The sequence below is a fragment of the Actinoplanes sp. NPDC049548 genome (genome assembly GCF_040676695.1).
Classification (GTDB): domain Bacteria; phylum Actinomycetota; class Actinomycetes; order Mycobacteriales; family Micromonosporaceae; genus Actinoplanes.
On sequence record NZ_JBFAPM010000002.1, the window covers coordinates 457,353 to 514,307 of the forward strand.

The following is a 56,955-nucleotide window of genomic DNA, read 5'->3' on the forward strand; positions in this document are numbered from 1 at the left end:
CACGGGCATGCCGGCGCGCCGAGCTCGCTGGTGCCCCTGCTGGCGGCCCAGTTCGGGCTGCTGCGCGCCGCGGTCAGCACGGCTCGGCCGCCGGTCCGGGACCGGCTGGTTCTGCTCGCGGCCCATTACGCCGAGTACGCCGGCTGGATGGTCCAGGAGTGCGGCGACGACGCGGGGGCGCTGGCCCTCACCCGGGTGGCCGCGACGCTGGCCGCGTCCGTTGCCGACGGCGAGCAGGGCACGGCGGCTGCCGCGCTGCGGGCGTACACGAATCTGCGTATGGCCGATGTCGCGCTGTATCGGGGAAACGGCAAGGCCGTGGTGACCCTGGCCGAGCGCACCGAGTTCGTGGCGGATGCCACGACCGCCGTCCGGACCCTGGCCGCTCAGCGTGCCGCGCAGGGATGGGCGCTGCTGGGCCGCTCGCGGGAGTGCCTGTCCGCCTTGGACCGTGCCGACGAGTACGCCGCGCACGAGGCCCCGCACGGTGCCGGGATCCGGCTGGGTTCCAGCGGCGGCGGCCGGTTGCGGGAGATCGTCCGCGGATGGTGCCTGCTCGACCTGGGACGCTCCGAGGACGCCGCCGCGCTGCTGACCGCCGGGCTGGCGGCGGCTCCGGCCGATGCGCACCGGGCGCGGGCTCTCTACGGCGTACGGCTGTCCATGTCGTACGCGACGATCGGCGACCTGCAGGGCGCCTGGGAGAGCGCCGGCACCGCCCTGGCGCGGGCACGGCGGGTGGACTCGGCGGCCGTCCGGCACGAGCTGCGGACCTTCGGCGCGCTGCTGCGCAGGCGCCGCCGCACGAACCGGTCCATTGCGGACCTGCAGGCGCGGATCGACCGGGAATTGTTCCGGGAACACCATTCTTTGCGAACCTGACTCACAGTTTTCGGGTGAGGCGGGTTAGGTCGAACAGCCCTCTCGACAGCCCACTGAATGTGACTGTAATGTCGCCGCTTGCCACCGCCGGGGCGCACCCCGAACGGTGGCAACGGGCAACACCTACCGATCTTGATGACGGGTCATCGAGACTTCCTTCTCGGACCCGTATTGGATCTTGTCTTTTCCTCGGCGTCAGGGGCGGCTGGCTGGTGGGCGGCATTTTCATCAATTACCGGACGGCGGATGCGGCGCTCGGGGCCGTGCTGGTGGACGAGCGGCTGGTCGCCCGGTTCGGCCCCGAGGCGGTCTTCCGCGACCAGCGGTCGATCCCCGTGGCCACGCGGTTCGACACGCTTCTCTGGCGGCGCCTGAGGTCGGCCGACGTCGTGCTGGCCCTGATCGGGCCGCACTGGCTGGAGCCCGGCGACTCGGGCGCCCCCGCCCTCCACGACCCGCAGGACTTCGTGCGCCGCGAGCTCGCCGAGGCGCTGCGGCTGGGCATCGACGTCTGCCCGGTGCTGCTGGGCGACGACACCCCGCTGCCCCGCGCCGACGAGCTGCCCCGCGGCCTGAAGAGCCTGCCACGGCATCAGTACGCCCGCGTCCGGACCCGCGATCCCGGGCCCGACGTCGACCAGCTGGTCCGCCGCCTCGCCGACCGGCCCGACCTCGCCGCGCTGTCACCGCCGGCGGCCCGGCAACCCCGACCGCGCTCGGCCGAGGCAGCCGGCGTGACCGTGTACGGCTCGGTGCACGCGGGCGAGGACGTCGTCTTCGGCGGCAAGACCGAGCACCACTACCACCACGGGACCGGCGCATGACCGCTCCGGAGGAGCCGGCGCCCAGCGACCAGGAACTGGCCGACGCGCTGGTCGAAGGCGTCGGCGGCGACCACGCGCCGGGCGAGTTCACCGCTGACGACTTCGCGGAGTCCGGCGAGCCGCGGGTGATGACCGGCGGGGCCCGCGTCGGTGAGGTCAACGCCGGCGACGACGTCGTCTTCCGCGACAAGATCTCGCACAACTACTTCGGCGGCGGCCCGACGGCGCGGGGACGGGAGCCGGCGCCGCTGAGCCTCGCCCGGGACACCCTCGAGGACGTGCGCGAGGCGTTCGTGCCGCCGCCCGGCTTCGCCGACCTCGACCTCGGTGAGCGCCTGCTCATCGTCCGCATCTGCAGCGGCCGCGGCGGCGGGACGGCCGCCACCCGGCTACTGCTGGACGCCGGAGCCGGCGCGGTCAAGGAGCTGGCCCCCGACACCTCGTTGCGGCGGCTGACAGCCGAGCGCCTCGAGGACGGCACCGGGTATCTGTTGCGCAACGCCACGTCGGGAGTCCTCGACGAGCTGACCGAGTTCGAGATCGCCCGGCTCCGCGCCGCGCTCGGCGACCGGTCCGGCTGGCTGGTCCTGACGGTCGACCCGCGCGTACGGCTCGCCGAGGGAGTGCTCTCGCGCTACATCGGCGAGCTCGGCGATCCGCCGCCCGCCCTGGAGGTGCTGACGGCCCACCTGCGCCGGCACCTTCGCCAGCAGGACCCGGACGGCACCCGGGCGGCCGAGATCCTCGCCGACCCGTCGGTGGTGACGCTGCTCGACGACTCGGCCGACCGCGAGGACCGGGTGGCCCGGGCCGCCTCCTTCGCCCGCATCCTCGCCGACGCCGCCAAGGCCGACGACTTCGACCTCGCGAAGATCCAGGCGCAGCTGAAGCGGCTCACCGACCGCAGCTTCGAGGCGTGGTTCGACGCCCTGGACGCGGGCACGCGCTGCTTCGTCATCGCGCTGGCCACGCTCCCCGGCTACTCGTACGAGATCGTGTCGGACGCGGCCGGCGACCTGGCCGCCGAGCTCATCCCGCCGGTGCCGCCGGCGCCGGGTGCGCCGGCCCCCGATCCCTTCCGGGTACGCCGTACGCAGCGGCTGGAGGCGGCCCTCGCCCGGGTCAGCCAGCGGCCGGTCACCACCCGGTACGGCACGACACCGATGGAGGTCGTCCGCTTCATCGACCCGAGCCTGTCCCGGCAGGTCCTCAACCGGGTCTGGACCGAGTACGCCGACATCCGCGAGACGCTGCTCAAGTGGCTCCGGGCCATGGCCCAGCACCCGGTCGGCGAGGTCCGGTACGGCGCGGCCCGGGCGGCGGGCGTGTTCGCCGTGCAGGCGTTCGACTACGTCCGGCGGTACGTGATCAACCCGTGGGCGGCGAGCGACGTCCCGATGAGCCGGCAGGCGGCGGCACTGTCGCTCGAGGTGCCGGGGCGGGACCCGTCGGTGAGCCAGGCGACCCGGCGGATGCTCTACGACTGGCACCTGGACACGTCGGACGCGTACCTGCGGAACACGGCCGCCCGCACGTACGGCGGTCTCCTGGGCCTGATCGATCCGGGCCCGGCGCTGGACGCCTTCGCGCACCTGGCGACCGCCGCGGATCGCGGCCTCCCCACCGTTGTCGCGAACAGCGTCACGCGGCTGGTCGTGCGCGGCGACGAGTCGGTGGCACTGCAGGTCGTGCGACGGCTGCGGACGTGGACGGCCGGTGCCGCGGTGGATCCGCCGGAAGGCTCGCGGCGTGCCACTCGCGGGATGACGGCGCAGCAGGAGAAGGACGACATCCGCGCGCGGACGTTCGTGGCGTACCTGTCCTTCTTGACCTGTGCCGTGGACGCCGTGCTGGTGAACCCGGTCGACGAGCGCGAGGACGCGGCCGCCTGGCACGGCCTGCTCTGGCTCGCCCACCGCAACGACGCCATCGCCGCAGTGGTGGCGGACCTCTGGGGCGGCGCGCTCGTGCATCCGATCGCCCATCAGGCGGCCCACAACGTGCTGACCGTCTGGGCGGAGCGGGTCGACGGCGATCCCGTCGGCCGGCGAGCGCTGGCGGACCTGCTGGTGGCCGCGGTCCGCGCGCCGGACCGCTCGCGAGCCCGGGTCACCCTCCGGCGGCTCGTCCGGACCTGGCAGGACAGCCGGGAGGCCGTCGCCCCGCGGACCGCCGCCACCGTCTCCACCGCATTGACCGCACTGGGAGAAGCCGCATGAAGAACGACGCCGTGCCCGTGATCCTCTCCGAGACCAAGGTGGCCCGCTTCCGGCCGTTCGGGCAGCGGGCGCTGCCCCGCGCCGGCGTGGTGCTGGTGGTCAAGACCAGCCGGGGTGACGTCAAGGTGATCCCCGACCAGCGCACCCTCGGCGAGTACGCGTTCGCGCCGCACGCCACCCAGTACGAGATCGACGTGGCGAAGCACGACTCGCGGTTCGAGTTCGCGGTGAAGAGTGCGGCCGAGGACTACGCCTTCCAGGCGGCGGTGGACGTCACCTGGCGGGTGCAGGACCCGGCCCGCGCACTGCAGGCACGGCCCGCCGACGGCACCGACGTCGTCCGCAAGCGGTTGCGGGGCCGGCTGAGCGAGCTGGGCCGCCGCTACGACGTCGAGGACGTGCAGGAGTTCGAGGCGGCGATCCGCAAGTACTTCTCGGACCCCCGGGCGCGGGTGCTCGACGACTGGCTGCTCATCGAGGACGTCGCGGTCGAGGTGAGCCTCGACCGTGCCGGCACGGAGTTCCTGCGGCAGCGGCGCGAGACCCGGCGCAAGCGCCGGCTGATCGAGGAGACGCACGAGACCGACCTGCTCGAGCAGGAGCACGCCGGCCGGCTCGCCGCGCGCAGCAAGCAGCAGGAGATCGAGCTGGAGCGCCGGCAGCGGGAGTTCGACCTGCAGGCGAAGCAGCAGGAGGAGCAGTGGGCGGCCGACCTGCGCCGGCGCGAGGCGCAGTGGGAGGCCGAGTTCCAGGCGCGGATGCGGCGCCAGGAGGACGAGTGGAAGGCGGACCTGAAGGCCCGCGAGGAACGCGCTCAGCTCGAGAACGAGCAGGCCCGCATGAAGCTGTTCCTCGAGGCCATGGAGAAGGGCGACGCGGCGGTCCTGGCCATGCACCTCGGCCGCCACCCGGACGACGCCAAGGAGATCATCCAGATGATCGTGCAGAACCAGGCGCTCAACGAGGAGCGCCAGGCGAAGCTGCTCGCCGACATGATCGACAAAGACATGATCATCGGTGCCGATCTCGAGGGTCTCAACCAGGAGCTGATCCGCTCGGTGATGGGCCTGAGCGCGCGGCGCACCGGTGGCGTGTTCTCGCTCAGCACCACCATCGACATGTCGGTGGACGCGCTGGCGGACAAGGCCGCCGCCACCATCGTCGACAAGGACGCCGGCTCCGATGATTGAGGACGGCCTGGATCTGGTACGCCCCCTGCTCGGCAGTCTCCCCCCGCAGTGGCAGACGGTCCTCGCCCTGCCCCTGCTCGTCGCGGCGCTCCTGCTCATCGCGAACCTCGTGGCGAAGAGCGCGCCGGCGCTGGACCACATCGTGCGTCCCGTCGTCGCCGCGGCCACCTCGGCGACGGGACTGCTGCTGCTCGTTCCGGAATACCTGGTCACCGTCGTGATCCGACGGGCGGGCCGGCGCCCACCAGCGGCTCTGCACCTCTACGACGACGGCGTGGAGGGCCTGGTCGGGCTCGGCATGCGAGCGAGCCGTACCGGCCTCTCCGGGCTGACCACCGACCGCCGGCTGCGGCGGCTCCTGGTCGTCGTGGTGGTCGGCGCGACGCTGGTCGTGAGCAACGGGAGCAGCTGCGCCGACGCATCCACGCCGTCGTGCCGCAAGCCGGTGGCCTCGTGGTGGGAGCAGACGACCCGGCTCGTCTCCGACGACGAGAAGCCGCCCGCGGTGAAGCACAAGCCGGCCAAGAACTCCAAGCCGACGAAGGCCACGGCCAAGTAGGCCCGGGAGAAGTGTCGTACCCGGCGGGCACGATGGCCGCGCTAGCTGAAGCGGGGCAGGTGGTGGGCGAGCTGGCGGCGCCACGACTCCCAGTCGTGCGGCACGTCGGGGCCCCACAGGTCGAGCTCGTGCCGGATCCCCTTGGCGGCGAGCAGCCCGCCCATCCGCCGCGTCGACTCCAGCGCGCCGGTGGTGTCCTCCCAGCGGCCCTGGCCGCACACGAGCAGCACCGACAACCGCTGGCGCAGCCAGGCCAGGTGGTCGCCGTGCAGGTTCGCGACGTAGTCGGCGGGGCTGTTGAAGTAGACGGCGTCGCCGCGCTCGCCCCAGCTCTTCCACGTCGCCGGGTCGTAGTTGCCGGAGAAGCTCAACGCCAGCGGGAAGAGGTCGGCCCGTTTGAACGCGAAGTTCAGGGCGTGGAAGGCGCCCAGGGAGCACCCGGCCGTGACGATGTCGGCGCCCTCCCCCGTGTCGGCGCGGATGTGCGGCACGACCGCGTCGAGCACCCACGTCTCGTAGGCGGCATGCCGCCAGGCCCGCTCCTCCAGCGGCAGATGGTGCGCCGACCACGTCTCGGCGTCGAACGAGTCGACGCAGTAGAGCTTCACCCGTCCGGCGTCGACGAGCCCCTCGACCGCCCCGATCATGCCGTTGCGCGCGAATTCCCAGGCGTCACCGCCCTCGGTGGGGAAGACCAGCACGGGTCTCCCCCAGTGCCCGTAGACGGCGACGGTCCCGGACCGCCCGCCGCCGGGTACGGCCAGTTCCACGGAGTAGTGACGCACGCCCCCAAGGTAGCGAGCTACCGTGGGCGCGTGCGTAGTCGAGTGTGGTGGGCGCTCCTCGGGACCCTCGCCGTGCTGGCGAGCTGTTCCGACCGACCGGCGGCCGCCCCGGCCACGCCCGTCCCGGCCTCCCCGGCCGCTCCCACCGCACCGCCGTCGCCCTCGGCGAAGCCGTCGCCGTCGCCTTCCGACTGTGTCGCCCGGACGCTCGCCGGTATGCCCGTCGCGGAACGCGCCGGGCAAGTGCTCATGATCGGCGCACCCGTCGGCGCGCCCCGGCAGCTGGAGAAGGCGGTTGCCGATCGGCACCTCGGCGGGGTGTTCCTGGCAGGGCGCAGCAAGCGGCGGGCCGCCGACCTGCGGGCCGACATCGCGGCGCTGCGGCGCGCCGGGGAGATCGCGCCGCTGGTCGCCCTCGACCAGGAGGGCGGAAGCGTGCAGACCCTGAAGGGGCCGGACTTCCCGCTCATCCCCTCGGCGGAACGGCTGGGCCGCGGCTCCCCGGCGAAACTGCGGGACAGCGTGCGCGACAACGCACGCCGGCTGGCGGACATCGGCGTGACCGTCAACCTGGCGCCGGTCGCCGACACCGTCCCGGCGGACGTCGGTGCGGCCAACCCGCCCATCGGCGCCTTCCGCCGCCAGTACGGCTCCGATCCCGAGCAGGTGGCGGCGGACATCCGCACGGTGGTGCCGGCGTCGCAGGGCGCGGGCGTGCTCACGATCCTCAAGCACTTCCCGGGCCTCGGCCGGGTACGCGCCAACACCGACGTCTCCCGCGACGCCGTCGACGCGAAGGCGACCGCCGACGACCCGTTTCTGCAGCCGTTCATCGCCGGGATCCAGGCGGGGTCGGCCGGCGTGATGATGTCGTCGGCACGGTATCCGCGGCTGGACCGGTCGACCATCGCCGCGTTCTCGAAGCCGATCGTGACCGGGCTGCTCCGGGACAAGCTGGGCTACCAAGGCATGATCATGTCCGACGACCTGGGCGCCGCCGACGCGGCCACGATCGTGCCGGTCGGCCAGCGCGCCGTGCGGTTCGTGGCGGCCGGGGGCGACCTGGTGCTGACCATCCGCCCGCAGGACGCCGGCCCGATGGCGACCGCCCTCGTCGCCGAGGCGCGCCGGTCGCCGTCGTTCGACGCCCGGCTGGCCGACGCCGCCGGCCGCGTGCTGCGGACCAAACAGCGGGCCGGCCTGCTGTCCTGCGGCTGACCACCTGCGGACCGCGTGCTGCGGACCAAACAGCGGCCCGGCACGCTGTCGTGCGGCTGACCACTTGCCTTGACGTCGGCGGTAAGGCCTAGCGTGGTCGCATGCTGATCGGGGAGTTGGCCGAGCGGGCCGGCACCAGCGCCCGCACGCTGCGGTACTACGAGGAGCACGGGCTGGTCGAGCCCCGCCGCGACCGCAACGGTTACCGGCGCTACGACGAGGGCGAGCTGCGCGTCGTGCACGAGATCCGGGCGCTGCTCGCGGCCGGGTTCGGCATCGACGACATCCGGCCCTTCGTGGCGTGCTTGCGGGCCGGGAACGCCACGGGGCACGTGTGCCCGGATTCCGTCGCCGTGCTGCGGCGCAAGCTCGCGGAGGTGGAGGAGTACCTCGGTCGGCTCACCGCCGTACGGGACCAGCTGCAGGGGCAGCTCGCCCAGGCGATCGAGGAGCGGGAGACCCGATGCCTGAAGATTCGTTGATCACCGTCACCGACGACACGTTCGCCGACGTGGTGCTGGGCGCGCGGCTGCCCGTACTCGTGGACTTCTGGGCCGAATGGTGCCCGCCGTGCCGGCCGGTCGCGGCGACCCTCGCCGAGCTGGCCGGGGAGTTCGCCGGGCGGGTGCTCATCGCCGAGCTCAACTCCGACGAGAACCCGGAGACCACGCGGGCCTACCGGGTGCTGTCGATGCCGACCCTCATCTTCTTCCGGTCGGGCGTCGTGGTGAACACCATCGTGGGGGCGCGGCCGAAGGGGATGCTGCGGTCGGCTCTGACCGCGGCCTCGGAACCGTACGCGAACCGCTGATCAGGTGACCGGGATGCCGGTCTCGCGCACCTTCGCCGAGACCTTGAGCGTCTTGTGCTTCTGCTTGCCGCCGCCGACGGTGTAGAGCACGTACGTGTGGGTCTCGGTCGAACCCACCTTGCCGGAGCAGGAGAAGGTGAATTCCTGGGTGCCCTTCAGGGCGACCGGGCCGTAGGTGCCGGGGGTGCCGGTCGGGTCGTCGACGGAGAGGGCGCCGGAGCGGGCCCCGGTGATCTTCCACTTGATGATCAGCGGTACGCCCTCGGTGCGGTAGACGTCCGTGCCCTCCGGGCAGCGCGGCTTCTGCACGACCTTGAACGACACGATCTTGGCCGACGCGTGGGTGCTCTTCGCCACCCGCTTCAGGGCGGGAGCGGAAGCGGGAGACGAACCGGGAGCGGAAGAGGGAGCGGAAGAGGGCTCAGCGGACGGGGACGCGACGGTGACGGTGCAGCCGGTGGCCAGGGCGAGCGCCAGACCGGCCGGGATGACGGCGGAGATTCTCGTGACAGGCATGCCACAGAGCGTAGGAATCCCGTGGTGGCCGGTAATCCCGGAATCGTGCCGTCAGGCGCAGGTGGCGACCGTGGCCAGCGGACACACCCGCCCGCGCGGGTAGTAATCGCCCATCACCGCTTCCGCCGACTGCGGGCGCCCGTCCGGCGGTACGTGCGTCACCGCCTGCCGGAAGCCGGGCGCCGGCATCATGTTGCGCAGCAGCACGAGGTGCCGGGCCTTCGGGTGGGCCAGCGAGAACGGCACGAAGGTCGCTCCCGGGACGGCCTCGATCCGCCGCCGCTGGGCCTCCGTACCGAGGATGAACGTGTAGCGGCCGGCGGCATCGAGCGCGACCACGTCGTCGTGGCGGCAGCCCGGGTCGGTGCCACCGCCGGGCAGCTCGTTGACCACGACGGGATAGTGCGGGAACCGGAGGTTGGTGCAGAGCGACCAGTACCGCAGGTCGTCCCCGGGCCCCGGCCAGGGATGCGGGTGCGGCTCGTCGGGACTGACCGCTGCCTTGCCGCGGATCACCACCACCCGGTCCGGCCCCGGCGGCGTCACCCAGGCGTTCAGGTATCCGCTGTCCGGGTTGGGAAAGAGCTCGTCGTTGCCCGACGAGCGGGCGAAGGCCAGGTCGCGGGCCGGGTCCGGCGGGACGGCGGCGTCACCCTCGACGACAGCGACGGTACGCCGGCAGGCGACCAGCGTACGGCTCCGCCCGCCGTCGGTGATCGTCAGCCGGGGCAGCACCACGCGCGACGACGTGCCGCCGGTCGGCAGGTAGATGCGGTAGACGAGGAACCCGGTCTGCCCGTCCGCGGCGTCCGCCGGGGCCATCGGCAGCACGTTCACCTGCCCCGGTGCCACGGTCCTGCGAAGGTGCAGCGTGTACGCCCCACCCGGCATGGCCGGCCGCTGCCAAGGGTTGGCGCTGCCGCGGTCCGGGGTGATCTCGTAGTCGGCCCGCGACGAGAAGACGCTGTTGCTGGTGAAAGTGCCGCGGAAGCCGTCGTACACCGTGAACGAGGCGTACCGGGTGTCGGGGAAGGCACCGGTCACGGTGATCTCGCGGTCCGCGTACGCCCGGAACGGCATCACCCAGTACCGGGCGTTGCTGTCCGGCAGCGCGACATTCGCCGCCTGCGCCCCCACCTCCTCCGGCCACGCGCACAGGGGTGTGCCGGCGGCCGCCGGTACGGCGGGCCCGAGGAGGGCGAGGATCGCGAGAACAGCGGCGACACGTCTCATTCCGGCAGCACAGCACGCCGATATAACGATGATGTTCAATACCTTGAACAAGGTGATGTCCGCCGGCCGCCGGCCGTCTGCCATCATGGCCGGATGCTTGTGCTCGGTCGGATGCTTCGGGGTGTGCTCGCGGTCGTCGCCGTGGCCGGGTTCGCCGGCTGCTCGCCCGACGACGACCCGAAGCCGGACAGCAACTTCATCACCGCCGACACGATGCGCAACGCGCTGCTCAAGCCCGCCGAGGTGGGCCCCACCTGGAAGACGCCCACGGAGTCCGCGGCGCCCGCCCAGCTGGTGAGCATCTGCGGCGCCGACACCGAGCCGGCGGCCGTCCCGGGCAGGCCCACCCTGGTCTCCGCCCCACTCTCCGACGAGGGCACGGAGGGCGTGCAGAGCCTCACCCAGCACGCGCTCGTCTACGAGGACGCCGTCTCGGCCGCGACAGCCCTCGCCACGCTGAAGACCGTCGCGGACGCCTGCCCGCCGAGCGTGCAGCGGCCGGCCAAGTCCGGTGACCGGGAGGAGCCCGCGTACACCGAGACCGCGGCCACCTCGCCGCTGGACGAGGGCGCCTGGTCCGGCTTCGTCACCGTCCGCAACAAGCAGTACGACAAGGCGCACCCGGCCACCGCGGACGTCGCGGTGGCCGCGCTGGCCAGGGGCAACGTCGTGCTTCTCGACCAGTACGCGATCTACCGCCTGGGCCGGTCCGACGCCAGCGCCAACCCGCAGTTCTCGGCGGACTGGAAGAAGCTGGTCGGCACCACGCTGAACCGGGTTCCGTGAACTGAAAGCTCGCTTGTACGTCGGTACAAGCGATGGAACCTTTGTGCAGAAACACTCGATGGGCCGACACGACCACCGCAGTCCGCCACAGCCTGCTCGTGGCCTCGCTGGAGGCCATCGCGGAGCGCGGCACCGGCACGGTCCGTGAGGTGGCCGCCGCCGTCGGCGTCTCCGTGGTCACGGCGAACAACGTGGTCAGGGACCTGGAGGCGGCCGGCGCGATCGACGAGATCGCCCGGAGGCAGGGCCACCGCGGCCCCAGGGCGCGCGTGTTCCGGGTGTCTCCGGCACGGACCTGCTTCGTCGCCGTACGCGTCGACCCCGGCCGGATGACGGCGCGCTGCGGGGACGCCACCGGGACCGGCCCGGCCGTCACGGTCGCCGGCACGACGCCGGAAACGCTCGCCGACCTCGTGGACCGCGCCGCCCGGGAGCAACGCCGGGACGCCGGCCAGGTCCGCGGCGTCGTGGCCGGGGTGTCCCCCGGCTTCACCGAGGCGATGGGAGCGCGGGCCGCCGACCTGCTCGGGACACCGGTACGGGTGCACCGCGGAGACCACCTCGCGGCGCTCGCGGAGGCCGAGGTGGGCGCCGGTCGGGGTGCCGCGGTCTTCCTGCGGGTCACGGGCGGGCCGGCGCCGTCCACCACCCTGGTCCTCGACGGGGCACCGCGCGAGGGAGCGCACGGGGCGGCCGGCGCCATGGATCGCATCCCGCCGCAGCTGACCGGTACGCGCGCCGCCGACGGCACCGAGCTGACCGCCTACGCGGTGGCGCTGGCCTGCGTGATCGCCGACCCGGAGCTCGTGGTGCTCGATCAGGGCGTGGCCGAGCCGGAGCTTCTGCCGGACCGCATCCGCAGCGTGGTGAAGGAGCTGGCCGGTCCGGAGCCGGAGGTCGTCCCGAGCGCCGTCCCCGGCGATCCGGTGCTCACGGGCGGCCGGCGGCTCGCGTGGAGCGGCATCCTCGCGGACCTCGCCCGGCGGGCCATGGCTCCCTAACGGGCCCGCCCCTCGGCCAGCAGGCCGATCGATTTCTCGATGCGGCGGGTCCGGGTCTCCGGCGTCTTCGCCCCCGTCACCTGCAGCACGTGCCAGTTCTGGTTGCTGTAGGACAGCGTGGCCCAGAACGTCTTGGCGGCGGGGGACGCGTCGAGCGCCGCGGCCAGGTCGGCCGGCACCTCCACCTCCCGGACCGCCGTGTCCAGCTCGACGTCGACGTCCAGCACGTCACCCGCCGCGATGCCCGCCTGGGCGCGGCGCTCGGCACTTACACCGAGCCAGTAGCTGCCGCCCATGCGGGCGATCGAGCCCCGCCAGGATTGGCCGTTGACGGTCACGACCACCTTGGGCCGCCCGCCGCCGCCCAGGCCGGCGACGAAGTCGTCGCCGACCTGGAAACCGGTCGTCGTGCCGCCGGTGGCCTGCAGCTCTGCCCGAAACCTCATGCCGGGAGGATAGCCGCTGATCAGGGCACCGGGTCGAGATCCCGGCCGGGCGCGCCGGGCTCGACCGGCACCGGCGCCGGCTCGTCGCGCACCCGGGTGAGCTTGCTCGGCCACCACATCCATCGGCCCAGGTCGAGGCTGAGCGCGGTGACCAGCACCGAGCGGACCACCAGCGTGTCGAGCAGCACGCCGAACGCCACCGCGAACCCGATCTCGGCGAAGGCCACCAGCGGGAGGCTCGCCAGCGCCGCGAACGTACCGGCCAGGACGATGCCCGCGGAGGTGATCACCCCGCCGGTGGCGGCGAGTCCGACGAGCGCGCCGCGGCGGGTGCCGTGCTGCTGCGCCTCCTCGCGTACCCGGGTCATCAGGAAGATGTTGTAGTCGATGCCGAGTGCCACCAGGAAGACGAAGACGTACAGCGGGAACGAGGTGTCCTCGCCGGCGAAGCCGAAGGCGTGCCGGAACACGAGCGCGCTGACGCCCAGTGCCGCGGTGAACGACAGCACCACCGTGGCGATGAGCACGAGCGGCGCGACGACCGCGCGCAGCAGGATGCCGAGGATCACGAGGACGACCAGCAGTACCAGCGGGATGATGAGCCGGTTGTCGTGGTCGTTGGCGTTGTTGACGTCGAGCGTCATCGCCGTCATCCCGCCCACCTTGGCGTCGCCGAACGGGTGCACCGCGTCGCGGACCCGCTCGATGGTCGTCATCGCCGCGTCGCTGTCCGGGGCCGAGGAGAGCACCGCCTCGTACATCACCAGGTCGCCGTTGACGACCGGGTCGCCCACCGAGCTGATTCCCTCGGTCCCGGCGACCGCCGTGCGGATCTGCGCCGCCGCCGAGTTCTGCCCGACGACCACGACCGGCTGGCCCTGGCCGGCCGGGAAGTGCCGGGCCAGCGCCTCCTCGCCGGCCACCGACGACGGCCGGCTCACGAACTGGTCGGCCTGGGCGAGGCCGTTGGCGTCGAGCTGGAACAGGCCCAGCGACATCGCGCCGAGCACCACCGCGGTGACGATCCAGACGATCCGGGGCCGGCGGGCGATCCGGCCGCCGAGCCGGGCCCAGACGCCGGTCGCGGTCGGTTCGGCGGAGCCCGCCTTCGGGCGTACGGGCCAGAAGAGCCAGCGCCCGCAGATGACGAGCAGGGCGGGGAGCAGCGTGATCATGGCCAGCAGGCCGACGGCCACGCCGATGGCGGCCACCGGGCCCAGGCCGCTCGTGGAGTTGAGCTCGGCCAGCGTGAGGCAGGACATGCCGATCGCGACCGTGGCGGCACTGGCGATGATCGCCGGCCCGGCCCGGTGCAGGGCGAGCGCCATCGCCTCGTGCCGGTCCTCGTGCCGGCGCAGCTCCTCGCGATAGCGGGCGACGAGCAGCAGCGCGTAGTCCGTTCCCGCCCCGAAGACCAGCACGGTGAGGATGCCCGCGCTCTGCCCGTTCACCACCAGTCCGGCATGCTTGGCGAGCAGATAGATGACCGCCTGCGCGGCGGTCAGCGCCACGCCCGCCGAGACGATGGGCAGCAACCAGAGAACCGGACTCCGGTACGTGATGAGAAGGATGATCGTGACGACGGCGAGCGTGGTGTAGAGCAAGGTGCCGTCGATGCCCTCGAAGGCCTCCGCCGAGTCGGCCGCCGTGGCAGCCGGACCGGCGAGGTGCACGTCGAGGCCGTTCGCGGACCCGCCGGTCGCGGCCTTCACCTGGTCGACGACCTCGACGATGCGCTGCCAGCCGTCCTCGTCGACCTTGATCGGCACGATGGTCTGCAGCGCCTTGCCGTCCTTCGCGGGCACCGGGCCGGCCACCTGACCGGTCACGCCGGGCACCTGCTGCAGGCGCGCCACGTCGCCGGTGGCCTTCTCCCGGTCCGCCGGGGTGACACCGGCGCCGCGCTCGTACACGATCACGGCCGGCACGATGTCGTCCGAGCCGAACCGGGCCTGCATGTTCGCGACCTGAGTCGCCTCCGCCCCACCGGGCAGCCACGCGGAGTTGTCGTTCTTCTGGACGTCGGTCAGCTTCCCGGCCAGCGGCCCGGCGATCGCGAGGATCACCACCCACAGGCCCAGGACCACCCACTTGGTCCACCGTCCACACACCAGCCAAGCCATGTCGTTACCCCCGTCAACGTCGACGGAGGCGAGCCTAGACCCGTCCGGTGACCCGCAAGAACCCAAGAGCCGACAGCTCAGGGTATTTCTCAGGGACATCGATCACACCGAATTGGCCGATCATCGTGGGCGGGTCGTCGGTTCGGGCGAGAGACTCCCCCAGGTGCGGTGGACCTGTCAGGCGGCGGCCGCGGAGGCGGACTCGACGGCGGCGCGGATGCACTGGGCGAGCCCGACCGCCTGCACGATCGAGAGCACGGGAGCCCGGAGCTCGAACGCCAGATTCTGACCGAGCGTGAACACGCCGCCGCGGTTGTGCAGCTCGGCGACCGGGGTGCCGGCCTCGTCGGTCATCGTGAACTCCCGCGCCGACCAGTCGCCCTTGGTCGCCAGGCTGCGACCGTCCGGCAGCGACACCACGCCGCGCCCCGACGGGCCGGTCCAGCCACTGAACTTCAGCGACAGCAGGAACTGCGACTGGGGGCCCATCAGCTCGTACTTGTTGCCCCAGAACCCGGCCTGCGACCCGGCGGCGAGCAACGTCGCGCCGGACGGGTCGAGGATCTCGAAGCGCCCGCGCGAGCTCCACACCCGGCGGCGGATGGCGGCGACCGGCAGGCCGTCGCCGGTGGTCACGGTGGAGGTGGAGCCGAAGACGGGCGAGTCCGGCAGCAGCAGGACCCCCGCGAAGGGCGTGTGCATCAGCCCATTCTCCGCGCCCCGCGCAAGTGCCCGGTAGATCGCTCGCGGTCCCGGATCGATCTTCGTACCCTCGACCGCACATCACTGCGACCAGAGGGGAGACAGCCGTGCGTTACCGCACCGACCTCGTCATCCCCTCATCGCGCTTCGAGCTGATCCTGGTGTCCCCTGTGCCCGGCCCCGGCCGCCCCGTCCAACCACCCCGCCGCCAGCCACAAGCGGACTGAAGGCTGCCCACCGGGTCCGGACGTCCCTGACCGCGTAACCGCACGCGGGCGGGTGGGCGCCGTCCACCATCGGATCACTCGGAAAGAACACGACCATGCGTGTCCGCAACCTCGGCATCCTCGCGCACGTCGATGCCGGCAAGACCACCCTGACCGAACGCGTCCTGTACGCCACCGGCGCCACCTACAAGCGCGGCGAGGTGCACGACGGGACGACCGTCACCGACTTCGACCCACAGGAGCGCGACCGTGGCATCACCATCTTCGCGGCGGCGGTCAGCTGCGACTGGGCCGGGCACCGGCTGAACCTCATCGACACCCCCGGGCACGTCGACTTCTCCGCCGAGGTCGAACGCTCGCTGCGGGTGCTGGACGGCGCCGTCGCCGTCTTCGACGCGGTCGCCGGCGTCGAGCCGCAGAGCGAGTCCGTGTGGCGCCAGGCCGACCGGTACGGCGTGCCGCGCATCGCCTTCGTGAACAAGCTCGACCGGGCCGGAGCCGACTTCGACGCCGCGGTCGCCTCCATCCGTACGCGGCTGGGCGTGACGCCGTTCGTGGTGCAGCGCCCGATCGGCCGCGAGGACGGCTTCCGAGGCGTCGTCGATCTGGTCGGGATGCGGGCGCTGACCTGGGTCGACGGCGTCCTGCACGAGGAGCCGGCCGGCGGCGAGGAGGTCCGCCGGGCCCGTCGGGAGCTGGAGGAGGCGGTGGCCGAACGGCACGCGGACGCGCTCGAGGAGCTCGGCGCCGTGTCGGACCAGACACTTCGCCGGGCGTTGCGGGAGCTCACGCTTCGCGGCGAGGGTGTCGTGGTGCTGGGCGGCTCGGCGTACCGGGACAAGGGTGTGGAGCCGCTGCTCGACGCCGTGGTCGCGTACCTGCCGGAGCCCGGCGGGGACCCGGAGGCGGAGCTCGCCGCCCTGGTGTTCAAGGTGCACGCCGCGCGGACCGGCCGGCTCACGTACGTACGCGTCTATGACGGGACATTGCGCAAGGGGGACACCGTGTGGGACGCGGCTGCCGGGCGTACCGAAAGAGTCGCGCGCGTCCTGCGGGTCCAGGCCGACCGGCACCTCGAGGTGGACCGGGCGGTGGCCGGCGACATCGTCGCCGTCGCCGGGGTGAAGGCCGCGGCCACCGGCGCGACGCTCTGCGCCCGCGACGCCCCCGTGCTGCTGGAGGCGCCGCGGACGGCCGATCCGCTGGTGTCGGTCGCGGTCGAGGCACGCCGCTGCGCCGACGCCGGGCGGCTCGCCACCGTGCTGGCCGGGCTCGTCGAGGAGGACCCGTCGCTGGCCGTGCGGACCGACGCGGAGACCGGGCAGACCCTGCTGTCCGGCCTCGGCGAGCTGCACCTGGAGGTGGCCGTGGAGAAGGTACGCCGGGCCACCGGGCTCGCCGTCACGGTCGGCCGGCCGCAGGTCGCCTACCGGGAGACGGTCGTGCGCGGGGTGACCGGCGTGCTGTACCGGCACGTCAAGCAGGACGGCGGCGCCGGGCAGTTCGCGCACGTGGTGCTGGACGTCGAGCCCCTGGAGGGAACCGAGTTCGCGTTCACCTCCACGGTGACCGGTGGCCGGGTGCCGCGCGAGTACGTCCGGGCGGTCGAGGCGGGCTGCCGGGAGGCGCTCGCCGAGGGTCCGCTGGGTGGCAACCGGGTGACCGGGCTGCGGGTCACGCTCACCGATGGGGTCACGCACCCGAAGGACTCCTCGGAGATGGCCTTTCGCGCGGCGGGCCGCTTCGGTCTGCGGGCGGCGCTGCAATCGTGCGGGATGGCGCTGCTCGAGCCGGTCGCGGAGGTGACGGTCAGCGCGCCCGCGGACACGCTCGGCGGCGTGCTCGGTGACCTCGCCGCGCGCCGCGGCCGGGTCACCGGCTCCACCGAGCGGGACGTGACGGCGGTGGTTCCGCTGGCCGAGCTCTTCGGGTACGCGACGCAGCTGCGTAGCCGCACCCGCGGCCGGGGCACCTTCACGTCCCGTCCGGCGGGCTACCGTCCGGCGGCATGAGTGCCTCACGGTGACACCCCAGCCGCGCCGAGCACGGCGCGGCCGGGGCGACCGTCAGAACCCGCCGGTGTAGAGCAGCCGGTTCGGTGAGCCGGAGCCCGGGCTGCCGACCACGCCGGTGGTCGCGCTCGACACGATCGCCGAGTGCACGGCGGCCGCCGTGGCGGTCGGGTGCGTCGCCAGGTAGAGGGCCGCCGCCCCGGTCACGTGCGGGGTGGCCATCGACGTACCGCTGATGGTGTTAGTGGCGGTGTCGCTCGTGCCCCACGCCGAGGTGATGTTGATGCCGGGCGCGAAGACGTCCACGCAGGTCCCGCGGTTGGCCCAGCTGGGCTTGCGGTCACTGCTGTCCGTGGCGGACACCGTGAGGGCCGTCGGCACCCGGGCCGGCGACTGGGTGCAGGCGTCGAGGGCGATGATGCCGAACAGACCGTTGCCGGCGGCGATCGAGTAGCTGACGCCGGAGGCGATCGAGCTGGTCACCGCGTTGTCCAGGGCGGTGTCGGCGCCGCCGCCGAGGCTCATGTTGGCGACCGCGGGCTTCTGCGCGTTGGCGGTCACCCAGTCGATGCCGGCCACGACCTGCGCCGTGGTGCCGCTGCCCTGGCAGTTGAGCACCCGGACGGCTACGAGCTGCACGCCCTTCGCCACGCCGTACGAGGTGCCGCCGACCGTGCCCGCGACGTGCGTGCCGTGGCCGTTGCAGTCGTCGGCCGTACCGCCGTCGACGGCGTCGAACCCGCTGGTGGCGCGCCCGCCGAAGTCGCTGTGGGTGGTCCGGATGCCGGTGTCGATGACGTACGCGTGCACGTTCGACGCGGTCGTCGAGTACGTGTACGCCGAGTTGAGCGGCAGGTTGCGCTGGTCGATACGGTCGAGCCCGTAGGACGGCGGGTTGGTCTGGGTGTCACTGGCGCGGTGGACGACGTCTGCCTGCACGAAGTCGACGGCCGGGTCCGCGGCCATCCGGCGGGCCTGCTGGGCACTCATCGTCGCGGCGAAGCCCCGCAACGCGTGGGAGTACGTCTGCCGCACCGTGCCGCCGTGCCGGGCGGCAAGCGTCCGCGCCTGCCCGGTGACGGCCGACCGGTTCTCCTTGAGGACTACGACGTAGCTGCCGGGTACGACCTCGGCGCCGGGCGCGGCGAGGACCGCTTTCTCGGCGGGCGCTGCCGCGTTCGCGGCTGCCGGCACGCCGAGGGTGGTCAGGAAGACGGCCGTCGTCACCGCGACCGTGCACCGGATGGATTTCCGCATGAACGCCTCCCCCTGTGACGGGTTGACTCCGTGCGGTGAACGTAACAGCTCTATCGATATATGAGAATGTCTCGGTTCATGCGGTGTCCGCGGGTCCCTCCAGACCCGCCTTTTCGTCGCGTTCCGCCCACTCCAGCAGCGGACGCAGGTCGTACGCGGTGTCGTCGATCGTCGCGTGCAGGTCCCCCAGCTCGGCGAACCGGGCCGGGACGGTCTGCAGGGTGAAGTCGTCCGGCTCCACGTCGTCGACCTCGTCCCAGCGGATCGGCGTCGAGACCGTGCCGCGCTGGTTGCCGCGCACCGAGTAGGCGCTCGCGATCGTGTGGTCCCGCGCGTTCTGGTTGTAGTCGACGAAGAGCTTGGTGGGATCCCGGTCCTTGCGCCACCAGGTCGTGGTGACGTCGCCCGCGGCGCGGCGCTCGACCTCCCGGGCGAAGGCGAGCGCGGCCCGGCGGACGTCCCTGAAGCCGTGCTCCGGCTTGATCCGGACGTAGATGTGCAGCCCTCGGCCGCCGGAGGTCTTCGGATAGCCGGTGATCCCCAGCTCGTCGAGGACCTCGTGCGCCACGTGCGCGACCCGGCGTACGGTCGCGAAGTCGCACTCGGGCATCGGGTCCAGGTCGATGCGCCACTCGTCCGGCTTCTCGGTGTCGGCGCGCCGGGAGTTCCACGGATGGAACTCGACGGTCGACATCTGCACCGCCCAGATCACCTCGCCCAGCTGCGTCACGCACAGCTCGTCGGCGTGCCGGTTGTACCGGGGAAAGGTGACGCGCACGGTCTGCAGCCACGGCGGGGCACCGTGCGGCACGCGCTTCTGGTGCACCTTGTCCCCGGCCAGGCCGTCGGGGAAGCGGTGCAGCATGCACGGGCGTTCCCGCAGCGCGCGCACGATGCCGTCGCCCACGCCGAGGTAGTAGTTGACGAGGTCGAGCTTGGTCAGGCCGAGCTCCGGGAAGTACACCCGGTCGGGGTTCGAGACCCGTACCGTGTGCTCCCCCGCCTCGACCTCCACCGCCGGTGCCTTCGTGGCCATGGATCACAACGTAGCCGGTCAGTCCTCCGCGCGGTGGCGCCCGACGTGGAGGAGTTCGCGCTGCGCCGGGATGGCCGCGTTGCGGCCGCCGCCGAGGTGCTTGATCTCGTACATCGCGTGGTCGGCCGCGCGCAGCGCCTGGTCGGGATCGTCCGCGGCCTGCGCCAGGTGGACGCCGACGCTCGCCCCGATGGTGATCTCGTTGCCGAGGACCCGGAACGGGCGCTCGATCGCCATCCGGACGCGCGCGCTCATCGCATCGGCGTCCGCGCGGTTGGTCACGCCCGGCATCAGCACCACGAACTCGTCGCCGCCCACGCGCGACAGCACGTCCTGCACGCGGACGCACCCGCTGACCCGGTCGGCGACCTGGCGCAGCAGCTCGTCACCGGCCTCGTGGCCGTGCGCGTCGTTCACCGGCTTGAAGCCGTCCAGGTCGATGAACAGCACCGCCACCGCCTCCTGCCGCAGCGACGAGCCGAGCGCGTCCTGCATGCGGCGGCGGTTCGGCAGGCCGGTGAGCGGGTCGTGCTGCGCCTCGTACGCCAGCCGCTCCTGGAAGGCACGGGTCTCGGAGATGTCGCGGGCGTTGATGACGATGCCGGTCAGAGCCGGGTTGTGCATCTGGTTGGAGGCGGTGAACTCGAACCAGGTGGCCCGGCCCGCCGAGTTGAGGATGCGGGTCTGCAGGCGCAGTACGCTGTCCCGCTCGGCGAGCAGCCGGCCGAAGGCCGCCATCATGCTCGGCCGGTCCTCGGGGTGGACGAGCTCGAAGACGCTGTGGCCCTGCAGCGAGCCGGGCGGGAAGTGCAGGACGGACGCCGCGCTGGGGCTGGAGTACGCGACCCGCCCGTCGGCGTCGAGCACGGCGACCATGTCCGGCGCGTGCTGGAACAGGGCCTGGAACTTCTCATCGGCACGCCGGCGCTGCACCTGGGTGCGGTAGCCGAGGATCGAGATGCCCACGGCGCCGATCAGGAGCATGGCGAGCAGGGTGACGTTGATCGTCTGGCTGCGGCTGTGCACCGCGCCGTCGAACGAGGCCATCGTCTGGGCGCGGACGTAGGTCCACCCACCCGGCAGCACATCGCCGGTGACCAGGATCGCGATCATCTTGGTCTGGCCGGACTGGTACTCCACGAAGGTGGAGCCCTCGGGATTCGCTTTGGCCGCGGCCACGATCGCCGGGTCCACCTTCGTCCCGATCTTCTCGGCGTCGCTGCTGAAACCCATCGTCCCGGCACTGTCGATGATCATCGTCAGGTGGGCGTCCGACTGCAGCTTCGACGTGTACGCCTGCAGGGTCGTGTCGGCGAGCTTGTTGAAGCCGATGAGCACGGCCGCGGCGGCGCCGTTGACGATGATCGGCACGGCGACGGCCTCGACCGCGATCGGCTTGCCGTCGGGGCCGTAGACGGTCATGACGGAGGAGAAGCCCGGCTTCTTCGCCAGCAGCAGGCTCCGCATGACCTGGTACCCCGGGTCGGTCGCGGCCGGCAGGGCGTGGGACCGGGAGGCGTTGAGCAGCGTGCCGTCAAGAGCCGTGATGGCGGCGCCGTACGGGAACACCTCGGACTTCTCGACGTACTCCTCGAGGGCCGCACGGTCGTCGGCCTGCCCCGGCTCGAGGCTGAACGGATAGCTCGCGGCGAACTCGCTGAGCTCCTTGGCGGAGAGCAGCTGCATCTGCCCGGCGAGCGTCGCGTTGTTGACGGCCAGCGCCCGGGAGTCAGTACGGTGCACCGTGTCGGCCGCACGCAGCGCCGAACGGTTCACCAGTACGCCGACGATGCCGACGGCCACCAGCAACAGCACGCTGACGACGACGGCGATCCAGTTGCGCAGCCGCATGAAAGCCTCCTCACACCGAAACATCGGGTGCGGCGGCGACGACCTAAAGAAATCGCGGCGGAATCCCGTTCACACCCGCCTCAGGGGCACCTTCCGCCACGGCGGCCGCTCACCGTGCAACCACCACTGCAGCGCCCCCGTGACCCATGGCAGCACCAGATACGTCATCAGCGGCGTCAGGCACAACGTCGACACCAGCGTCCGCACCACGACGTTCTGCCCCTCGAGGAGGTGACCCAGCGTGACGGACGAGAGCAGGCTGATCGGGAAGAAGCCCAGCCAGATCGTCACCGCCTGCTTCCACCGCGGCGGCGCTGCGGGAGCCGGGGCCGGCTCGTCGACGGTCTGCTCCCGCGGCGGGTCGAACCAGCCCTCGATGCCGGTCCGGCGCTCGACCCGGGTGTGCTCGACCATGCCCTGCGCGGACGACAGCCACCACTGGCGCTGCGGCGACTCCTCCCACGCGTGCAGCGAGTCGGCGTCGGCGAAGCGGTAGAGCATGTGCCACTCGGTGGAGCCCAGCACCGGGCGTACCCAGCCGACGCCGAGGAAGCCGGGGAAGTCCTCCGCCAGCGTCGCACCGGCACGCACCCAGGCGAGCATCTCCGCGTTGCGGGACGGGTCGGCCTTACGGGTGATCGCCACCGTGACGGCGAGCTGCTGAGGAGCGGTTTCCATGCCCCCATCCTGAGGTGCGGGGATCACGGACGGGCCGCGATCGGGCATCCGCGGCCGTGGCCTCGCTCACGGCCGGAGAGTAGGTTCCGGGAGCATGATTCGAAAGTTGTCGATGGCCGCACTCGGCCTGGCCGCCATCGCCGCCACGAGCGGCTTCAGCTCCGCCGCTTCCGCACCCTCGTGGGAGTTCTCCGCCACGGGCGTCACCGCCCGCTTCCGCGGCCTCGCACCGGTCAGCGACCAGGTGGCCTGGGTGGCGGGATCCGGCGGCACCATTCTGCGTACGGTCGACGGCGCGCACACCTGGCAGCGCGTGGATCCCCCGGGTACGGCGGACCTCCAGTTCCGCGACATCGAGGCTTTCGACGCGAACCACGCGGTGGCCCTCACCATCGGCGAAGGCGACCAGTCCCGCCTGTACGCGACCGGCGACGGCGGCGCCACCTGGACCGAGACGTTCCGCAACGACGCCCCGGCGGCCTTCTACGACTGCGTGACGTTCCTCGACCGCCGTCACGGCCTCGCCCTGTCCGACCCGGTCGGCGGCAAGTTCCGGGTCCTCGCGACCGATGACGGCGGCCGCAGCTGGCGGGTGCAGCCCGGGGACGGCATGCCGGACGCACTGCCGGGCGAGTTCGCGTTCGCGGCCAGCGGCACCTGCCTGGTGACCGCGGACCACCTCGGCAGGGGCCGCGCCTGGTTCGCGACCGGCGGTGGCGAACGCGCCCGCACGTTCGCCACCACGGACGGCGGCCGCAGCTGGCGCGTCACGGACAGCGGCGTCCCGAGCGGCCCCAGCGCCGGCGTCTACAGCCTCGCGTTCCGCGACCCGTGGCACGGCATCGCGGTCGGCGGCGACTACGCCGTACCGCAGACCGCCCCGGACGCGGCGGCGACCACCCGCGACGGGGGCCGCAGCTGGACGCCGGCGCGAACTCCGCCGGGCGAGTACCGCTCCGGAACGGCCTGGCTGGGCGGCACGACGGCCCTGGCGGTCGGCCCCACCGGAAGCGACATCAGCCACGACGGCGGCCGGACGTGGCGCGAGTTCGACGGCGGCAGCTTCGACGCGGTGCTGTGCGCGAAGGGTGCCTGCTGGGCGTCGGGTGAACAGGGCCGGGTGGCGAGGCTGACGTGGCGGCACTGACCAGCGATCATCCGTTCAGATAGGTCAGGACGGCGAGCACGCGCCTGTTGTCGTCCTCGGACGGCGGCAGGCCGAGCTTCGTGAAGATGTTGTTGATGTGCTTGCTGACGGCCTTGTCGGTGATCGCCAGCCGGCCGGCGATCGCTCCGTTGGAGCGGCCCTGCGCCATGTGACCGAGCACCTCCCGTTCCCGGGCGGTGAGGGCGGCGAGCGGGCCACGGCGGGCGAGCAGCTGCGCCACCACCTCCGCATCCATGGCGGTGCCACCGGCGGCGACCCGGCGGACCGCACCGACGAACTCGGCGACGTCGGAGACGCGGTCCTTGAGCAGGTAGCCGACGCCCCCGCTGCGGTCGGTGAGCAGCTCACGCGCGTACAGGGGCTCGACGTGCTGGGAAAGCACCAGGACGGGCAGGCCGGGAACCTCGGTGCGGGCCGCGATCGCGGCCTGCAGCCCCTCGTCCGTGAAGGTCGGCGGCAGGCGCACGTCCACCACCGCCACGTCCGGGCGATGCCGCAGAAGCGCCGGCAGCAGCGCGGGACCGTTGTCGACCGCCTCGACGACCCGGACGTCGAACGCCTCCAGGATGCGGGTCAGCCCGTCCCGGAGGAGGGCGAGGTCCTCGGCGATGACAACACGCACGGCAGCTCCATCGTAAGGAGGGTCGGCCCTCCCTGCGGGGACGACAGCGTCATGGTGCCATCGAAGGCGGCCAGGCGGCGGGAGATGCCGCGCAGACCCGTCCCCGCCCGGGGACGTCCCTGCCGGCCCGCCTCCGCCTGCCGATCCACTTCCGCCTGCCGGCCGGCGCCTCCGATGCCGTCGTCGTGCACGGCCAGGGCGAGCCGGCCTTCGTTGTGTCCTATTCGGACCGTCGCTGTGCGGGCGCCGCTGTGCCGGACGACGTTGGTCAGCGCCTCGGCGACCGCGAAGTAGGCCGCGGACTCGACCGGCGGCTCCGGCCGGCCGGGCAGGTCGACGTCGACGCTGACCGGCAGCGGGAGGCTGAGCGCGAGGGCCCGCACCGCCCCGTCGAGGCCGCGCTCGGCGAGCACCGGCGGATGGATGCCCCGCACCACGTGCCGAAGCTCGACCAGGGCGGCGCCACTCGTCTCACGAGCCTCGGCAAGGAGCTTGCGCGCGCGGGCCGGGTCGCGGTCGAGCAGCTCCTCGGCCAGCCCGATGGTCATGCCCAGCGAGACGAGCCGCGCCTGTGCCCCGTCGTGCAGGTCTCGCTCGATGCGGCGCAGCTCGGCGGCCTGGGCGTCCACCGTGTCGGCGCGGCTGACGGTCAGCTGCGCCACCCGCAGCCGCAAGGCGGCGGCCCTCGTGGGAGCGAGGAACAGCTTGGCGAACCGGGCGTCGACCCATCGCAGCCAGGGCGCGGCAGCCAGTCCTGCCGCGAGGAAGAGCACACCCTGCGGCAGAGCCGCCACTCCCTCGCCGAGGCTCTCGATGGGCCAGAAGACCCCGTACCCGTACCAGTCGGTGCCGAGGTAGAGCCAGAGCGGCAGCAGGACGACGCCCTCGATGCCGTAGACGGGCACGGCGAGCGACACGACCCCGAGCACCAGACTGACGATGGCGCCCGGCACGAGCCACGCGACGTCCCGCCAGGTGGCCGGGTCGGTGAGGATCCAGCGATAGCGCCGCCACCCGCCCGGCATCGCCCGCGGTGGCTCCGGCGCATACGGACGCTCAATGATCACACCGGCCCGGGCGGCGCGCCTGCGCTCCAGGTCGGCCCGCGCCCGCAGGACCCGGGTCGCCGGCGGCAGTGCGACCAGGCCCAGCCCCGCCACCGGGCTGAGAGCGAGGGCCACGATCCAGAGCACGAGCAGCGGGACGTTCGTCACGGACAGCCCGACGGCGAAGATCCCGCCCGCGACGGCGCGCAGCCTGGCTCCCGTCCTCATGGGCGCCATTCTTCCGAGGGGCTTCGCGCCGACGCCATGGTGCTGGCCTCACAATGCGGTGGGGTTAACCCCACCAACGTCCGAAGGCCTGCACCACTGACGCCCGGCCCGAACCCCGGGACCCTGGACGCATGACGACGAGGAACGGCCGAGAACCACGGCCGGCAGCGACTTCGCCGAGCTCGGACGCCGGATATCCCGCGCGGGACTGCTCGACCGCAGACCCGGCTACTACGCCGTACGGCTGGGCGTGGTGACCCTCATGCTCGTGGCCGGCTGGACCGCGTTCTTCCAGCTGGGCTCCTCCTGGTGGACGCTGACCGTGGCGGCCTTCCTCGCCGTCACCTTCGCGCAGATCGCGCTGGTGGCCCACGACCTCGCCCACCGCCAGGTCTTCCGCACCACCGGCACGAGCGCCCGCGCCGGGATGATCGCGGGCAACCTCGCCATCGGCATGAGCTACGGCTACTGGATGGACAAGCACACCAAGCACCACGCCAACCCCAACCACGACGACCTCGACCCGGACGTCGCCCCGGCGGTGCTGGTGTGGTCGCCCGAGGCCGCCGCCGCCCGCCGCGGCCGGTTCAACCGCTGGCTCACCCGCAACCAGGCGTGGCTGTTCTTCCCGCTGCTCACCCTTCTCGGGCTGAGCCTGCGCAAGGACAGCATCAAGTCGCTCCGCGCCGGAAGGGTCAGACAGCGCAGAGTCGAGAGCGCCCTCCTGACCGCGCACATCATCGGATACCTGTCCGCCCTCGTCGCCGTGCTGAGCCCCCTCCAGGCGCTGGCGTTCTTCGTCGTGCACCAGGCGCTGTTCGGCGTCTACCTCGGCCTGACCTTCGCCCCGAACCACAAGGGCATGCCGCACCCGACCGGCGGGGAGGACTTCCTTCGCAAGCAGGTCCTGACGTCCCGCAACGTCCGAGGCGGCCGCCTCACCGACGCGGCGCTCGGCGGCCTCAACCACCAGATCGAGCACCACCTGTTCCCGAGCATGCCCACGCCCAACCTGCGCAGAGCCCAACCGATCGTCCAGCGGTACTGCGCGGAGATCGGAGTGCCCTACGAGCTGACCGGCCTCGCGGAGTCCTACAGCATCGCCCTGCGCCACCTCCACGCGGTCGGCGCGGCCTTACGGTGATCTCACAACACCTGAGCGCAGGGAGGCCCGATGGATCTTCAACTCGCCGGCAAGGTCGCGGTGGTCACGGGCGGCAGCGTCGGGATCGGTCTCGCGATCGCCCGCGGCCTCGCGGCCGAGGGCGTCCACCTCGCGTTGTGCGCCCGCGATGAGCAACGGCTGCGGGCCGTCGCCGACACGATCAGAACCGACTTCCCGGTACGGGTCATCGCCGTCCCCGCCGACATCGCGCACCCCGACGGCGTGGCGGCACTCACCGACGCGGTCACCACCGAGTTCGGCGGCGCCGACATCCTGATCAACAATGCGGGCACCGGAAGCGAGGAGACGATCCTCGAGGCGCCCGACGAGCGCTGGCAGGCGTACTGGGAGCTGCACGTCATGGCCGCCGTCCGGCTCGCCCGCGCCCTCGCCCCGGGCATGAAGGCCCGCGGTGGCGGCGTGATCCTGCACAACGCGTCGATCTGCGCCACCCAGCCGCTGGGCTACGAGCCGATCTACAACGTCACGAAGGCGGCGCTGGTGATGTTCTCGAAGTGCCTCGCCAACGAGCTGATCGGCGACGGCATCCGGGTCAACGCCGTGAACCCGGGCCTGGTCATGACCCCGGACTGGCAGAAGACGGCGAAGCAGCTGACGGCCGGCACGGACACGTCCTGGGAGGAGCATCTGCAGAAGATCGCCGACGACTACGCGCCGATCGGCCGGTTCGCCGACCCCGAGGAGATCGCCAACCTGTTCGTCTTCCTGTGCTCGCCGCGCGCCAGTTACGCGGTCGGCTCGACGTACTACATCGACGGAGGCTGGCTGCGCACCACGACATAGCAGCCGCTGTCGCAGGCCCCGGTGTCGAACCGGGCGGTCCGCCCTTATGAGGGGCGGGTGAGCAGCCAGCGCTCCGCCTGCGCACACCCCGCGGCGGCCGCAACCGGCCGCCGCGGGACAGTGGTGGCAGGGGTGGGATTCGAACCCACGACCTCGGGCTTATGAAACCCGCGAGCACTCCGAGCTGCTCCACCCTGCAGTGCGCCGCCGGGGACTCGAACCCCGAACATGCTGATTAAGAGTCAGCTGCTCTACCTGTTGAGCTAGCGGCACGTCATCTGTGGCGGCGGTGGCCCTCACGTTGGCGGGGTAGCGCAAATGTTCCCCGCCGGCGAGCCCGGTGGTCGTCGCACCCACCGCAGCCGGCCCGCGCCGGCCACCGCACCCCCGTGACACAGAAAAGCCGCCGTCGGCGAACCGGGCGGCGGCGGCAGAACGCGGTGATCAGTCGCGTCGCCGGCCCGGACAAGGGCGCATCATCCACAGACCCCGCATTCGCTTCGCGGTGCTGCCGATCATCTCCACCCCCCAGGTCCGTCTCTGCCGTGCGGAACGGGTCATACGTTAGGGCGCCGGCCCGTGGCGCTCAACGCATTTACTTCCTTCCGTACGGGCACGGCGAAGCGCGGCGGTCCCGAGGCCGGATCCGCCGCGTTTGCCGCGACCCGTTGATCAGGGCGCGCCGAGGTCGTCCAGAGCCTTCGCGGCGCCACGGTGCAGCGACACCGGCTCGGTCCTGCGGGCCTTGTCGAGGCTGATCTCCTTGGCGGCGGCGTTGGCCTGCGCCAGCTGCGGCTGCTTCTCGAACAGCGTCTTCGTCAGGACACAGGCGAGGTCGGCGTCGAGGTTCTGCCGGACGAGAAGCAGATTGGGCACCACGATCGTCTTGACGTCGGCGGGTGTCTTGTACGTCGCGGCGGGAATGGTGCCCTGCTCGTACACGGGATTGATCTTTCTGAGGTCCGCCAGGAGCGGCGTGATGTCGAGGAACTGCACTTGGCCCCCCGATGTGGTCAGCAGGTCCGTGATGCCGGGTGTGGGCAGGCCACCGGACCAGAACAGCGCGTCGATCGACCCGTCCTTCATCCCGTCCACCGTCTTGGTCAGGTCGAGACGTTGCGCCTGGACGTCTTTCGCCGGGTCGAGTCCCGCCGCGGTCAGGAGCCGGTTGGCGATGACCTCGGTACCCGACTTGGGCGACCCGGTCGACACCCGCTTGCCCTTCATCCCGGCGACGTCGGTGATCCCGGCCGCCTTGCGGACGATGACCTGCGTGTAGTTGGTGTGGATGCGTGCCAGCGCCTGCACGGGCTGCTTCGCGGTGAAACTGTTGGTGCCGTTCACGGCGTCGGCGGCACTGTCGGCGAGCGAGAACGCCACATCGAACTCCCCGGCGACGAGCTGCTGGATGTTCTGCACCGAAGCGCCGGTCTCCGAGGCGGTGGCCCTCACCTTGCCGCCGGTCGCCGCGATCTGCTCCGCGTACGCATTGCCCAGCGCGAAATAGACGCCGGTGGCATTTCCCGTCGCGATCCCGATCCGGGTGTCGTCGGCGACGGCGCACGTGATGGCACCCCCGGCATCGGTCTCGGCCGCATCCTGCTTCCCGCCGCAACCGGCAAGCGCGAGCGCCCCCACGGCGGCCAGTGCCACTGCCTTCCTCATGCTGCCCCTCCGATCGGTTCCGTTCTCGACAGCCCTCGTCGCCGCCGCTGCAGCAAGGCGATCCCGGCGGCGAGGACCAGCGCGGCCACACCGGCGGCGATCGTCCCCGGCGCCAGGTACAGCAGCAGAAGTCCCGCGATCCCGCCGAGGATGCGGCTGGCCGTACCCGCGGGACCGATGCCGGGCACCCAGGCGCCCGTCGCGACCGCCAGCCCGCCCACCGCGAGGATCGCGACGGCAGTGGTCCACACGATGCCGGTGACCGGCCCACGGCCCAGCAGATACTCGCCCGGCTCGGTGAGCACGAACGCGATCGGCGCGAGGAACGCCGGCAACGCGTACTTCAACGCCTGCCACATCGTCGGCACGGTCCGGCCGCCGGTGATCGCGCTCGCCCCGACCGCGGCCAGCGCCGTCGGCGGCGTGACCTCGGACAGCACCGAGTAGTAGAAGACGAACATCGCGGCCGCCGGCGCCGGCACCCCCAGACCGAGCAGCGCAGGCCCGATGATCACCCATCCGATGATGAAGCTGGCGGTGACCGGTACGGCCAGCCCCAGCACCGCCAGCGCCACCGCGGCCAGCACGACGGTCAACGCCAGCACCGCGGCCGGATCGTCCGTGACCGCCCGCGCACCACTCACCAGCAGCGACGCCAGCTGCGCACCGAGGCCGGTCTTCGTCGTGGTCGCGGTGATGATCCCGGCGGCGGTGCACACGGCCACGACCGGAAGCACCCCGCGCACACCGGCTGCCAGCGCGGTGAAGAGCCGCTGCGGCGTCAGCCAGGCCCGCCGGTCGAGGAACGACAGACCCGCGGCCAGCATGGTCGCGTAGACCACGGCGCGCGTCGCGCTCTGCCCGGCGGCAAGGAGGACCACGATGAGTACGAGCGACGAGAAGTGGTACCCGAACCGCAGGAGCAGCCGCCCGGCCCCGGTCGCGGGCGCCTCCACGGCCCGTACGCCGAACCGCCGCACGTCGATCTCGACCGCCAGCAGAATGCCGAGGTAGTACAGAACGGTCGGAATCATCGCCCACCCGAGCACCGTCAGGTAGGAGACGTCGAGATACTCGGCGACGATGAACGCGGCCGCTCCGAGCGTCGGAGGCGACAGGATCGCACCGACGCCGGCAGCGGCGAGCATTCCCCCGGCCTGCTCGGGCGGATAACCGGCCCGCCGCAACATCGGCCAGGTGACGGCCCCGACGCTGACGGCGGTCGCGGTCCCCGAGCCCGAAACGGTCCCCAGCAGAAAACCCGCGGCCACAGCGGTACGCCCGGCCGCCCCGCGCGACTTCCGGAAAGCGGCCACGGACAGATCGACGAAGAACCGGCTGGCCCCGGACAGATCGAGCACAGCCCCGTAGATGGTGAAAAGCACGATGTACGTGGCCGCGACGTCGAGCGGAGTCCCGTAGAAGCCGCTGCCCGAGTTGTAGAGGGCGTCGACGATCTGCGCGAAGTCAAGCCCGGAATGGGCGATGGTCCAGTCCTGGGGCAACAGCCCGCCGTAGTAGCCGTACGCGAGAAAGCCGAGGCAGACGACAGGAAGAGCGAGCCCGGTGGTCCGCCGGCAGGCCTCGACGACGAGCACCAGCATGACGGCGCCGGCGATGACGTCGGGAGTGTCGAGCAGGCCCTGGCGGTCGAGGAAGCCGTCGTAGCCGCCGGTCAACGGGTTGAGCGGGTAGAGGCAGACGAGCAGGGCACCGGCGGCCAGCAACCAGTCCGGAATGGTCGGACGGTCCAGGGTCCTCAGCTGCCGGCCCTCGACCTGCCGGCTCCGGGAAGCCGGTAGGCCGCTGCGGTAGACGAGGAACGCCAGCGGCAGCGTGCAGGCGAGGAACACGATCAGGTAGAACTGACTGCCCTGGGATAGCGGCCGGAACACCTGCCAGAGCACCAGCAGCGCGGCGGCGAACGCCACCACTGCGACGCCGAGTCCCACCCGGCCGGTCAGGGTCCGGGCCGGACGTTCCTCGTCGTCGTAATGGACCGCCGGAGGATCCGTCGAAACGGCGACCGGCTCGGCGTCTTCCACCGTGGACATGTCGGCGGCGGACGCCCGGGCGGAGCGCACGCCGGCGGAAGACGCCGCAGCGGGAGACATATCGGCGGACGCCCCAGCAGAGGACGACCCAGCGGCAGGCACGTCGGCAGAGGACGCCCCGGCGGGAGACACGTCGGCGGACACGTCCGCGGTGGACTCCTCCGCGGGAGACACGTCGACGGTGGACACCCTCGCCGGGGTTGCGTCGGCGGGCGGTTTGGGCGGTCCGGGCTCGCGGGGCGAGGGCCTGGGTGACAACGGGTGGACCGGCTCGTCATCGGTCGTCCCCCGCTCGGCCGGACATCGACCGTTGACCATGAACGGACGCTACTATGCCCGCCGCTCGTTGTAACCTCACAATTACGCAGCCATACCTGGTCGGCTTTCGATCTTCATCACAAAAACGGACAAAAGTAGTTTCCTGGGCGGCGCCGGACCGTTGATTGGGGTTATGGTGCAACGCTCATCGCTGCAGGAGATCCGCGAGCGGACGTACAAGGCTCGCGACGCGTGGTGGACGGTGCTGCTCGTCGACCCGGTGGCGGCCAGGCTGGTCCGGGTCGTCTCGCCGTACCGGTGGATCACCCCGAACCTGCTCACGGGTCTGGCGACTCTCTTCGGCCTGGTCTCGGCGGCCTGCTTCGTGATGCAGGACCGCTGGTGGCTGGTCGCCGGAGCTCTCCTCTTCCACGTCAGCTTCATCGTGGACTGCATGGACGGCAAGATCGCCAGGCTCAACGGCACCGGCTCGCTCTTCGGCGCCTGGTTCGACTTCATGTTCGATCGCCTCCGGGTCTTCATCTGCGCCGTCGCCCTGTTCGTCGGCCAGTACGCGCGAACCGGCTCCACGGCGTACCTCTGGGCATTGATCGCCGTGACCTTCCTCGACCTGTTCCGATACGTGAACTCGCACCAGATGGCGAAGCTTCGCCAGGACATGCGCGACCGGCTCGCGGAGGCTCGCGGTCCCGTCGCGCCGGCCCCCGCCTCCGGCCCGGCGGTTCCGGTCATCCCGCACGGTCCTCGCGCCCGGCTGCGGCACATGCTCCTGTCCCGCCGCATCCGCACACACTTGATCAGCGGCATCGAGTTCGAGATGGCGGTGTTCATCATCGGCCCCCTGACCGGCTGGGTCATCCAGACGTCGGTGGTCGCCGGCGCCCTCCTCCTGAGCTTCGAGCTGTGGCTGATCTTCCGGCTGTGGCAGGCGACCCGGGCCTTCCCGGTCGCTCTCGCCAAGGCCCACGCGTCAGCCGCGGTGGCGGCCGCGGCCACGCAGGTTCCGGTCCAGGACACCGAACGCGAGTTCACCGCGACGACGAAGCAGTAGCGGCACTCGGCCTCGATCGCCATTGGTCACCGCCTGAGATACTTGAGGACGGCCTGGACCCGCCGGTTCGTACCGTTCGTCGAGGGAATGTCGAGCTTCGTGAAGATGTTGCTCAAGAACTTCTCGACGGCGCTCGGGCTGATCCTGAGCGCCTCGGCGATGGCGTTGTTGGACCGGCCCTCGGCCATCAGCGCCGCGACGTCGTGTTCCCGCGCCGACAGCCGGTCCTGGGGGTCCGTGTTTCTCCGGACGCGGAACTGGGCGACCACCTCCGGGTCGAATGCCGAGCCACCGCTGACGACGACACGCATCGCGTCGAGGAAGTCCCTCACTCGCGCGATGCGGTCCTTGAGCAGGTAGCCGATCGACCCGCTGCCTTCGGAGATCAGATCGTTCGCATACCGCTCCTCCACGTACTGCGACAGGACCATGACGGCGGTTTGGGGATACAGCCGACGGATCGTCAGGGCGGCTCGGATGCCCTCATCGGTGTGCGTGGGCGGCATGCGCACATCCACGACCACGCAGTCGGGTTTGTGCTCCTCCACGGCCCGGAGCAGCTGCTCGGCGTCTTCGACGGCGGCGACCACCTCGAAGCCCCCGTCGGTGAGCACCTTGACGATGCCGGGACGGATCAGCACGGAGTCGTCGGCCAGGATCACGCGCACGGGAGCTCCACCATCAGGATCGTCGGTCCGCCTGTCGGACTCGTCAGGGTCATGGTGCCGTCCACCGACGCCGTGCGACGAGCGAGGCCCGTCAAGCCGCCGCCGGGCGTCATGGCCGCACCCCCGCAGCCGTCATCGCTCACGGTGATGTGCAACCGCCCGTCTTGCCGTAGCACCGCGACGTCGGCCCGCCCCGCCGACGCATGCTTCGCAATGTTGGTCAGCGCCTCCGAGACGACGAAATAGGCGATGGCTTCGACACTCGGGGGACAACGCGGCTCGACACGCACCGCCAGTTCCACGGGAATCGGTGCGCGAGCCGCGATCCCCGAGAGCGCAGCGTCCAGACCACGATCGTCCAGCACCGCGGGATGCAGTCCGCGGACGAACTGCCGTAGCTCGATGAGCGTCGTGATCGCCTCCTCGTGGGCGGCGACGATGGCGTCCCTGGCCGGCGACGGCTCGGCGAGCGCCTCCCTCGCCATCCCGAGGTTCATGGCCAGGGCCATCAGCCGCGGCTGGATCCCGTCATGCAGGTCCCGCTCTATTCGCCGGCGTTCCGCGTCGGTCGCGGCGATGACGTCGGCCCGGCTCTGCGCCAGTGACGCCACCCGCTGAGTAAGCCGTTCATAGGGGCCCGGGGTGAGCAGGCGGCGGGCGACCTCGAGATCGGCCTTCGCGTAGCGGCGGGCAGCCGACGGCACCAGCACGAGGAAGACTGCGGGGACGCCCACGACCAGCGCTATCAGGTGGTATGTCAGATGCCGGCCGGCGCCCTTCCACGTCAGGCGCGGTGTGGGGATGTCGATAGAGAACGACCTGCGGAACCGTTCGCGATGGGTCCTGGCGAACTCGAGGGCGAACCAGAGGACGGCGGCCGGAAGCGTGATCGCAGCGGTGACATAGGTGGCCACGAGCATCGCCCCGCCCGTCGGGGCCGAGAGGAGGCTCAGCACGGCCGCGAGCCAGAGAACGAGCAGGCTGATCAGCACGATGCCGACCGGGACGCTGAGGGCGGCACCGGCCAGGATGTGCCGCACCGACCGCCCGGTCGTGAACGGGTTTTCCTGCTCGTTGGTCACGTCATCGACCGTAGGCATCAAGGCGGGCGGGGACCATCCGGAAAACCTTCGGTTGTGGATGAGGAAAACCCCACCCACAGCGGAGCGCTTACCCCAGTGACGGCCGGGTCCCCGCCCAGCAGCCTGGATCCGGACCACGAAGGGGGCCAGACATGATCCAGACCAAACGGCTGACCGTCCCGGTCGTCGCGGCGCTCAGCCTGGTGCTGGCGGCGACACCGATCGGATCCGCCGCCGCCCTCGCGACGGGCAAACCCGCGGGCTCGATCGCATGGCATCGGTGCGCGCTGAACGCACAGGACGAGGAGGGGCACGAATGGGACGCTGCCGGCATCGAATGCGGCGACGTCACCGTTCCCGTCGACTACGCGAAGCCCCGCGGACGCACTATCACGGTCGCTATCGCCCGCAGCCGCGCAACCGATCCGGCACACCGCATCGGCGCCCTGGTCATCAACCTCGGCGGACCGGCATCCCCGGTGCTCGGCGTGGTGCCGCTCGCGCGTCAGACGATGGGTGAGACCGGCTCCCACTTCGATCTGATCGGCATGGACCCGCGATTCGCCGGACGCAGCACCCCGCTCGACTGTGAATGGCCCAGCAGCTGGCTTCCCCGCTCGGCCGGCGCCGACCGCGCGAGCTTCGACCACATGGTCTCGCTGACCCGGGACCTAGCGAGGCGATGCGGACGGAAGCACGGGGACGACATCCCCTACGCGTCGACCGCCAACACGGCTCGCGACATCGACGCCATCCGCGCGGCGCTCGGCGAGCCGAAGCTGTCGTATCTGGGGTATTCGCAGGGCACCTTCCTGGGTGCCGTCTACGCGCAGCTCTTCCCCCAGCGTGTCGATCGACTCGTGCTGGACAGCGCGGTCGACCCGACCCGACCCGGAACGTTCCTGCTGCGCAACGCCGCGCCCGGACGGCAGGCCGCACTCGCCGAATGGGCGCAATGGGCGGCCACGCACAACAGCGAGTACGGCCTGGGAGCAACCACCGAGAAAGTTCTGGCAACGGTCGACCGGATCTATGCGGCGTCGGCGAGGAAACCACTGAAGGTCGGTGGCTACGCCGTCGATGACACCGTGGTGCCCGCGATCGTCATCCGGTCCCTCACCGACGACACCTCGAACGGCGAGCTGGCAGAGACGATGAAGGTGCTGGCAGACGCCGCCCGGCGCGGAGACATCACCAACACTGGGACCGCCGAGCTCCCGGAGTCGCTGACCGACGTCCTGAGCGACGTCCTGACCGGGGCTCAATCGGCAGTGAACAGCGCCCGGACGGCCATCATGTGCGGCGACGCTGCAGTTCCGCGCGACCCCCGGTGGTATTGGCGGGACATTCGAGCCCACCGTGCCGAGTCAGCGCTGTTCGCGCCGCTGAGCCGGACGATCACCCCCTGTGCGTTCTGGCCGAGCTCGCCGGTGGAGCGCCCGGTGCGCGTCGGCAATGACGTACCGGCGTTGATCGTGCAGGCGGAGAAGGACACAGGGTCCCAGCTACCGGGAGCCCGGAAGATGCACGAGGCGCTCACCGCCTCGCGCATGGTGACACTCCAAGGAGCCCGCACCCATGGCGTGTACGGGTTCCGCGGCGCGGGCTGCGTGGACGATGTGGTCGACGCCTACCTGGTCAGCGGATCTCTGCCCCGCTCGGACGTCATGTGCTCGGAGTAGACGCCGGCGGCCGTCACCCCCGCTCGGGGGTGGCGGGCCGGAGTTCGCGGGCGCAGGCTGAGTGACGGCTCGGACCACGAGGAGGAGATGTGACGACGACGGACGGCACGGCCACATTCCGGGCGGCGCGGGACTTCCTCGTGGCGCACCGCGAGGACTACGCCCGCGCATACAGCGACTTCGCGTGGCCCCAGCTCGATCAGTTCAACTGGGCACTCGACTGGTTCGACGTCATCGCGGCCGGCAACGACGACCCGGCGCTCTGGGTCGTGGAGGAGGACGGCGCGGAGCAGCGGTTCTCGTTCGCGGACATGGCGCAGCGATCCAACCAGGTGGCGAACTGGTTGCGCGCTCGCGGCGTAAGGCGCGGTGACCGGGTCGTGCTGATGCTGGGCAACCAGGTGGAGCTCTGGGAGACGATCCTCGCCGTCATGAAGCTCGGTGCCGTCATCATCCCTGCCACGCCGCTGCTGGGTGCCGCCGATGCCCGCGACCGGGTGTCCCGTGGCGGCGCGCAACACGTGGTCGTCCTCGCCTCGGCGACCGAGCGGTTCACCGACGTGGACGCGACGGTGACCCGTATCGCGGTGGGCGATCCCGTCGACGGCTGGCATGCCTTCCACGACGCCTACCGGGCGAGCGCCGAGTTCACACCCGACGGCGTGACCCGGGCCGACGACACGCTCCTGCTGTATTTCACGTCCGGTACGACCGCGCGGCCGAAACTCGTCGAGCACACGCACGCGTCGTATCCCGTCGGGCACCTGTCGACGATGTACTGGATCGGGCTGCAGCCGGGCGACATCCACCTCAACATCTCGTCCCCGGGCTGGGCGAAGCACGCGTGGAGCAACGTCTTCGCGCCGTGGAACGCGCAGGCGTGCGTCTTCATCCACAACTACTCGCGGTTCGACGGGCCCCGGCTGCTGAGCGAGATGCAGCGGTGCGGCGTGACGAGCTTCTGCGCTCCCCCGACCGTGTGGCGCATGCTCATCCAGTCCGACCTGAGCGCGCTCACCACGCCGCCGCGCCTGGTGGTCGGTGCCGGGGAGCCGCTCAACCCTGAGGTCATCGAGCAGGTACAGAAGGCGTGGGGCGTGACGATCCGCGACGGGTTCGGCCAGACGGAGACGACCGTCCAGATCGCGAACACACCGGGCCAGAGCGTACGGCCGGGCTCGATGGGCCGGCCGGTGCCCGGATACCGGGTCGAGCTGCTGGATCCCCAGACGGGTGAGCCCGCGCCGGAGGGTGAGATCTGCCTGGCGCTCGACCCCCGGCCGCTCGGGCTCATGGTCGGCTACCACGGCGATGCGGAGCTGACGGCCGACGCCATGGCCGGCGGCTACTACCACACCGGCGACATCGGATCCCGGGACGCGGACGGCTACATCACGTACGTGGGCCGCACCGACGACGTGTTCAAGGCCTCCGACTACCGCATCTCGCCGTTCGAGCTGGAGAGCGTCCTCATCGAGCACGAGGCCGTGGTGGAGGCCGCGGTGGTGCCGTCGCCCGACCCGCTGCGGCTCCACGTTCCCAAGGCGTACGTCGTCCTCGCCGAGGGCTGGGCCGCCGACGAGGCGACGGCCCGGTCGATCTTCGCGCACTGCCGGGCCCATCTGTCGCCCTATCAGCGGGTGCGGCGCATCGAGTTCACGGAGCTCCCGAAGACCATCTCGGGCAAGATCCGGCGGGTTCAGCTCCGCGACGCCGAGCGCACCAAGTACGACTCCCCGGATGCCGTCCCGCCCGGGGAATTCCGGGACCAGCCGTGAACCGCTACACCACCGCGGGCGTACCCGCTGCCGTGGAAGAACAGCACGGCCGAGCCCGGGATCGCGCCGACCTCGGCGTACCAGCGCATGGTGATCCGCGTGCCGTCGTCGGCGGTGGCGTGGTGCTCGCTGGTCGTCACGTCGGCCGGGAGCGGCTGGGCAGCCGCTGCGGCGCCGATGATCGGCTCCCACAGGGCGCGGCGCCCCGTGAGATCGCCCCCGGCGGGCGGCACGGTCGAGGCCATCGCGCCTGCCATCGGGGCCAAGGCCCAGCCGGCGTCGCTGCTGAACCCGGTCCAGGCGCGGCGATCCCGGGTGGGAGACACGGCCGTTCCCTTCCGGTGCCGGGGTCTCAGGCGGTGGGCGCGACGACGACAACCTTGCCGGGCAGCTCGCCCGCGGCCGCCCGGGCGTGGACGGCCGGCAGCTCGGCCAGCGGCGCCCGCTCCGCGACGTCGACGCGCAGCTCGCCGGAGTCCACGAGCGCCACCAGCCGCGACAGCTGACCTGCGTCGCTGCGGACGAAGAGGTCGATGCCGCGCACGTCGCGCTCCGGGTCGGAGGGCGCGGGCATCCAGACCGTCGTGTTCACCAGCACCCCGCCGGGGCGGATCACGGTGAGCAGCGCGGCGAGCTGTGCCGGCTCGATCGGCGCGAGGTTGAGCACGACGTCGACGGGCTCGCCGACAGCCGCGGTCACCGAGGTGGTGGTGTGGTCGACGACCTCGTCGGCGCCGGCCGTCCGGACCCGCTCGGCGCTGCGCGGGCCTGCGGTGGCGATCACGTACGCGCCGGCGTGGTGGGCGAGCTGGACGGCGTAGCCACCGACCGCGCCGCCGGCGCCGTTGATGAGTACGCGCTGTCCGGATTCGAGCTTCGCGTGGTCGAACAACGCCTGCCAGGCGGTGAGGCCCACCAACGGCAGTGCTGCGGCATCCGCCGGCGGGATGCTGGTGGGCGCCTTCGCCAGAATCTCGGCCGGTGCGAGGGCGTACTCGGCAGCTGCGCCGGGTCCCGCCATCGGCAGGAAGCCGACGACCGCGTCACCGGCCTGATACCCATTGACGCCCTCGCCCAGCGAGTCGATCGTGCCGGAGACGTCGATACCGGGGGTGTGCGGCAGGGCCACCGGGATGGGGCCCTGCATGAGGCCCCCGCGGATGTTGCCGTCGACGCCGTTGAACGACGTCGCCGCCACCCGGATCAGCACCTGTCCCGGGCCGGGGACGGGCTGCTCGACGTCCTCGTGGCGCAGGACGCTCGGGTCGCCGTACTCGTGGAATCGCACTGCCTTCATCGGAGGACCTCGTCTCGTGATCTGGTTCGCTGCTTCGAATTCGAAGCACATGAGGACCGTAGCATGCTTCGAACTCGAAGCAATAGCTTGCCGTGCGAGCTCGCCCACAGCCGGTGGGCTGGGTCACACCTTCGGCGATCGCGCGGCGAGTCGGTGCTCACGCGCAGGCGCGCCGAGCAGTTCCGCGACCGCCGCTCCTGGATCGATCGCCGCGGACGCGTCCTGCTGGATGCGATCGTGGGGTTCTGGGTCAGCGGGCGCTGATCGGCGCAATCCGCGACGCGGACCGAAGCTCCTCGACGCCGGTCCGAGCCCAGCTCGCCCTCGAACTGCGCCACCTCTCCGGCGACGTCGACGCAACCCGAGACCACCCCCGGCAGCCCGTTGCCCACATCGCCATCTGCCGATTCCCGGCTCCGCTTGGTGGGTGGTCAGGCGCCGAAGCGGAAGTGGCGGTCCTCCATTGCTCGAGGACCGCCGGCCGTTCGTCGATCGGTCAGGTGCCGAGGGTCACGTGGAAGATCCTCTCGTCGCTGTTGTTCGGGATGCTGTCCTTGTCTCCCAAGTTGCTGGTGGTCAGCCAGAGCCCGCCGTCGGCAGCGGGTTCGACGGTGCGCAGTCGGCCGTACGTGCCGTTGAAGTAGATCTGCACGTCGGTGAGGCTGCTGCCGCTGATCACCTCGCGGTACATCCGGGTGCCGCGCTCACAAGCCGCGTAGAGGACGTCCCGCACGATCGCGATTCCCGAGCACGAGCCGTCCGCGGTCGGGTAGGTGTGCTTGGGGGCGATGAACCCGGGGGTGTCGCAGGTGCCACTGGTCCCCTCGCAGGCCGGCCAGCCGTAGTTGCCACCCTTGGTGATCAGGTTCGTCTCGTCCATGATCGAGTTGCCGAACTCCTGCTCCCACAACCGGCCCTGCGAGTCGAAGGCCAGTCCCTGCGGATTGCGGTGGCCGTAACTCCACACGTAGTTCCCGTACGGGTTGTCCGACGGCACCGAACCGTCCGTGTTCAGCCGCAGCACCTTGCCGTTGAGGCTGTTCAGGTTCTGCGCGTTGGCACCGTTCTGCGCATCACCCGTGCTGGCGTACAGCTTGCCGTCCGGACCGAAACGCAGCCGGCCGCCGTCGTGGAACTTGTTGCGCAGGATGCCGGAGACCAGGATCTGCTCCGTACCCGTGTTCAGGGTATCGCCGTCGAGCCGGATCCGGACGATGCGGTTGTCGGTCGGCGAGGTGTGCATGATGTAGAGCCAGTGGTCGCTGCCGAACGTGGGCGAGATGGCCAACCCGAGCAGGCCGCCCTCGCCGTCGGTGTTCTGCACGTTGGGGACGGTGCCGACGCTCGTCTTGGCCCCGGTGGCGGGGTTGAGCCGGATGATGTCGTGAGCGTCGCGACGGGTGTACAGAATGCTGCCGTCCGGGAGGGTGACCAACCCCCACGGGATGTCGGTGTCGGTGGCGATCTGGGTGACCGCGCAGACGGAGCTCCCACACGCGTCGCCGGTCGTCACCGCCACGCTGTTGCTGCGCGGTGACACGTTGGCCTGCGCGTCCCGGGCCACCACGTAGTAGGAGTAGGCCTTGCCGGCCGCCAGCGCGCTGTCGACGAAGGACGTGGCCGGCGGCGTGGTCGCGGTTCCGGTGATCGTGCCGGCCTTGGAGTTGTCCCGGAAGATGTCGTACGCCCGGACGCCGATGTTGTCGGTGGCCGCGGTCCAGCTCAGCGTGACTGTGGTGCCGGACGCCGAGCCGGTGAGCCCGGTCGGAGCAGTGGGGGCCTGGGTGTCGGCCTGGCACTGCGGCGGGGTGATCGGCACCGTCGCGCTGGCCTGCGAGACATTGCCGGCGGCGTCCCGGGCGTTGACGTACAGGCCCCAGGTCACCCCGCCCACCACGGTGAGGCTGGTGGACAATGTCGTGCCGCTGACCGACTTCATCAGCTGACCGTCGTGATAGACGTCGTAGAAGGCGACACCCACGTTGTCGGTCGAGGCGTCCCAGGCGAAGGTCACCGCGTCGCACACCAGATCGCTGACCCGCGGATTACCGGGCACGCTCGGCGGGACAGCGTCGCCCGCGGAGGTACGCCATTTCTGGTTGTCCTGCCCGTTGCAGGTCCACATGCCCACGGCGGTGCTGTTGGCCGTGCCCGCGCCGGTGACGTCCAGGCAGAGCCCGGACTGCACGCCCGTGATACTGCCGTCGGCGTTGAGCCGCCACTTCTGATTCGCTCCCCCGGTACACGTGTAGATCTGCACCGTCTGCCCCGCCACATCCAAGCACTTGGGTACGTCGTAGACCCGGAGCTCACCGGCCGAGGTGAACGTCCATGCCTGGTTCGGCTGGCCCTTACAGTCGTAGATGTTCACCGCGGCCTTGTCCGCCTGGGACTCGCCGACCACATCCAGGCAGCGACCGGAGGCCACGCCGATCACCGGCGACCCGGTGGCCGCGCCGGCCGGTACCCGTACCGCCACGAGGGCGAGCGTCATCACCCCCACCGTGATCATCGTTGTGGTCAGGCGCCGCAGCCGCGGAGCCGGGAGCGGTATGTGCCTGACAGGAATCCGCATACGACCCATCCATGGAGAGTTCTGAGTCATTACTGATCGACCGGCGCGGTCCAGGTCACCGCCGGCCGGGGCTGGGACGTGACGGCGCGGCGACAACGTCGCCACCTGCCACCGTATGCTCAGACATTGATACATGTCAATGGATCCGATGGGGCAGGGGCGGAGTGGGCGCAGCGACTCCGTTTCGGCCGGTCGCCGCCCTGACAACGTTGACATATACGCCGCGTTCATCTTTGATTATCGATGTCTTGGCTTGTTCGTCGCCGCGGTGAAGGTGACCGGTACGGCTGGCAGAAGCCCCTCACCTCGTCGCGCCACGCACGATGGGTACGCCGGGCTCGCTCGAAGGAGAAGATCCATGCGCGTAGCCGGACGTACACGCTCAAAATCGATAGCGATGGTGTCCCTGTCGTTGCTCGCCACGGTCATTGCGGCTGTCGGCGCGGCCCCCGCAGAGGCGGCGACCACGGCGATCACCGTGAATGGCGGCATCGTCGGTCGCGCGTTCGACGGAGTCGGCGCGATCAGCGGTGGTGGCGGCAACTCGCGGTTGCTGATCGACTATCCACCGGCCCAGCGGTCGCAGATTCTGGACTATCTGTTCAGGCCCGGCTACGGCGCGGCGGTGCAGTTGCTCAAGCTGGAGATCGGCGGCGACGCCAACTCGACCGACGGCGCGGAACCCAGCCACGAGCACATTCGCGGCGACATCAATTGCAACGCCGGGTACGAATTCTGGCTCGGTGAGCAGGCGGTCGCCCGTAACCCGAATATCAAGCTGGTGGCGTTGCCGTGGACGGCTCCCGGCTGGATCGGCAACCACAACTTCTGGTCCCAAGACATGATCGACTACGACATCTCGTGGTTGACCTGCGCGAAACAGCACGGCCTGACGATCAACTATCTGGGGGGCTGGAACGAACGCGGTCACGACAGCGGCTGGTACAAGAATCTGCGCACCGCGCTGAACAACGCCGGCTACGCAGCCGTGCAGATCGTCGGTGACGACAGCGGCTGGGGCATGGCCGACGAGTTCGGCAACGACGCGGCTCTCAAGAACGCCGTCGGCGTGCTCGGCAACCACTATGTCTGCGGCTACCTGTCCCAGGCCGAGACCTGCTCCACCACCCAGAACGCCCGCAGCTCCGGGAAACCCCTGTGGGCCAGCGAGTTCGGGTCACAGGACGACAACTCCGGTGTGGTGCCCTACATCCGTACGGTCAACCGCGGCTACCTCGACGCGGAGATCACCGGGTACATGAACTGGCCCCTGATCGCCGCCATCACGCCGAACCTGCCGTACTCCACCGTCGGCCTGATGGACGCCGGTTCCCCGTGGTCCGGGGCGTACCGGATCGGGAAGAACCTGTGGGCCAACGCCCACTACGGTCAGTTCACCCAGCCCGGCTGGCACTACCTCAACAGCTCGGCCAGCGGCTATCTCGGCGGTAACCGGGCCAACGGCAGCTACGTGTCGCTGAAGTCGACCAACAACAGCGACTACTCCACCGTCTACGAGACGAGCGGGACCACCGCCGCCCAGACGGTCAACGTGACCGTCTCCGGTGGGCTCAGCACCGGCACAGTGCACATCTGGTCAACCGACATGGGCTCGAACAACGCAGCTGACTACTTCGTCAAGCAGGCCGACATCACCCCGTCCAACGGGTCGTACTCGCTCATCCTGCAGCCGAACCGGATCTATACCGTCACCACCACCATCGGCCAAGGCAAAGGCACGGCGACCAGTCCCGAAGGCCGCAACCTCGCGCTGCCGTACGCCGACGATTTCGACGGCTACCCCACTCGCACCCAACCCCGGTACACCGAGGACATGCAAGGCTCGTACGAGGTACGCGCCTGCGCCGCCGGCCGCTCCGGCAACTGCCTGCAGCAGGTGACCCCCGTCCAGCCGATCAACTGGCAGGACGACAGCGACGCCTACACGCTGATCGGTGATCCGTCGTGGGCCAACTACACCGTCAGCACCGAGGTCACCATGCAGCAGGCGGGCACCGTCACCTTGCTCGGCCGGGCCGACACCCAGTTGCGCCCGCAGAACCGGCAGGCCGCCTACCAGCTGCGGATCAGCAACACCGGGACGTGGTCGATCAGCAAGCACACCACCACCAACGCCGACGTCACACTGGCGTCCGGAACCAGGCCGGCGCTCGGCTTGAACACGTGGCACAAGCTCCAGCTCGGCTTCTCCGGCACTCAGATCACGGCCGGGCTCGACGGCACCACCCTCGGGTCCGTCAACGACGGCTCGTACAGCACGGGCCAGGTCGGTCTCGGCGTGGTGGGCTATCAGACCGACCAGTTCGACAATCTCACCGTCACCCCCAACGCCGGCCCCCCACCGCCGCCCCAGACCGTCGGCGTGCTGCGTGGCCAGGAGTCCGGGCGGTGCGTCGACGTACCCGGCCTCACGGAGACCAACGGCACCGTGGTCGCCCTGTGGGACTGCAACTTCGGCGCCAACCAGTCGTGGACCGCCACGGCAACCAGGCAACTGACCGTCTACGGCACCAAGTGCCTGGACGTCAGCGGCGCCGGGACCGCCGACGGCACCCCGGTGCTGATCTACGACTGCACCGGCGCCGGTAACCAGCAATGGACTCTCAACGCCGACGGCACCATCGTCGGAGCCGGCTCCGGCAAGTGCCTCGACGCCACCGGACACGGCACCGCCAACGGCACCCTGCTGGAGATCTGGACCTGCAACGGAGGCGCCAACCAGAAGTGGGACCGCAACTGACGGGGCGACCGGGCCCGTCCCGAACGTTCGGGACGGGCCCGGAGCCCTGTCACTCAGCAGCGCCCGAGGTCTTCCCACTGCTGGGTCCAACCCGGTTCCGAGCCCTGCGTCCAGTACCTGGCTCGCCACAGGTGCTTGCCTTCACCCGAGGCCGGGCCGTTCGGGTCGCCGTACTTGCTCTTCTCGTGCTTCACCGTCTGCCCGCCCGTGTACACCTGGGAGAACGACCACTCCGGAGCCGACGAGCAGTCTCCGGCCGGCGGCGGCGTGGTCGGCGGTGACGACGGTGGGGTGGTCGGCGGGGTGGATGGCGGGGTCGACGGGTCGTTGCAGGTTCCGCCCGCCGTCTCCACCGTGTCCGAGAAGGTGGTTCCGGCGCTGCGGTACGCCGCTGCTCGCGAGCTCACCTGGGCCGGGGTGAGGGCCTGGTTCTTGGCGAACAGCACCCAGTCGACCTGTTCGATGTAGGTGGACAGGCCGCCCGAGTGGGCCGCGGTGTCGATGAACCACAGGTTCCAGTTGATGGTCATCGTCTGGCGGGGGTAGAACTTGCCCGAGTGGTCGCCGACCTGGACGCCGTCGATGTAGTAGATGACGTGGCCGTTGGCGACCGTGGCGACCAGGTCGTGCCAGCCGTTGAAGGACTGGCGCTCCTCGGAGTGGACGTTGTCCGCGTACCAGGGGTCGGCGCGGTAGGTGTACCAGGTGGTCTGGTAGTTGATCGGTCCCGTCTCGCCCCAGCCTCCGTTGGGCAGGTACTCCGAGATGTCCAGCTCGCTGTACGTCGGGTCCATGTCGCCGTTGAGCGGGCTGATCGTGAAGAACGTCTCGTTGATGTGGTCGCCGTCGGCGCCGCTCGCCGGGGTGTCGCTGAAGCGGACGCGGCTGGCGTACGTGCCTTCGAAGTAGCGCTTCTGGGTGCTGTACAGCTCGGCGTGGTTGGTGCCGGCGCCGGTGCCGTCCGTCGACGCGGTGAGCTGCATGACCTTCTGCCCGTCCGAGGTCGGGAAGGTGATGCTGTTCGGTGACCAGGTGGCGCCCGGGACGCCGGGTCCGCCCTGGTAGCTGCGGGGGGTCCAGCCGTGCGCCGACAGGTTGGCGTCGCTGGAGGAGTTGTAGTGGAAGTCGTCGAACAGGTAGCCGCAGTCGGCGGCGGAGGCGCTGGGGGCGTTCGCCGCGACGGCGAAGACACCCGCCAGCACGGCTATGCCGGCGACGGCGAGGGGTTTGATGGACATCGGTCGATTCCTCCAGGGGGACGAGGAAGGGGGACGAGGAAGGGGGGAGCTACTTGACCGCGCCGGCGGTCATTCCGGCGCGGATGTGCCGTTGGAAGGCGACGTAGGCGATCAGCACCGGCAGCATCGCGATGGTCAAGCCGGCGAACAGACCGCTCCAGTCGCTGCGGTAGCCCTGGCTGACCGACAGGGCGGCCAGACCCTGCGCCAGGACGTACCGGTCCGGATCCGGGTTGAGGACCAGCGGGAGCAGGTACTGGTTCCAGAGCCCGAGGAAATTGAAGATGCCGACCGCGACCAGTCCGGGCCGCGCCATCGGCAGCATCACGCGGAAGAACACCGCGCCATGCGAACAGCCATCCATGAATGCCGCTTCCGCGACCTCGCCCGGCAGCGTTCTGAAGAACGCGTGCAGGAAGAAGACCGTGAACGGTACGGCGTAAGCGGCGTACACCAGGATCAGGCCCTGGTACGTGCCCAGCATCCCGAGCTGCTGCACGACGAAGAACAGCGGCACGAGCGCGAGGAACACCGGGAAGAACATGGCAGCGACGAACGTGTAGTACACGAACCGGTTGCCGCGGAACTCGTAGCGGGCCAGGGCGTACGCGACGAGCGAGCCGAGCAGCATCGTCAGGACCAGGGCCCCGCCGACGACGATGAGGCTGTTGAGGAAGTACCGGCCGATGCTGGCCTCGTTCCAGGCTCGCGCCCAGTTGCCGGCCTGCGGGGTGGCCGGCAGCGACCACGGGTCGTTGAGGATCTCGTCGTCGGTCTTGAAGGAGCTGACCACGGCCCAGAGCAGCGGCAGTGCCGTGACGACCGCCCACGCCAGCATCGCGAGGTGCACCGGCGCCGATCGCAGCGAGTGCGGTGTCCGGGGCCGGCGAGCGGCCGGAAGCTCATCATCGGGCAGATCAGCCGTGCGGCGTGGGGAAAGGGAGAGCGTCATGCCAGCCCCGCAGAAGACTTGCGGCCGCCGCGCAGGGCGAGCACCGCCAGGGTCAGGGTGGCGAAGAACAGCGCCACCCCCATGGCGGAGGCGTAGCCGAACTTCCCGTACTGGAAGGCGTTGCGGTACAGCGACAGCCCGATCACCTCCGTGGCCCCGTCGGGTCCGCCGGGGCCGACCGTCATCACCTGCACGACCGCGAACGCGTCCAGCGCCGCGATGCCCAGGTAGACGAAGGCGACCTGCACCGTGTCGCGTACCAGCGGCAGCGTCACCTTGCGGAACGTCGTCCAGCCGCCCGCGCCGTCGATCAGCGCCGCTTCGAACAACTCCTTGGGGATGCCGTCGATCGCCGCGCTGAACAGCACCACATAGAAGCCGACCGACGACCAGACGAGGACCGCCATCACGGCCGGCAGCGCGAGCGAGGGTGACGCCAGCCAGGACGGCCCGCTGATGCCGATCGCCCGCAGGGCCCCGTTGAGCAGGCCGGTGTTGGGGTTGTAGACGAAGCTCCACAGCACCGCCACCACGACGAGCGAGAGCAACTGCGGAAAGAAATAGATGATCTGGTACGCGCCTGAGCCCGCGATCCCCCGCCGGCCGCCGCGTCCACCCAGGTGCAGCATGCTGGCCAGGAACAGCCCGATGGCGACGGTGGCGAGCGGGACGACGACGAGCAGCAGCGCGTTGTTGCGGACCGCGTCCAGGAAGAGGGAGTCCTCGGCGAGGCGGGTGTAGTTGCCCGCCCCGACGAAGTGGGCAGCGCCTGCGACGCCGGTCCAGTCGGTCAGCGACAGGTAGAAGGCCTGCGCGTACGGCGACAGCACGAAGACGACGTGCAGCACCAGCGCGGGGATCAGCGCCCCGGCCAGGAACCGCCACCGACCGTGTCTCATCAGCGGGTGTACTTCTTGACCGAGGAGTCCTTGGCGAGCGCGTCGGCCGCCTTCTGGATCCGGTCCGACCACTGCGCGGCGGTGATGCGCTTGTTGACGAGCTCACCGGTCGCGTCGTCCACCGCCTTGGCCAGCGGTGCGTACCACGTACGGAACCGGTAGGTGAAGGTCTCCGATCCGGCGGCCGTCACCGCGTCGCGGACCGAGCCCAGTCCGCTGCTCAGCGTCAGGCCGTCGGTGGCGCCGGCGGTCGCGGGCAGCGTGCCCGCGGTCTCGGCGAAGGCCTTGGCGGACTGCTTCGAGAAGAGGATGCGCAGGTACTCCATGCCGCCGGCCGGGTTCTTGGCCTTGGCCGGCACGAGGAACGACTCGCTGCTCGCCGCCTGCACCGCCGTCTGCTTGAGCTGGTCGGAGCCGGTACGCGACGGCACCGGGCCCATGGCCATGTCGAAGCCGTCCGGGGTGACGCCCTTCTGCTCGCTCTCCAGCCACGAGCCGCACGGGATGAACGCCGCCTTGCCCTGGCACCAGGCGGCCTGGGCCTCGGTGTGCGACAGGGCCTCGGAGCCGGCCAGGATGTAGCCCTTGCCGGCGAGCTCCGCGAAGGCTTCGGCGGCGCTGGTCAGCCCGGGTGCCTTCCACGCGTTCGGTTCGAGGTTGTCGACGGCCTTCACCAGCGGGAGCCCGCCGGTCTTGGCGGCCATGCCGAGCAGCGGGTCGTTGATGTACTCGGGGTACTTGCCCTGATAGGTCCAAGGCGCGATGCCGGCGGCCTTGATGGTCGCGCAGAGCGACAGCATCTCGTCCCAGGTCTTCGGGTACGCCCAGCCCTTGGCGGTGAAGAGCTTCTTCGAGTACCAGAGTCCCCACACCGTGTACGTGAAGTTGAGCGTCTGCGGCACCCCGTCGAACGTGCCGTCGTCCACCACGCCGGGCAGGAGCGTGTCGCGGACCTTCTTGGACGGGTCGTCGAACGCGGGGGCGTCCAGCAGCGCGGTCAGGTCGGTGACCTGCTTGGCCGAGACGAGGGTGGCGATGTCGAGGCGGTCCGCGCCGGTGTTGTCCACGACGTCCGGGGGCGTGTTCGCGACGAACCGGGGTTGCAGGGCCACGCCGACCTTCTGCAGGCCCTTGTGGTCGATCTTCGCGCCGGTGTGCTTCTGCGTGTAGAGGGTCTCGGCGCGCTTGGCGTACTCGTCGCCGTACCCGCCCTTGAAGATCACGACCTCGAGCGGGGCGTCGGCCTTGACCCCCAGGGGGTTGTCGGCGCTCTTGGCGCCGGTGTTGCCGGCGGCCGGGTCGTCGTCGTCACCGCCGCTGGTGACGCAGGCGGAGAGCAATGGCAGCGCCGCGGCGCTGAGAAGGAGGTTTCTTCTGGTCGCGGACATGGGTTCTCCCTAAGCGGTACGCCGGATCCGCCCGGCGTACCGGGCCTCCAGCTCCTTGTTGTGTTCACGCCCGCCCGGCACGTTGTCGGACAGGTAGATCGGCGGTGTGACGCCGAGCGCCAGCAGCCGCGCCACCACCTCGACGACGATCTGCTGGGCCAGCAGCGCCGCGGTGATCGAGGAGACCGCCCCGACGGCACCGTCGCCGTAGGAGAGCGCCGCGTCGCCGTAGGGTGCGCCGTTGTCCAGGACCACATCGGCCAGGTCGGTGAGCTTGAGCCCGCTGGCGTGCCGCGACTCGACCCGCGACGAGTGCGCCAGCGAGGTGACGGCGACCAGCGCGTGGCCGCGTTGCTTGACGAGCTGGGCCATCTCGACGACCGCGCCGTTGACGCCGGAGTTGCTGGCGATGACGAACGCGTCGTCGGGCTTGATCGGTGCCAGCTCGTAGAGCCGGTGCGCGACGCGGGGCGTGCGCTCGAGCTGGGGGTCGGCGAGGACCTCGGCGGGCTCTCCCCCGTACAGGACGATGTCGCGCAGGGCGATCTTGTTGGTGGGTACCAGGCCGCCGGCCCGGCCGGCGATCTCCATGGCGAGCGCCTCGGAGTGGCCGCAGCCGAACGCCTGGATCACCCCGCCGGCCTGCAGTGTCGCGGTGAACAGGTCGGCGGCGCGCGCCACCGCGTCGCCCTGGGTGGTGCCGGCCCGGTCGATCGCGTCCCGGATCGCCTCGACGTAGTCGGCGCTCGTGATGGTCACAGCGGCTTTTCCCTCCGTGCTCGCTTGCGGTTGGCGGGGGTGTCCGGCAGGCGGTGCGCGTCGACGGCCCGCACGGTGAGCTCGAGCGCCTCGGCGGTGCGCTCGTACGTGAGTTGTGCGACGGCCACGTAGATGAGGTCGAGGATCAGCAGCTGGGAGTGCAGGGCGGAGAGCGCCGCCAGCCGGAATGTGGTCTCGTGCACCGAGGTGGTGAAGACGATGTCGGCCACCTCCGCGAGCGGCGAGCGGGCGAAGCTGGTCACGGCCACGGTCAGCGCGCCGTGGTCCGCGGCCTCGGCGAGCATCTCGATCGCCTCCCGGGTACGCCCCGAGTGGGACAGGGCGATCGCCACGTCGTCCGGCCCGAGCAGCGCCGCGTTCGTCAGCGCGGTGTGGGTGTCCGCCCGGTAGCGCACCGGGATGCGGATGCGCTCCAGGCGGAAGGCCATCTCGCTGCCGGCCGTACCGCTGCTGCCCAGGCCGAAGATCTCCACCCGGCCGGCACCGGCGATGGCGGCCGCGACCCGCTCGACCGCGTCGGTGTCGAGCCCGGAGGCGGTCGCCTGGATGGCCCGGGTGTCCGCCGCGGTGATGATGTCGAGGACCTTCTCGGTCTGGTCGCCGGGGTTGATGTCGCCGCTGATGTCGGTCTCCCAGCGGGCCTGCTCGGCGCGGCCGGTCTCGGTGGCGACGGCGACGCGCAGGTTCGCGTACCCCTTGAAGCCCAGCGCCCGGGAGAAGCGGGTGACCGTCGCCGTCGAGGTCCCGGACCGCTCGGCCAGGTCTACGATGCTCGCGTGGGCGGCGGTCTCCGGGTCGGCGAGGATCGTCTCCGCGATCTTCGCCAGCGCCTCCGGCATGGTCGGTCCCTCGATGCGCAGCCGCCCCAGCAGCCCGCCGCTCTCACCCGTCACGTGGTCGTCCTTTTCATCGAAGAGCTATGCCGATGAAAATTACGACCACTTCATCATCTGGTCAATAACAACTTTCTATGTTTCGATCAGCGCCATGGTGCTGGTGGTGGGTGTGGACGCCGGAGGGACGGCGTCCCGGGCGGTCGTGGCCACGGCGGACGGCACGATCGTCGGCCGCGGCTCGGCCGGTCCGGGAAACCCGACCTCCGCCGGCGTCGCGGCGATCGCATCCATCGGTACGGCGGTCCGCACGGCCCTGCGCGGCCACGACCCGGCAACGGTGGTCGCCGGGGTGGCCGGCATCGCGGGCGTGGCGGTGGTCGCGGAGCCGGCGATCGCCGAAGCGTTCGACATGCAGTGGGCCGAGCTCGGCCTGACCTGCCCGATCGAGGTCACCGGCGACGCGGTCACGGCCTTCGCCTCGGGCGTACCAGCCGCTCGCGGCGCCGTCCTCATCGCCGGCACCGGAGCCGTGGCCGCCCGCATCGAGGACTGGCGCGTCGGCCGCACCGCGGACGGGCTGGGCTGGCTGCTCGGCGACGAGGGATCCGGGCTGTGGCTGGGACTGCAGGCCGTCCGGTCGGTCGCCCGCTCCTGGACGTCCACACCGGACGGCCTCGCCGCGAAGGTCGCCGCCCACGCCGGGGCGCGCTCGTGCGACGAGCTCGTGCACTGGGCGGCGCGGCAGCACCCGGCAGCGTTCGCCGCGCTCGCGCCCGTGGTGTGCGCCTCGGACGATCCGCTCGCCGCCCGCCTGACGACCGAGGCGGCCGCCCGGCTGGTCGGCACGCTGCACGAGCTGGGGCCCTCCGACGGGCCGGTGGTGCTGGCCGGCGGGCTGCTCACCGAGCCAACGCCGGTCCGCACGGCGGTCCTGGCGGCACTGCCCGGTGAAGTGGCGACGGCTCGCGACCCGGCCGCCGGCGCCGCTTGGCTCGCGGTGCGGCGCGCGCTGAACCTCGACGAGCAGGAGGCCGCCGGGCTGCACCGGCGCATGCTGCGTTAGGGGGTGTCTACGCGTGACACCCCCTGGCCTCGACGATGGAGAGCAGCTCGTCCAGGGACACGATGACGTCGTCCCCGATGCGGTGGGACGCCTCACGGTCGAGTGTGACTCCCCGATATCCCAGGGTCTCGGCGGCCGCCACGAGCTCGGGGTCGTCGTCGATGAACAGGCACTCGTGCGGGGCGAGGCCGAGGAGGCGGCTGCCCTCGGCGTACATCCGCGGGTCGGGCTTGCGGCAGCCGAGGATCTCGGAGATCGCGAAGCCCTCGAAGTAGTGCTGGATGTCGAGGCCCGCGAACGTCGCCTCCAGGCCGGCCCAGTTGTCCGAGACGACCGACATCCGGACGCCTCTGAGCCGGAGCTCGTCGAGGACAGGGCGGACGTCCGGATACGGCTCGATGACGGGCCCGGCGGCCGGCGCCTCCAGCTCGGCGAGCAGCTGCGGCGAGGGGTCGCCGATCTCCAGCACCCGCAGCATCGTCCGGTGGTAGTCGGCGCGGTTCGCCGTTGTGATCGCGGCGTCGAGAAAGTGCTGTCCGGCCGCGATGGCCTCGGGGAGCAGCTCCGCCCGCAAGTGGGGATGGTGAGCCATGACGATGCTCTCGAAGTCGTAGCGGGGGTTCCACCGCCCGCCGACCGGCCGCGTCAGGACGCCGCCGGCATCGAACATCACTCCGCGAACTGGTTCCCGCTTCTGCACCGACGCCAGCCTAGCGGCTGCTCACACCGCAGGCGCCCAGCGGCGGACCGCGCCGGCGGCCGCCAGCGTCGTAGCGGCCAGCGCTCCCCACAGCAGGCCCGGACCGATCGACAGCAGCGTCGTCAGCACGGCCGGGGCGGCGGCGTTGCCGATCCCTGTGGAGAGCTGCCAGCGGGCCAGGGCGCGCCCGAGGGCATGCGGTGGTGCCGCGGCCGCCACCAGAGCAGTGCCGCTGCCCGCGTACAGGATCTCGCCGAGGGTGTAAGCGACCGCGACCAGCGCGACCGCGGCCGGGCCGGCCGGTACCGCCGCCCAGAAACCGAGGTACGACACCGCGAGTACCACGCCCGCGGCCGCCAGGACGCTGCGCCGCGGCAGCCGGCGCAGACGCACGACCAGCAGCACCTGCACCGCGACGACCAGCACCGTGTTCCCGGCGAACAGCGCCGCCGACCACGCCGGTGATGCGTCCATGCGGGTGACCAGGATCGCCGGCAGGGCCACTTCCAGCACGCCGAAGCACAGGGCGTACGGCAGGTTCGCGCACACGAGGGGGCCGATTCCGCCACCTCCGGCCTCCGCTGTCCGCGCGCGCGACACCTGCGGGCGGGGCAGGGAGAGGATGAGCGCGCCGGCGAGGAGGTAACCGATGCCGTTGAGGGCAGCGAGTGTCCGCAGCGAGTCCACGGCCACGGCGGCGGCCAGGGCGCCCACACCCAGGCCGGCGTTGCGGATGGTCCGGGCGGTGGCGAGCGCCCGGTCCGCGGGCCCGTCGACCAGGGCCGTGACCAGCGCCGCCTGCGCCGCCGGCAGCGCCTGGTTCCCGGCGCCGAGCAGGAGCGCCGCCGCCAGGTAGCCCGGCATGCCGTGGCCGAGCAACAGCACGGCGATACCCGCGGCCCGGACCAGCATCGTCGCCGCCATGGGGGCCCGGCGTCCGCCCGCATCGATCCAGCGACCCAGCACCGGGATGCCGGCGAGGCCGGCGAGCAGGCCGGCGGTCAGGGCCAGGCCCGCGGACGCGGCGGGCAGGTGCAGCACGGTGAGGCCGTACAGCAGCAGGAAGGGGCGCAGGAGGCCGGAGCCGAGGGCGTCCACCGCGAGGGCGACCGCGTAGCGACGGGAGAACATGGCGCCGACCGTCCGCCCCGACGGGCCCGGATGGCTTGCGGATTGACGGTTCCCGTCAACTGGCGCGGGCGTACGGGCGCAGCGGCGCGAGAATGGCCGCGTGGCCCTGACGATCGACATCACCGGTGTGCCCGCGGAACGCTGCGTCTTCGCGGCGTCCCCGCTGGCCGAGCTGGGTGCGATGCTGCACGTGCTGGCCTCGCCCGCGCACCACCCGGCGCTGCAGCCCTGGGCCGCCGGCGTGCTGGCCGGGTGCAAGCCGTCGTTCACCGACCGCCTGCTCGAGGCCGAGTTCCTGTGGCACTCGTCGCGTGCCGACTTCCTGGTGCCGGCCCGGCCGCGCGCGACCCTCGCGGAGGAGCTGGACGACGTCGACGCCCTCAGCGACGAGGTCTATGTGGCGGACGCGCTCGTCACCACCTGCGGCAGCTCACGGTTGTCGTTCCGCCGTACCGAGCCCGGGCGGCTCAGGGATCTGGCGCGGGCCCGGGGACCGGTCCAGGCCGCCTTCGCCGAACGGCTGCTCGACGATCCCGGCCCGGTCCGGGTACGCGTACGGCGCCTGCTGGAGGACTGCGTCGAGGAGTTCTTCGGTGAGGCCTGGCGGCGGGTGGCGTTCCCCCTCGCGGCGGATGCCCGGCGCGTGGCCGACCTGCACGAGCGGCAGGGGCTGGAGGCGGCGCTGGCGGTGATGTCCCCGGCGATGACGCTGGCGGGGACCCGGATCGTGCTGGACAAGCTGCAGGACAACTGGACCCACGCCGAGGACGGGCTGACCTTCATCCCCACCGCTTTCGGCCGTCCGCACCTGGTCGCCGTGCACGCTCCGGGCCGCCGCCCGGTCGTGCAGTACCCCATCGCGGCTGACGAACCGGTGCGCCTCGAGGTGGTGCAGCGGCGGATCGACGCGTTCGCCCATCCCGTACGGCTGCGGTTGTGCCGGACGCTGGCGCGCGGGCCGCGGACGACGAGCGAGCTGGCCGAGGCATGGCAGTTGAGCGCGCCGGAGGTCTCGCGGCACCTGGCGGTCCTGAAGAAGGCGGGTCTCACCGTGACGACCCGGCGCGGACGCTACGTCAGCCATCAGCTGGACCTGTCCGCGACGGCGGCGCTCGGCGCGGACCTGATCGCCGTCCTGCTGCGCTGACGGTTCAGCGCAGGGTGGCCGGGTCCGGCGCGATCAGCACCTTGACGTGTCTGCCGCTCTCCGCGTCCGCGAAAGCCTCCGCGGCCTCGGTCAGCGGCCGGATCGCCGTCACGAAGTCCGCCGCCGTCACCACGCCGTCGCGCAGCAGGACCATCGCCTCGTCGTAGTCGGCCGGCAGGTACGTGGCGCTGCCCTGGATGCGGAGCTGGCTGTCCTGCACCAGGGCGAGCGGCACGCGGACGTCGCCCGGCGGCACGCCGACGACCACCACCGTGCCGCCCTTGTTCGCCATGGCCAGCGCCTGGTGCAGCGTCGACTCCTCGGCGACACAGTCCAAGACCACGTCGGCGCTCTCGCCCAGCGCCGCCCGCACCTGCTCGGCCGCGTCCGGGGCGGTGGCGTCGACCACCGCGTCCGCGCCGAAGGCCGTCGCGCGCTCGCGGCTCTGCGACGACCGGGCCGTCATCACGATGCGCCGCGCGCCGCGGAGCCGGGCCACCCGAAGGGTCAGCAGAGCGATCGTGCCGGCGCCCAGGATCGCCACCGCCCTGCCGTCGAGCGGGCCGGCGAGGCGGGTGGCGTGCACGGGGGTCGCCAGTGGCTCGATGAGCGCGGCGGTCGGGTCGTCGAGCTCGTCGGGCACGGCGTGCAGGCGGCGGGCGTCGATCGTGAAGAGGTCCGCCATGCCGCCCTGGTCCGAGCCGCAACCGAAGAACCCGAGGTTCTCGCAGAGGTTCTCGCGGCCCGCCCGGCACTGCTTGCACGTCCAGCACGGCAGGTCCGGCTCGACGGTGACGCGGGTGCCGGGCCGGACGGTGGTGACGTCCGCGCCGGCGGCCAGCACGACCCCGACGACCTCGTGGCCGGGCGCGTACGGCGGGGTGACGTTGGGGTGGCGGCCGTGCAGGGCGTGCGTGTCCGAGCCGCAGACGCCGGAGACGGCGGTGCGCACCAGCACCTCGCCCCGCCCGGGCACCGGTTCGGCGGCCGGCACCACCTGGACACCGTCGGGAGTGACGACCACCTTGCGCATCATGGTCGGAGGATAGACGCCGCGCAGCAGTGCAGTGTCGCGGACGCACTACGGTAGGACCGTGCGCGCAGCGACGATGGCCGACATCGCCCGGCGCGCCGGTGTGTCCCGCATCGCCGTCTCGTACGCGTTGAACGGCCGTCCCGGCGTGTCGGCGGACCTCCGCGAGCGGATCCTGGGCATCGCCCGGGAGCTGGGTTACCGGGCCAACGGGCCCGCGCTGGCCATGCACGGCGCCGCGGCCCGGGCGATCGGGCTGGTGCTGCTGCGCTCGTCCGCCGCGCTGACCCTCGAGGTGTTCCGGCGGCAGCTCATCGCCGGCATCCAGGCGGAGCTGTCCGGGCCTGGCTTCGCGCTCGCCCTGCAGATGGTCGCGGACATCGGCGAAGAGGTGCGTGTGCACCGCCGGTGGAGCGCCGAGCGGCGGGTGGACGGGGTGCTGATCTTCGATCCGCGCGTCGACGATCCGCGGATCGCGGCGGTGCGGGAGCTGGGCCTGCCCGCCGCGCTGGTCGGGAGCGCGTACGACGACCGGCTGCCCGGAGCGTGGTGCGACGACCGCGACTGGTCCCGGGAGCTGGCGCGATACCTGGCGGCGCTCGGGCACCGGCACATCGCCCGGGTGAGCGGGCCGGCAGGCATGCTGCACACCGAGATCCGCGACGAGGCGCTGCGGTCCGAGGCCTCGGTCCGCGGGGTCCGCACGACGATCGTGCGCGGCGACTACACGGGTGACTCCGGCGCGCGGCTGACGCGGGAGCTGCTCGGGCTCGCCGACCGGCCCACGGCGGTCGTCTACGACAACGACATCATGGCGATCGCCGGACTGGGCGTCGCCGGCGAGCTGGGCCTCGCCGTGCCGGCCCAACTGTCCATCGTGGCCTGCGAGGACTCGCCGTTGTGCGAGGTGGTCGGGCCGCCGCTGACGGCAGTGCACCGCGACATCGCCGGCTACGGCGCCCTGGCGACCGCCCGGCTGCTGGCCGCCATCGAGGGCGAGCTCGCTCCCCCGGTGCAGGCCTCGGGCGGCCGGCTGGAGGTTCGCGGGAGCACCGGACCGGCCTGACCTCAGGGCGGCGGGGCGGTGCTGCCGCGCACGAGCAGCCGGGCGGGTTCGTCGAGCCGGGCGCCGATCCGCTCCCCCGCGATCACCGCCAGCAGCAGCCGGGCCGCGTGCGCGCCGTACGCGTGGATGTCGCGGGTCAGGGCGGTCAGCGGCGGATGCACCAGCCCGCACATCGGCGAGTCGTCCCAGGCCACTATGGACAGCTCGGCCGGCACGTCCCGGCCCAGCTCCCGCGCCGCGGACAGCCCGGCGATCGCCATGACGTCGTTGTCGTAGACGATGGCGGTCGGCCGGGCATCGCCGGTGAGCAGCTGCCGGGTGGCGCGCGCCCCCGCCGCACCGGTGTAGTCGGTGAACACCGTCATCGCCTCGGTCAGCCCGAGCTCGGCGAAGGCCCGGGTCCGCGCGGCGGTGTGCGCGAGCCCCGGCAGCCCGGCGACC

Annotated in this window: 50 protein-coding genes and 2 tRNA genes (2 of these 52 running past the window's edge); 21 read left to right on the top strand and 31 right to left on the bottom strand. The window is 71.4% G+C overall.

What is annotated here, in order from left to right:
- The 5 genes from AB0J80_RS06220 to AB0J80_RS06240 form a co-directional block, all read left to right on the top strand.
- A protein-coding gene (locus AB0J80_RS06220; protein ID WP_364700950.1) for a helix-turn-helix transcriptional regulator crosses the window boundary here: on the top strand, positions 1-882 show its 3' portion. Its footprint begins 390 nt before the window's first position; only the last 882 of its 1,272 coding nucleotides appear in the window; its start codon lies off the left edge, out of view; its stop codon occupies positions 880-882.
- 212 nt (positions 883-1,094) lie between these two features.
- Positions 1,095-1,706, top strand: a complete 612-nt coding sequence (locus AB0J80_RS06225) for a toll/interleukin-1 receptor domain-containing protein (RefSeq protein WP_364700952.1) — start codon at positions 1,095-1,097, stop codon at positions 1,704-1,706.
- Positions 1,703-3,925: a hypothetical protein gene (locus AB0J80_RS06230; protein ID WP_364700954.1), complete on the top strand. Its 2,223-nt coding sequence runs from the start codon at positions 1,703-1,705 to the stop codon at positions 3,923-3,925. The genes AB0J80_RS06225 and AB0J80_RS06230 overlap by 4 nt, the downstream gene beginning before the upstream one ends.
- Positions 3,922-5,115 carry a hypothetical protein gene (locus tag AB0J80_RS06235; RefSeq protein ID WP_364700956.1) on the top strand — a complete coding sequence of 398 codons (1,194 nt, stop codon included), beginning with the start codon at positions 3,922-3,924 and terminating at the stop codon, positions 5,113-5,115. Before AB0J80_RS06230 ends, AB0J80_RS06235 begins: the two co-directional genes overlap by 4 nt.
- Positions 5,108-5,674: a hypothetical protein gene (locus AB0J80_RS06240; RefSeq protein WP_364700958.1), complete on the top strand. Its 567-nt coding sequence runs from the start codon at positions 5,108-5,110 to the stop codon at positions 5,672-5,674. Before AB0J80_RS06235 ends, AB0J80_RS06240 begins: the two co-directional genes overlap by 8 nt.
- A 41-nt stretch (positions 5,675-5,715) precedes the next feature.
- Here AB0J80_RS06240 and AB0J80_RS06245 read toward each other — a convergent pair whose 3' ends face one another.
- Positions 5,716-6,459, bottom strand: coding sequence for an alpha/beta hydrolase-fold protein (locus tag AB0J80_RS06245; protein WP_364700960.1), 744 nt, complete (start codon positions 6,457-6,459; stop codon positions 5,716-5,718).
- Between the two features lie 30 nt (positions 6,460-6,489).
- Between AB0J80_RS06245 and AB0J80_RS06250 the strand changes: the two genes are divergently transcribed.
- From AB0J80_RS06250 to AB0J80_RS06260, 3 genes are all read left to right on the top strand, one after another.
- Positions 6,490-7,677 (top strand): glycoside hydrolase family 3 N-terminal domain-containing protein, encoded by a 1,188-nt coding sequence (locus AB0J80_RS06250; protein WP_364700962.1) that lies wholly within the window; start codon positions 6,490-6,492, stop codon positions 7,675-7,677.
- A gap of 101 nt (positions 7,678-7,778) precedes the next feature.
- The gene (locus AB0J80_RS06255) at positions 7,779-8,159 is read left to right on the top strand and encodes a MerR family transcriptional regulator (RefSeq protein ID WP_364700964.1); all 381 of its coding nucleotides are present in this window, start codon (positions 7,779-7,781) and stop codon (positions 8,157-8,159) included.
- Positions 8,141-8,488: a thioredoxin domain-containing protein gene (locus AB0J80_RS06260; RefSeq protein ID WP_364700965.1), complete on the top strand. Its 348-nt coding sequence runs from the start codon at positions 8,141-8,143 to the stop codon at positions 8,486-8,488. The genes AB0J80_RS06255 and AB0J80_RS06260 overlap by 19 nt, the downstream gene beginning before the upstream one ends.
- Here the strand turns inward: AB0J80_RS06260 and AB0J80_RS06265 are convergent, their stop codons facing one another.
- Together AB0J80_RS06265 and AB0J80_RS06270 are read right to left on the bottom strand one after the other, a co-directional pair.
- Positions 8,489-9,004, bottom strand: coding sequence for a hypothetical protein (locus tag AB0J80_RS06265; RefSeq protein WP_364700967.1), 516 nt, complete (start codon positions 9,002-9,004; stop codon positions 8,489-8,491).
- Positions 9,005-9,055: 51 nt separating this feature from the next.
- Positions 9,056-10,237, bottom strand: a complete 1,182-nt coding sequence (locus AB0J80_RS06270) for a hypothetical protein (RefSeq protein WP_364700969.1) — start codon at positions 10,235-10,237, stop codon at positions 9,056-9,058.
- Positions 10,238-10,330: 93 nt separating this feature from the next.
- Between AB0J80_RS06270 and AB0J80_RS06275 the strand changes: the two genes are divergently transcribed.
- Both AB0J80_RS06275 and AB0J80_RS06280 read left to right on the top strand, forming a co-directional pair.
- Positions 10,331-11,023: a hypothetical protein gene (locus AB0J80_RS06275; protein ID WP_364700971.1), complete on the top strand. Its 693-nt coding sequence runs from the start codon at positions 10,331-10,333 to the stop codon at positions 11,021-11,023.
- A 98-nt stretch (positions 11,024-11,121) separates the two neighbouring features.
- Positions 11,122-12,024 carry a hypothetical protein gene (locus AB0J80_RS06280; protein WP_364700973.1) on the top strand — a complete coding sequence of 301 codons (903 nt, stop codon included), beginning with the start codon at positions 11,122-11,124 and terminating at the stop codon, positions 12,022-12,024.
- On the opposite strand, the gene AB0J80_RS06285 is transcribed toward AB0J80_RS06280, so the two are convergent.
- The 3 genes from AB0J80_RS06285 to AB0J80_RS06295 form a co-directional block, all read right to left on the bottom strand.
- Entirely contained in the window at positions 12,021-12,470 is a 450-nt protein-coding gene (locus AB0J80_RS06285) for a YdeI/OmpD-associated family protein (RefSeq protein ID WP_364700975.1), read from the bottom strand. The genes AB0J80_RS06280 and AB0J80_RS06285 overlap by 4 nt on opposite strands.
- 20 nt (positions 12,471-12,490) lie before the next feature.
- On the bottom strand, positions 12,491-14,593 hold the full coding sequence (locus tag AB0J80_RS06290) for an MMPL family transporter (protein ID WP_364700977.1): 2,103 nt from the start codon (positions 14,591-14,593) through the stop codon (positions 12,491-12,493).
- A gap of 177 nt (positions 14,594-14,770) precedes the next feature.
- Positions 14,771-15,295 (bottom strand): hypothetical protein, encoded by a 525-nt coding sequence (locus AB0J80_RS06295; RefSeq protein ID WP_364700979.1) that lies wholly within the window; start codon positions 15,293-15,295, stop codon positions 14,771-14,773.
- Positions 15,296-15,617: 322 nt separating this feature from the next.
- Between AB0J80_RS06295 and fusA the strand changes: the two genes are divergently transcribed.
- A complete protein-coding gene (fusA, locus tag AB0J80_RS06300; protein ID WP_364700981.1) occupies positions 15,618-17,534 on the top strand; it encodes an elongation factor G in 1,917 nt (638 codons plus the stop codon).
- Between the two features lie 54 nt (positions 17,535-17,588).
- Here fusA and AB0J80_RS06305 read toward each other — a convergent pair whose 3' ends face one another.
- The 4 genes from AB0J80_RS06305 to AB0J80_RS06320 form a co-directional block, all read right to left on the bottom strand.
- Positions 17,589-18,791, bottom strand: a complete 1,203-nt coding sequence (locus AB0J80_RS06305; RefSeq protein ID WP_364700983.1) for a S8 family serine peptidase — start codon at positions 18,789-18,791, stop codon at positions 17,589-17,591.
- 76 nt (positions 18,792-18,867) lie between these two features.
- A complete protein-coding gene (ligD, locus tag AB0J80_RS06310) occupies positions 18,868-19,827 on the bottom strand; it encodes a non-homologous end-joining DNA ligase (protein ID WP_364700985.1) in 960 nt (319 codons plus the stop codon).
- A gap of 18 nt (positions 19,828-19,845) precedes the next feature.
- Entirely contained in the window at positions 19,846-21,678 is a 1,833-nt protein-coding gene (locus AB0J80_RS06315) for a sensor domain-containing diguanylate cyclase (RefSeq protein ID WP_364700987.1), read from the bottom strand.
- Positions 21,679-21,747: 69 nt separating this feature from the next.
- On the bottom strand, positions 21,748-22,356 hold the full coding sequence (locus AB0J80_RS06320) for an antibiotic biosynthesis monooxygenase (protein ID WP_364700989.1): 609 nt from the start codon (positions 22,354-22,356) through the stop codon (positions 21,748-21,750).
- Between the two features lie 94 nt (positions 22,357-22,450).
- Here AB0J80_RS06320 and AB0J80_RS06325 point away from each other — a divergent pair, with 94 nt between their 5' ends.
- Positions 22,451-23,503, top strand: coding sequence for an oxidoreductase (locus tag AB0J80_RS06325; RefSeq protein ID WP_364700991.1), 1,053 nt, complete (start codon positions 22,451-22,453; stop codon positions 23,501-23,503).
- 7 nt (positions 23,504-23,510) lie between these two features.
- Here the strand turns inward: AB0J80_RS06325 and AB0J80_RS06330 are convergent, their stop codons facing one another.
- A complete protein-coding gene (locus AB0J80_RS06330; RefSeq protein WP_364700992.1) occupies positions 23,511-24,146 on the bottom strand; it encodes a response regulator transcription factor in 636 nt (211 codons plus the stop codon).
- Positions 24,098-25,420, bottom strand: coding sequence for a sensor domain-containing protein (locus tag AB0J80_RS06335; protein WP_364700994.1), 1,323 nt, complete (start codon positions 25,418-25,420; stop codon positions 24,098-24,100). The genes AB0J80_RS06330 and AB0J80_RS06335 overlap by 49 nt, the downstream gene beginning before the upstream one ends.
- A 253-nt stretch (positions 25,421-25,673) precedes the next feature.
- Between AB0J80_RS06335 and AB0J80_RS06340 the strand changes: the two genes are divergently transcribed.
- Together AB0J80_RS06340 and AB0J80_RS06345 are read left to right on the top strand one after the other, a co-directional pair.
- Complete coding sequence (locus AB0J80_RS06340; RefSeq protein ID WP_364700996.1) at positions 25,674-26,564, top strand: acyl-CoA desaturase; 891 nt, start codon at positions 25,674-25,676, stop codon at positions 26,562-26,564.
- A gap of 30 nt (positions 26,565-26,594) precedes the next feature.
- A complete protein-coding gene (locus AB0J80_RS06345; RefSeq protein ID WP_364700998.1) occupies positions 26,595-27,389 on the top strand; it encodes an SDR family oxidoreductase in 795 nt (264 codons plus the stop codon).
- A 121-nt stretch (positions 27,390-27,510) separates the two neighbouring features.
- On the opposite strand, the gene AB0J80_RS06350 is transcribed toward AB0J80_RS06345, so the two are convergent.
- The 4 genes from AB0J80_RS06350 to AB0J80_RS06365 all read right to left on the bottom strand — a co-directional run bounded on the left by AB0J80_RS06350 (position 27,511) and on the right by AB0J80_RS06365 (position 31,108).
- Positions 27,511-27,588 (bottom strand) — tRNA-Met (locus AB0J80_RS06350).
- A 1-nt stretch (position 27,589) separates the two neighbouring features.
- A tRNA-Lys gene (locus AB0J80_RS06355) sits at positions 27,590-27,662 on the bottom strand.
- A gap of 399 nt (positions 27,663-28,061) precedes the next feature.
- Entirely contained in the window at positions 28,062-29,054 is a 993-nt protein-coding gene (locus AB0J80_RS06360; RefSeq protein WP_364701000.1) for a TAXI family TRAP transporter solute-binding subunit, read from the bottom strand.
- Positions 29,051-31,108 (bottom strand): TRAP transporter fused permease subunit, encoded by a 2,058-nt coding sequence (locus tag AB0J80_RS06365; RefSeq protein ID WP_364701002.1) that lies wholly within the window; start codon positions 31,106-31,108, stop codon positions 29,051-29,053. The genes AB0J80_RS06360 and AB0J80_RS06365 overlap by 4 nt, the downstream gene beginning before the upstream one ends.
- Before the next feature lie 451 nt (positions 31,109-31,559).
- Here AB0J80_RS06365 and AB0J80_RS06370 point away from each other — a divergent pair, with 451 nt between their 5' ends.
- On the top strand, positions 31,560-32,438 hold the full coding sequence (locus AB0J80_RS06370; RefSeq protein ID WP_364701004.1) for a CDP-alcohol phosphatidyltransferase family protein: 879 nt from the start codon (positions 31,560-31,562) through the stop codon (positions 32,436-32,438).
- Positions 32,439-32,464: 26 nt separating this feature from the next.
- On the opposite strand, the gene AB0J80_RS06375 is transcribed toward AB0J80_RS06370, so the two are convergent.
- Positions 32,465-33,106: a response regulator transcription factor gene (locus AB0J80_RS06375; protein WP_364701006.1), complete on the bottom strand. Its 642-nt coding sequence runs from the start codon at positions 33,104-33,106 to the stop codon at positions 32,465-32,467.
- Positions 33,097-34,188, bottom strand: a complete 1,092-nt coding sequence (locus AB0J80_RS06380) for a histidine kinase (protein WP_364701008.1) — start codon at positions 34,186-34,188, stop codon at positions 33,097-33,099. The genes AB0J80_RS06375 and AB0J80_RS06380 overlap by 10 nt, the downstream gene beginning before the upstream one ends.
- 152 nt (positions 34,189-34,340) lie before the next feature.
- Here AB0J80_RS06380 and AB0J80_RS06385 point away from each other — a divergent pair, with 152 nt between their 5' ends.
- Positions 34,341-35,870 (top strand): alpha/beta hydrolase, encoded by a 1,530-nt coding sequence (locus AB0J80_RS06385; RefSeq protein WP_364701010.1) that lies wholly within the window; start codon positions 34,341-34,343, stop codon positions 35,868-35,870.
- Between the two features lie 89 nt (positions 35,871-35,959).
- Positions 35,960-37,648: an AMP-binding protein gene (locus AB0J80_RS06390; protein ID WP_364701012.1), complete on the top strand. Its 1,689-nt coding sequence runs from the start codon at positions 35,960-35,962 to the stop codon at positions 37,646-37,648.
- Here AB0J80_RS06390 and AB0J80_RS06395 read toward each other — a convergent pair.
- The 3 genes from AB0J80_RS06395 to AB0J80_RS06405 form a co-directional block, all read right to left on the bottom strand.
- Entirely contained in the window at positions 37,570-37,974 is a 405-nt protein-coding gene (locus AB0J80_RS06395; RefSeq protein ID WP_364701014.1) for a hypothetical protein, read from the bottom strand. The genes AB0J80_RS06390 and AB0J80_RS06395 overlap by 79 nt on opposite strands.
- A gap of 26 nt (positions 37,975-38,000) precedes the next feature.
- The gene (locus tag AB0J80_RS06400) at positions 38,001-38,945 is read right to left on the bottom strand and encodes an NADP-dependent oxidoreductase (protein ID WP_364701016.1); all 945 of its coding nucleotides are present in this window, start codon (positions 38,943-38,945) and stop codon (positions 38,001-38,003) included.
- 496 nt (positions 38,946-39,441) lie between these two features.
- The gene (locus AB0J80_RS06405; protein WP_364701018.1) at positions 39,442-41,439 is read right to left on the bottom strand and encodes a PQQ-dependent sugar dehydrogenase; all 1,998 of its coding nucleotides are present in this window, start codon (positions 41,437-41,439) and stop codon (positions 39,442-39,444) included.
- A 478-nt stretch (positions 41,440-41,917) separates the two neighbouring features.
- Here AB0J80_RS06405 and AB0J80_RS06410 point away from each other — a divergent pair, with 478 nt between their 5' ends.
- Positions 41,918-44,281 (top strand): RICIN domain-containing protein, encoded by a 2,364-nt coding sequence (locus AB0J80_RS06410; protein WP_364701020.1) that lies wholly within the window; start codon positions 41,918-41,920, stop codon positions 44,279-44,281.
- Positions 44,282-44,334: 53 nt separating this feature from the next.
- Here AB0J80_RS06410 and AB0J80_RS06415 read toward each other — a convergent pair whose 3' ends face one another.
- The 6 genes from AB0J80_RS06415 to AB0J80_RS06440 are packed head-to-tail and all read right to left on the bottom strand — an operon-like array spanning position 44,335 to position 50,431.
- On the bottom strand, positions 44,335-45,519 hold the full coding sequence (locus tag AB0J80_RS06415; protein ID WP_364701022.1) for a glycosyl hydrolase: 1,185 nt from the start codon (positions 45,517-45,519) through the stop codon (positions 44,335-44,337).
- A 49-nt stretch (positions 45,520-45,568) separates the two neighbouring features.
- Positions 45,569-46,471: a carbohydrate ABC transporter permease gene (locus AB0J80_RS06420; RefSeq protein ID WP_364701024.1), complete on the bottom strand. Its 903-nt coding sequence runs from the start codon at positions 46,469-46,471 to the stop codon at positions 45,569-45,571.
- A complete protein-coding gene (locus tag AB0J80_RS06425; RefSeq protein ID WP_364701026.1) occupies positions 46,468-47,370 on the bottom strand; it encodes a sugar ABC transporter permease in 903 nt (300 codons plus the stop codon). The genes AB0J80_RS06420 and AB0J80_RS06425 overlap by 4 nt, the downstream gene beginning before the upstream one ends.
- Entirely contained in the window at positions 47,370-48,758 is a 1,389-nt protein-coding gene (gene ngcE, locus AB0J80_RS06430) for an N-acetylglucosamine/diacetylchitobiose ABC transporter substrate-binding protein (RefSeq protein WP_364701028.1), read from the bottom strand. Before ngcE ends, AB0J80_RS06425 begins: the two co-directional genes overlap by 1 nt.
- A 9-nt stretch (positions 48,759-48,767) precedes the next feature.
- Positions 48,768-49,517: an SIS domain-containing protein gene (locus tag AB0J80_RS06435; RefSeq protein WP_364701030.1), complete on the bottom strand. Its 750-nt coding sequence runs from the start codon at positions 49,515-49,517 to the stop codon at positions 48,768-48,770.
- Positions 49,514-50,431 carry a MurR/RpiR family transcriptional regulator gene (locus AB0J80_RS06440; RefSeq protein WP_364701032.1) on the bottom strand — a complete coding sequence of 306 codons (918 nt, stop codon included), beginning with the start codon at positions 50,429-50,431 and terminating at the stop codon, positions 49,514-49,516. The genes AB0J80_RS06435 and AB0J80_RS06440 overlap by 4 nt, the downstream gene beginning before the upstream one ends.
- 94 nt (positions 50,432-50,525) lie before the next feature.
- Here AB0J80_RS06440 and AB0J80_RS06445 point away from each other — a divergent pair, with 94 nt between their 5' ends.
- The gene (locus AB0J80_RS06445; protein ID WP_364701034.1) at positions 50,526-51,437 is read left to right on the top strand and encodes a BadF/BadG/BcrA/BcrD ATPase family protein; all 912 of its coding nucleotides are present in this window, start codon (positions 50,526-50,528) and stop codon (positions 51,435-51,437) included.
- A 7-nt stretch (positions 51,438-51,444) separates the two neighbouring features.
- Here the strand turns inward: AB0J80_RS06445 and AB0J80_RS06450 are convergent, their stop codons facing one another.
- Entirely contained in the window at positions 51,445-52,137 is a 693-nt protein-coding gene (locus tag AB0J80_RS06450) for an HAD-IA family hydrolase (RefSeq protein WP_364701036.1), read from the bottom strand.
- 21 nt (positions 52,138-52,158) lie between these two features.
- Entirely contained in the window at positions 52,159-53,268 is a 1,110-nt protein-coding gene (locus tag AB0J80_RS06455; RefSeq protein ID WP_364701038.1) for an MFS transporter, read from the bottom strand.
- A 100-nt stretch (positions 53,269-53,368) separates the two neighbouring features.
- On the opposite strand from AB0J80_RS06455, the gene AB0J80_RS06460 reads away from it, so the two are divergent.
- Entirely contained in the window at positions 53,369-54,415 is a 1,047-nt protein-coding gene (locus tag AB0J80_RS06460) for a DUF5937 family protein (protein ID WP_364701040.1), read from the top strand.
- 4 nt (positions 54,416-54,419) lie between these two features.
- Here the strand turns inward: AB0J80_RS06460 and AB0J80_RS06465 are convergent, their stop codons facing one another.
- The gene (locus tag AB0J80_RS06465; RefSeq protein ID WP_364701042.1) at positions 54,420-55,451 is read right to left on the bottom strand and encodes an alcohol dehydrogenase catalytic domain-containing protein; all 1,032 of its coding nucleotides are present in this window, start codon (positions 55,449-55,451) and stop codon (positions 54,420-54,422) included.
- Between the two features lie 58 nt (positions 55,452-55,509).
- Here AB0J80_RS06465 and AB0J80_RS06470 point away from each other — a divergent pair, with 58 nt between their 5' ends.
- Entirely contained in the window at positions 55,510-56,514 is a 1,005-nt protein-coding gene (locus AB0J80_RS06470) for a LacI family DNA-binding transcriptional regulator (RefSeq protein ID WP_364701044.1), read from the top strand.
- A gap of 2 nt (positions 56,515-56,516) precedes the next feature.
- Here AB0J80_RS06470 and AB0J80_RS06475 read toward each other — a convergent pair whose 3' ends face one another.
- Positions 56,517-56,955: the final stretch of a LacI family DNA-binding transcriptional regulator gene (locus AB0J80_RS06475; protein ID WP_364701045.1), read on the bottom strand. 569 nt of this gene lie beyond the right edge of the window; the window shows 439 of its 1,008 coding nt (coding positions 570-1,008); its start codon lies beyond the right edge, outside the window; the stop codon is at positions 56,517-56,519.

Bases quoted from the DNA above. Each gene is read 5' to 3' on its own strand.
- AB0J80_RS06400 (WP_364701016.1), bottom strand. From the start codon at position 38,945: ATGAAGGCAGTGCGATTCCACGAGTACGGCGACCCGAGCGTCCTGCGC.
- AB0J80_RS06295 (WP_364700979.1), bottom strand. From the start codon at position 15,295: ATGCACACGCCCTTCGCGGGGGTCCTGCTGCTGCCGGACTCGCCCGTC.
- AB0J80_RS06425 (WP_364701026.1), bottom strand. From the start codon at position 47,370: ATGAGACACGGTCGGTGGCGGTTCCTGGCCGGGGCGCTGATCCCCGCG.
- AB0J80_RS06385 (WP_364701010.1), top strand. From the start codon at position 34,341: ATGATCCAGACCAAACGGCTGACCGTCCCGGTCGTCGCGGCGCTCAGC.
- AB0J80_RS06405 (WP_364701018.1), bottom strand. From the start codon at position 41,439: ATGACGCTCGCCCTCGTGGCGGTACGGGTACCGGCCGGCGCGGCCACC.
- AB0J80_RS06445 (WP_364701034.1), top strand. From the start codon at position 50,526: ATGGTGCTGGTGGTGGGTGTGGACGCCGGAGGGACGGCGTCCCGGGCG.
- AB0J80_RS06415 (WP_364701022.1), bottom strand. From the start codon at position 45,519: ATGTCCATCAAACCCCTCGCCGTCGCCGGCATAGCCGTGCTGGCGGGT.
- ngcE (WP_364701028.1), bottom strand. From the start codon at position 48,758: ATGTCCGCGACCAGAAGAAACCTCCTTCTCAGCGCCGCGGCGCTGCCA.
- AB0J80_RS06230 (WP_364700954.1), top strand. From the start codon at position 1,703: ATGACCGCTCCGGAGGAGCCGGCGCCCAGCGACCAGGAACTGGCCGAC.
- AB0J80_RS06285 (WP_364700975.1), bottom strand. From the start codon at position 12,470: ATGAGGTTTCGGGCAGAGCTGCAGGCCACCGGCGGCACGACGACCGGT.
- AB0J80_RS06290 (WP_364700977.1), bottom strand. From the start codon at position 14,593: ATGGCTTGGCTGGTGTGTGGACGGTGGACCAAGTGGGTGGTCCTGGGC.
- AB0J80_RS06410 (WP_364701020.1), top strand. From the start codon at position 41,918: ATGGTGTCCCTGTCGTTGCTCGCCACGGTCATTGCGGCTGTCGGCGCG.
- AB0J80_RS06365 (WP_364701002.1), bottom strand. From the start codon at position 31,108: ATGTCCACGGTGGAAGACGCCGAGCCGGTCGCCGTTTCGACGGATCCT.
- AB0J80_RS06235 (WP_364700956.1), top strand. From the start codon at position 3,922: ATGAAGAACGACGCCGTGCCCGTGATCCTCTCCGAGACCAAGGTGGCC.
- AB0J80_RS06315 (WP_364700987.1), bottom strand. From the start codon at position 21,678: ATGCGGCTGCGCAACTGGATCGCCGTCGTCGTCAGCGTGCTGTTGCTG.
- AB0J80_RS06370 (WP_364701004.1), top strand. From the start codon at position 31,560: ATGGTGCAACGCTCATCGCTGCAGGAGATCCGCGAGCGGACGTACAAG.
- AB0J80_RS06265 (WP_364700967.1), bottom strand. From the start codon at position 9,004: ATGCCTGTCACGAGAATCTCCGCCGTCATCCCGGCCGGTCTGGCGCTC.
- AB0J80_RS06360 (WP_364701000.1), bottom strand. From the start codon at position 29,054: ATGAGGAAGGCAGTGGCACTGGCCGCCGTGGGGGCGCTCGCGCTTGCC.
- AB0J80_RS06325 (WP_364700991.1), top strand. From the start codon at position 22,451: ATGATTCGAAAGTTGTCGATGGCCGCACTCGGCCTGGCCGCCATCGCC.
- AB0J80_RS06260 (WP_364700965.1), top strand. From the start codon at position 8,141: ATGCCTGAAGATTCGTTGATCACCGTCACCGACGACACGTTCGCCGAC.
- fusA (WP_364700981.1), top strand. From the start codon at position 15,618: ATGCGTGTCCGCAACCTCGGCATCCTCGCGCACGTCGATGCCGGCAAG.
- AB0J80_RS06320 (WP_364700989.1), bottom strand. From the start codon at position 22,356: ATGGAAACCGCTCCTCAGCAGCTCGCCGTCACGGTGGCGATCACCCGT.
- AB0J80_RS06455 (WP_364701038.1), bottom strand. From the start codon at position 53,268: ATGTTCTCCCGTCGCTACGCGGTCGCCCTCGCGGTGGACGCCCTCGGC.
- AB0J80_RS06270 (WP_364700969.1), bottom strand. From the start codon at position 10,237: ATGAGACGTGTCGCCGCTGTTCTCGCGATCCTCGCCCTCCTCGGGCCC.
- AB0J80_RS06275 (WP_364700971.1), top strand. From the start codon at position 10,331: ATGCTTGTGCTCGGTCGGATGCTTCGGGGTGTGCTCGCGGTCGTCGCC.
- AB0J80_RS06465 (WP_364701042.1), bottom strand. From the start codon at position 55,451: ATGATGCGCAAGGTGGTCGTCACTCCCGACGGTGTCCAGGTGGTGCCG.
- AB0J80_RS06305 (WP_364700983.1), bottom strand. From the start codon at position 18,791: ATGCGGAAATCCATCCGGTGCACGGTCGCGGTGACGACGGCCGTCTTC.
- AB0J80_RS06240 (WP_364700958.1), top strand. From the start codon at position 5,108: ATGATTGAGGACGGCCTGGATCTGGTACGCCCCCTGCTCGGCAGTCTC.
- AB0J80_RS06345 (WP_364700998.1), top strand. From the start codon at position 26,595: ATGGATCTTCAACTCGCCGGCAAGGTCGCGGTGGTCACGGGCGGCAGC.
- AB0J80_RS06420 (WP_364701024.1), bottom strand. From the start codon at position 46,471: ATGACGCTCTCCCTTTCCCCACGCCGCACGGCTGATCTGCCCGATGAT.
- ligD (WP_364700985.1), bottom strand. From the start codon at position 19,827: ATGGCCACGAAGGCACCGGCGGTGGAGGTCGAGGCGGGGGAGCACACG.
- AB0J80_RS06255 (WP_364700964.1), top strand. From the start codon at position 7,779: ATGCTGATCGGGGAGTTGGCCGAGCGGGCCGGCACCAGCGCCCGCACG.
- AB0J80_RS06335 (WP_364700994.1), bottom strand. From the start codon at position 25,420: ATGAGGACGGGAGCCAGGCTGCGCGCCGTCGCGGGCGGGATCTTCGCC.